The sequence below is a fragment of the Burkholderia sp. Bp9099 genome (assembly GCF_003857805.1).
In the GTDB taxonomy this organism is placed as follows: Bacteria; Pseudomonadota; Gammaproteobacteria; order Burkholderiales; family Burkholderiaceae; genus Burkholderia.
On the sequence record NZ_QTPU01000010.1, the window covers coordinates 113,692 to 170,585 of the forward strand.

A 56,894-nucleotide genomic window follows, 5' to 3' on the forward strand; every position below is an offset into this window, starting at 1 on the left:
ACGCCTCAATGCAGCGAAATCCGGCGCCCGTTCCGCGACTACGTGCGGTCGCGATGGCGCGCGCGCGTCGCGCCCGTGATCACCGCGATGCCGAACAGAATGACGGCGACGATCTCGATGATGTGCTGCGACACATGCAGCGTCATCAGGCCCCATGCCACGCCGGCGATGAAAACGATCCATCCGAGCAGGTAGATAAGCAGGGTCATCACTTTTCTCCTGTAATTGTGGGTCATGACGCCGGTTGCCTGTGTTGCAACATTTGCCGGGCAACCGGCAATCCGGGATGTGCGCATATTTCGTACCCGGTGCGGCCGCGTCGTGCCCGGGCCGCGGGCGAGGCGCCTGCGTAGTGGTCGAATCGCGTTACGACGCTGCCGTGACGTCGGCCGGCGCCAGCCCGATTGGGCGCTTACGCATGCGATCCTCGACGTCGTTCTGGCCCGCGCGCCGGACATGGAAGGCGACGAAACGGGAAGTCCAGACGCCTTTTTTTGAAAATCCGGTGAGGGGGCAACGGCAATTTTCCGACACGCTATCCCCGAGGCAGTGGCACAGCGTCGTGGATCTCACCGGATCGATCGTGCGCAGGCGTCTACGTCGGACACGAACATCAGGATCGCGCGGCGAGCCAGTTCCGAACGAGTCGCGCAACCTGCTTCCGGCGCTCGATCATCACCATGTGCCCTTCGCCTGGCAGCGCATGATGGGTCACCGACGGCACCCACGCGGAAGTTTCGAGCGCCGCGTCGGCGAAGATCGGGTCGTCGGCGCCGCCGACGATCAACGTATCCGCGCGGATCCGCCGCGGCCACGGCGAATCGTCGCGTGCATCGTCACGCAATGCGCGCAGCGTGCGGACAATGACGTGTCGTTCGTTGACCGATGACGCGACGTGGCGGCGTCGACTGAACAGCGCCGCGCGCAGGAGCATGTTGCGCCAGCTGGCGCGGAAGCATCCGGACATCGTTTCGAGCAGACGGACGAAATCGGAGCGGGTCGTATGCACGATTTGCTGCTCGATGAGCCGGCAGCCGTTCGGGGCAAGGCGATGCGCGCTCGACACCAGCCCGAGTCGCGAGACGCGTTCCGGGTGGGCGGCCGCAAGGCGCGCCGCCACGACGCCGCCGAACGAGATGCCGATGAGCGTCGTGCACTGCCAATGCGCGGCGATGCCGCGCGCGAGATGCTCGACGATGTCGGCGATCCGGTATTGCGCACCGGGCTTGTCAGGATACCCGAGCAGCACGAATGGCGTGTCGGGCGGCAAGATACCGGCGACGCGGAGCAGGTCGCGCCGCAGCCGGCGCGAAGTCGTCTTCGAGACGAAGGCTTGTCCGCCGTTCAGTACGATGACCGCGGGCGGTTCGCTACCCACCTGTGCGGCCAGGATGCCGCCGTCCAGTTGCATCGTTCGAACGCGACGAGCACCGATCCGGAACGCGGTCGATTCGTCCGGTATGCGGTTCATGCGCTACCTCCTGATGAAAAGGTGCCGGCATCAACGCCGGGCAAGCATGCCGACGGTTAATGGCTTATAGGCTCCGTCGACAATTCAAAATATGACGGATGTCCGTCGTACGCACTGAAACAGAAAATGCCCGATGCGGCGCAGCGGGCGTTCTGGCGTCCGGTTACCGTCGGGTTTGGTAACGGACTATCGATTAAAGACCACGCTTTAAACGCCCTGCATAATCACTGGCTGCTTCATTCAGTGAATGGCTGGTGTTGATTGTCGCGATCAGTTCCTCCACGAACCACGGAAGGACGAGCGTCGTTTCTGCGCTCGACAAAGCGACCTTCACGCGCTGCGAAGCGTAATCCGGTTGAGGTAGCGTCACGGGCAGAGCGCCATTGGATTGCGGCGTGTCAGCCGCAATGGCTTGCGCGTTCGAAAGCTGCGCATTTATCAAAAGCGCAAATGCCATGATTGCGTGTCGGACAGGTTTCTTCATTTTTCGCCATTCCCTGCGAGAGAATATGAATCGGAAAAGCAGGGAAATGATCCTAGCGAATCTGCTGCGCGAAAAGTATGTGAAATTTGTCATTATCTGTGCGAAAGCTCATGCTGAGTGTCCGCGTGGACACATGCACTCGGACCTAGACGACCGAGAAGCGAGACCTTCGAAGCAGAACGGCGATTGGCCGCTGACGGGAAACCGAATCGAACTGGAACGCGTAGGCGATCGACGCAAACAGGCTACGCGGTGCGCCCGGCGTGACCCACGGGCTGTCGCAGGAACTGACGGAGGTGGCGCGATCGAACAGGTCGTTCAGCGCGCGCGCTCGAATGGGTAATGAAGCGTCGCGTCCGCACCGATGTCCGACGTGAACGACGGTGCGAACGGATCGCGTTTGCCCGGCACCGTATCGCGGACGCTGCCGTTGTTCCAGGTCATCGCGACGAAGCGGTAGCCGCCGACGCCGCCCACGGGCGGCGCCGTCGCAAGGATCGATGGCCGCTGCCGGTTACGATGCCGACAACCTGACCGACACCCCCGTCGCCGTATAAACCGGCGTCGCCTTGAACCCGTCGACCGTCACCGTCGAGAACTTCGCGGAAGCCGCCGCGCCGTCGATCAGCGCGATCGTGTCGCCGGCCTTCGGCGCATAGCCGTTCACGAACTTCACGTGCAGCGTGCCGCCGGCGACGGTGAGCGGGCCGCCCACGCGCAGGCGTCCGCCGCCGTTGCCGTCGATGTCGAGTTCGAGCGTCGTGTCGTCGAGCTGGGTGTAGCGCGTCGCGATCGTGACGGGTGCGCTTGCCGCGATCTTCACGCTGCCGCCGGCGCCGACGTACACGTCGCCGGTGCCGAACGCGCTTGCCGATGCCGCGGCGAGCGTGCCGCCGCTGACCTGCGTGCCGCCCGTATAGCGGTTGTCGCCCGCCAGCGTCAGCGTGCCGGTGCCTTGCAGCGTCAGCTTGCCCGCGCCCGCGATGTCGTTGCGCCACTGGTCGGCCGCATTGAGCCCGCCCTGCGACGCATCCATCGACACGATCACGTTGCCGTTGAACGCGCCGTAGCCGTCGCCCGCGGCGAACAGGTTCAGGCGGCCCCAGCCTTCCGCATCGTCCATCACCGGATAGCCGGACTGCACTTCGGTGGTCTTCAGCACGACGCGCCGCTGGTCGGCGCTCAGGTACGGAAAGCGCGTCTGCAGCAGCACCTCCGCGCCCTTCGGCACGACGGCCGGTGCATTGGTCGATTCGATCGCGCCGAAGCCGAACGTCATGCGGCGCGTGAAAGCAGCCTTGTTGGTCGCGTAATCGGCGAACCGGTCGGTGGCCGTCGTGCCCGAATGCGCGAACGCGGCGAAGGTCGCGCCGGTCGTCCCCGTGAGTTGCTGAAGCGCCTGGTGAGCCTGACCGTACGCGGCCTGCGCGTCGCTCGCGTACGCGGTGAGGTTCGCCGCGCTGATGGCCAGCGCGAGCATGCGGCCGCCGATCACGTCGAGCGGCGAGTGCATGCCGGCGAGGATCCGGTTCTCGCCCAGTTCGAGGCCGCGGCTGACCATCTCCTGGAAGCGCTCCGGCACGAGCCACGCCATCGTCATCGCGTCGCGCATCGCTTCGGCCGTGTGGCCGCTGATGAAGCCGCCGTCGGTCGCGGGCGTCGCGCTTTCCGCCGGCACGAGCGTCGGCGCGACGACCACGCTCGCGCTCCAGCGGTACGGCCGTGCGTACTTGTAGAAGCGCTTCGACGGTTCGGTCGACGCGTTGTTGCCCATTTCGTTGAGCAGGTCGACGACTTTCCCGAAGTTCGCGTTGGCGCTGCTGCCGACGCCGACGTTGTTGCCGCTGTCGTTGTACAGCACCGTGGTGGCGTCGGCGGGCACGCTGGTGATGCTGGTCGTCTGCTGCGCGGCCGTGCGCCACGCGTCGGTGAGCGGGCCCATGCCGTCGGTCACGCTGTAGCCCTTGCCGCGCCGGTCGTCGAAGTAGGCGGCATCGGCCTGCTGTTGCGTGCGCGCGGTCGTTGCGTTGATCACGTATTGAACATTGGCCGCCAGCACCGTGTCGTTCAGGATCGTGCCGCATGGCGTGCCGCTGCCGGGCAGGCCCGAGCAGGTCGACGGCGAGATCGCCGGGAACGCGCCGTTCGCGGCCGCGGTCACGCCCGCGTCGACGAGCATCGTCGACGGCTGCCACAGGTCGAGGAAGCGGCTCACCACGCGTACCGCGGCGTTGGTCGACAGCGTCGCATAGCGCGCGTCGCCGCGCTGGTTGGTCGCGATGTTGTCGACGAAGGCCGGCACGCTCGGCACGGGTGCGCTGTCGACGAAGCCGGGGTCGGCCGGCGGCGCCGGCATGGCCGCGCTGGTCGGGGTGGTCGACGCGACATCATCGCCGCCGCCGCACGCGGCGAGAACGATCGCACTCGACAGCGCTGCGACGTGCAGCGGGAAACGGCTTCGTGACGCAAACATGCAAAACTCCATCCGGTGTGTTGAAGATGGCGGATTGTCGTGGGCGATCGTGACGCAGCCGTTAAGGATTTGTTGCGGGGCGCGGTCGAAGCGCGCGAATGCTCACTATTTGGTGAATTCGTGATACTGAACGTGATGGACGAGGCGAGCGGGCCATCGGCGGCGCATCGCAACGTGCCGGCCATGCGTGCGTCCGGCCGGACTGGTGTTCCCCGGAACGACGACGATAACCGGCGCGATCACGCCGCCTCGGCGGCCGAATCCGCGTCCGCGCGGCACACGCGGTTTCTGCCGTGCCGCTTGGCCGCATAGAGCGCGAGGTCCGCCTGATGCGACAGCGCATGCACGGTCCGCGGGTGCGCGCGATGGCCGGTCGCGCAGCCGATGCTGACCGTGAACGGCGGAATCGTTGCATCGAAGCCATCGAGCCGGCTGTGCTCGACGGCGCGCCGGATCGCTTCCGCGACTTCCGCGGCGCCGCTTTCGTCCGTATCGGGCAGCACCGCGACGAATTCCTCGCCGCCGTAGCGTGCAGCGATGTCGCCGCGCCGCCGCACGTTCGCGCGGATGCATTCGGCGAGAAAGCGCAGCGCCGTGTCGCCTTGCGCATGGCCGTAGCGGTCGTTGTATTGCTTGAAGTGGTCGGCGTCGATGAACAGCACCGACAGGCTGCCGCCGCTGCCGCGCTGCAGCCGCTCCCATTCGTCGGCGAGCGCCGCATCGAGCGCGCGACGGTTGTGCAGGCCCGTCAGCGGATCGGTGCGCGTCTGGTCGGTGAGCAGCGTCTGCTTGCGCAGGTTGTCGCGCAGCGCGAACGCGAGCAGCCACACCACCGCGCAGAACAGCGCGCCGATGACGGACGCCGACACGCCGACCGTCCACGTCAGGCGCGTGATGCCGGCCAGCACGTCGCCCTCGGCCGGGGCCACGACCGCGATCAACGGCGTGCCGGGCACGTGCTGGTACGTATAAAGCCGCGCGACGCCGTCGATGCTCGAGCGCGCCGCATAGAAGCCCGAGTCGCGGCTCAGCATCTGCACGAACGACTTCGTGCGGCGCAGCCGGCTGATCTGCTGATCGCTCAACGGCGGGTTTCTCGCGAGGATCGTGCCGTCCGCGCGCAGGATCGCGCTGACGCCGTGCGGTCCGACGTTCAGGCGCGACAGCAGGTGATCGAAGTAGGCGAGGTCGATCGCGACCACCACGATGCCGTCGAACGAGTGATCCGGCCGTTCGATGCGCCGCGACAGCGCGATGGATCTCGTGCCGCCGCGCGAACGTGCGCTATACGCCTCGGACACGTAGAGGCCGACGTTGTGCGCATCGCGATGAACCTTGAAGTAGTCGCGATCGCTGAAATCCCAGTTGTGGTGCGGGCCGCAGCATCCGTCGATCTGCCGGCCGTCGCGGTTCGTCACGCCCATGCCGGTCATGTATTGCGCGGTCGTGCGCTCGAACAGCACGTCGTGACGCAGCCCGGTGTCGATGCGCGCGACCGCGGGGTTGCGGAGGTTGGCGGCGAGTGCGACGAGCGCATTGTTGGACGTTTCGACGGTGCGCCCGATCTCGCTGACCAGGACGGCGGCGACGTTGCGCGACGTCTCGTGCGCATGTTCGACCACTTCGCTGCGTGCGGCCCACAGCGTGGCCGCGCTGATGCCGAGCGCCGCCAGCGACATCAGCGTGCCCAGCACGCCGACGATCAAGTAATTGCGGCCGGCCCAGTCGGCAATTTTCTCGATCGAAGTGGGTGCAGGCATGGCTGGCGCTCGTGCGGGAAGTTCGCTGCGTCTGCAGCGGCGCGGGTCAAATCCGGGTTAACGGCAAGTATGCCCGGAAATCGAGGCCGATTCGCGCCGCGATCGCCGCACCCGGCGCCGCAAACGTGTGCGGCAGCGGCGCACCGCGCAACGGGCATGCAGCCGCGGCGGCGCCGGGCGGCTGCACGCGCCGGCGCGGGATCAGTCGAGCCCGCCCTGGCACAGGTACTTGATCGACAGGTAGTCGTCGAGGCCGTAGCGCGAACCTTCGCGGCCGTAGCCCGATTCCTTCACGCCGCCGAACGGCGCGGCCTCGCTCGCGAGCGCGCCTTCGTTGATCCCGACGATGCCGGTTTCGAGCCGCGCCGACACGCGCGCGATGCGCCGCACGTCCTGCGTGTAGAAATACGCGGCAAGCCCGAACGGCGTGTCGTTCGCGGCATCGACGGCCTCGTCCTCGGTATCGAACCGGAACAGCGCGGCGACCGGGCCGAAGGTTTCCTCGCAGGTCAGCTGCATGTCGGCGGTGGCGTCGGCGAGCACCGTCGGCGCGTAGTAGTGCGGCCCGAGTTCGGTCAGGCGCGTGCCGCCCGTCAGCACGCGCGCGCCGCGCTCGATCGCGTCGGCGACGTGGCGCGCGATCTTGTCGACCGCGCGCGCGTTGATCATCGGGCCGATCTGCGCGGCCGGGTCGGTTGCAGGCGCAACCTTCAGCGCGGCAACGCGCGCGGCGAGCTTCGCGGCGAAGGCCTCGTAGACGCCGGCCTGCACGTACACGCGGTTCGGCGACACGCAGGTCTGGCCGCCGTTGCGGAACTTGGCGGCCATCAGCCCGTCGACCGCGGCGTCGAGTTCGGCATCGTCGAACACGATGAACGGCGCATTGCCGCCGAGCTCCAGCGACAGCTTCTTCAGCGTCGCGGCCGACTCGCGCGCGAGCAGCTTGCCGACGGGCGTCGAGCCGGTGAACGTGATCTTGCGCACGCGGCCGTCGGCGAGCCAGTCGGCCACCGCGTCGATGCCGCGTTCGCGCGACGCGGCGATCAGGTTCAGCACGCCGGGCGGCACGCCGGCTTCCTGCGCGAGGAAGGCCAGCGCGAGCGCGGTGAGCGGCGTGTCCTCCGCCGGCTTCGCGACGACCGTGCAGCCGGCCGCGAGCGCGGGCGCGATCTTGCGCGCGATCATCGCGAGCGGGAAATTCCACGGCGTGATCGCGGCGACGATGCCGATCGGCTCCTTCACCGCACTCAACCGCTTGCCGCGCTGCTGCTGCGGAATCAGATCGCCATACGTGCGCGTCGCTTCCTCGGCGAACCACTGCACGTACGACGCGCCATAGGCGACTTCGCCGCGCGCTTCGGCGATCGGCTTGCCCTGTTCGCGCGACATCAGCTTCGCGAGATCGTCGGTGTGCGCGACGATCGCCGCGTGCCACGCACGCAGGATCGCGGCGCGTTCGCGCGCGGGCGTCGCGCGCCAGCCGGGCAGCGCGCGTGCGGCCGCGTCGGTCGCGGCGCGCGCGTCGGCGGCGCCGCTGTCGGGTGCGTGGGCAACGAGGTCGAGCGTCGCCGGATCGGTGACGTCGAAGCGACGGCCGTCGAGCGCGTCGCGCCAGGCGCCGTCGATCAGGTTGGCGGTGCGAACGAGTTCGGTGCGGGACAGCGTAAGCGGCATGACAGGTCCTTGGGTGAGGCGGTTCGGCGGCGACGCCGGCGCGCGACGACCCCGCGCGGACAGCGGGCTGCCGCGTTCAAGGGTGCCGCGTGCCGCGGTCAGTGCCGTTCGCCGAACAGCGATTCGAGCGGGTAGTGCCGTTTGACGAACGGCGACTTGATGATCACGTAACTGAAATACTTCTCGATGCCGATGTTCTGCTCGAGCAGCCCTTCGACGATCGTCTGGTAATGGCTCACGCTGCGCGTGATGAACTTCAGCAGATAGTCGTAGCCGCCGCTCGCGAGGTGGCATTCGACGATCTCGTCGACGTTGCGGATCGCCGCGACGAAGCGGTCGAAGTCCTCGCGCCGGTGGTCGGCCAGCGTGACCTCGGTGAACACGACCTGCACGTCGCCGAGCTTCTCGAGCTGGATGTGCGCGCCGTAGCCGCCGATGTAGCCGGCCTTCTCGAGCCGCTTCACGCGGATCAGGCACGGGCTCGGCGACAGCCCGACCGCATCGGCCAGCTCGACGTTGGTCATGCGGCCGCGCTTCTGCAACTGGGAGAGGATGCGCAGGTCGATGCGATCCAGCTTGCTGTCCGTCATGGTTACGTGAGAGGGGAAAAAATGGAATGTCCGGTTACTTTAGAGTCGAACGATGGCCGCCACAAGCCCGGCTTTCCCTCGGCCCGTCAGGCCGGCTGCGCGTGCGCGACGTCGAGCGCGCGCTGCACGCCCGGGTCGGCCAGCACGTCGTCGAGCGTCTTGCGCACGCGTTCGAACATCAGGTCGAACTCGCCCGCGGTGAAGCTCAGCGCCGGCGCGAAACCGAGCACGCCGTCGCCGAACGCGCGAAACACCACGCCGTTCGCGTACGCGGCCGCCGCGATCTTGTCCGGCACGTTCAGCGCCGGGTCGAAGCGCGTCTTGTGCGCCTTGTCGGCCACCAGCTCGAGCGCGCCGAGCAGGCCGGCCGAACGCGCGTCGCCGACGAGCGGATGCGCGCGCAGCGCATCGAGCCCCGCCGCGAAGCGCGGCGCCAGCGCCTGGCCGTTCGCGAGCAGCCCGCCTTCGTGATAGAGCTTCAGCACCTCGAGGCCGATCGCCGCGCTGACCGGATGCGCGGAATACGTATGCCCGTGACCGACCGCGGCAGACTCCGCGCGGCTGCCCGCGATGCCTTCGTAGATTTCGTCGGACATCAGCACCGCGCCCATCGGCGCGTAGCCGGCGGTCAGGCCCTTCGCGACGGTCATCAGGTCCGGGTCGACCTGTTCGGTCTCGCACGCGAACAGCGGCCCCGTGCGGCCGAAGCCGGTGATCACCTCGTCGGCGACGAACAGGATGCCGAGGCGCCGGCACGCGTCGCGCATCGCCTTCAGCCAGCCGGCCGGCGGCACGATCACGCCGCCGGAACCCTGCACCGGTTCGCAGAAGAACGCGGCGACGTTGTCCGCGCCGAGTTCGGCGACTTTCGCTTCCAGCGCGGCGACCGACGCGCCGATCAGCGCCTGCGGATCGTCGCCGAGCGGATGGCGGTACGGGTAGGGCGACGGGATGTGATGCTGGTCCGCGCGCGGCAGGTCGAAATGACGGTGGAACGCCGGCAGCGCGGTCAGGCCGGCGCCGATCGACGACGAGCCGTGATAGCCGCGTTCGAGCGCGATCATGTGCTTCTTCGACGGGCGGCCGGTCGCGTTGAAATAGTGCGTGATGAAGCGCACCGCGGAGTCGACCGCGTCCGAGCCGCCGAGCGTGAAGTACACGCGGTTCAGCGAAGGCGGCGCGAGCGCGGCGAGCCGCTCGGCCAGCTCGATCGCCGGTTGCGAGCCGAAATGGAAATAGCCGGTCGCGTAGGGCAGCTTCGCCATCTGGTCGGCGGCGGCCTTCACGATGCTGTCGCGGCCGTAGCCGACGTTCACGCACCACAGGCCCGAGAACGCATCGAGCAGCGTATGGCCGTCGGCGTCGCGCAGGAACACGCCGCTCGCGGAGTCGAGGACGGTGACGCCGCGCGCCTCGTGCACGCGGTAGTTGACGACGGGGTGGATCAGGTGTTGACGATCGGCTTCGATCAGCGCGGCTTGGTTCATGGCGGGGAGGGACTCTCGTCGGGTGTCAGCGTGAGTTCATGCTACCGGGCGAGAAATCCGCACGTGTCTTCAATTTGCGCCCTGAAACGTATGAAAACGGTGTTTCCACGGGACGCTTCGGCATTTTCTGCTGCGCGCCCCGCCGGGCCGGGCGCGCGCGTCAGTAGCCGCGCGCGCGATCGACGACGCCGATCATCGGCTGGCCCGCGCGGTGGCGCGCGAGGTTCGCGAGCACGGCGTCGACCGCGGTATCGGGCCGCGTCGCGCTCGCGATGTGCGGCGTGATCCGGATACGCGCGTGGGTCCAGAACGGGTGGCCGGCCGGCAACGGCTCGGGGTCCGTCACGTCGAGGATCGCGCTGTCGAGCCGGCCGCTCGCGAGCGCCGCGAGCAACGCGGCCTCGTCGAGCTGCGGGCCGCGCCCGACCTGCACGAGCGACGCGCCGGCCGGCAGCGCGTCGAACACGCGTGCGCCGAGCAGCCCGCGCGTGCCGTCGGTGAGCGGGAGCAGGCAGATCAGGATGTCGGTGCGGGCCAGGAACGCGTCGAGTGCCGCGTCGCCCGCGTAGCAGTCGATGCCGTCGAGCGTGCGCGGCGTGCGGCTCCAGCCGGCGCACGGGAAGCCGAAGCGCCGCAGCGTGTCGAGCACGGCCTGGCCGAGCGTGCCGAGCCCGAGCACGCCGACGCGCCGCGACGCGGCCGCGCGCACCGGCCGCTCGCGCCACACCTGCGCGCGCTGCTGCGTCGCGTAGTCGAACAGGTCGCGGTGGATCGTCAGCACCGCCTGCGTTACGTACTCGACCATCCCTTCGACGATGCCCGGCTCGATCATCCGCACGACCGGGATGTGCGCGGGCACGCGCGACAGGTCGAACTGGTCGATGCCGGCGCCGACGGAGAACACGACTTCGAGATTCGGCAGCAGCGCGGCCGGATCGTCGGGCGGCTGCCAGGCGGCGAGATAGCGGACGGTTTCAGGGTCGCCGAGGTCCGGCCAGATCCGGAACGGGAGGTCGGGCGCCTGTTGCGCGAAGCGCTGCGCCCATTGCGCGCCGCGCACCGGGTCGGCCTTGTAGAGAAAGCTCATCGCGCGTGCCGCTCAGCCGAGCGCCTGGTTCACGATCGCGAACGTGCGCAGCGCCGGGTCCCGCGCGGGCGCCGCGCCGCGCGCCATCGCGACGACCGTGTCGACGCGCGGCAGCCCGAGCCCCTGCAGCCAGTCCGACAGCCCGCTGTCGCCCGGCACGTCGAGCCGCACGAACATCCCTTCGTGCAGCGCGAGCCAGTGGCTGATCAGCGCCTGCGCGCGCAGCGCGTCGGGCGCGACCACCGGGCCGATCACATGGCCGCGGCCGAAGCGGCGGAACAGCGCGAAGCCGAGCAGTTCGCCGTCGCGATCGAGCGCGATCCCGTTCGCGACGCCGAGCAGCGCATCGATCACCGCGTCGCGCGGATAACCTGCCGCGCGCGAGGCGAGCGCCGCGAGGCGCGGGCCGTCGTTGGTGCCGAGCGGGCGCAGGCGCTCGCCCGGCGGCAGCGAGATCAGCGGCGGCTGGAACGCGGCGCCCTGGTGCTGGTCGATCGTGCCGATCGCCTCGAAGCCGAATTTCACGTAGAGCGGTTCGCCGGACGGCGTCGCATGCAGGAAGATCGTGCGTGCGCCGAGGCTGTCGACGACGCGCGCGAGCAGTTCTCGGCCGATGCCGCGGCTCTGGCGCTCGGGCGACACGATCACCATGCCGAGCGATGCGTGCGCGTCGCCGAAGCGCCAGCCGAGCGCGGTGCCGACGATGCCGCCTTCGTCTTCGGCGACGAAGCCGTGGCCCAGCTGGAGCGCGAAGCGCCAGTCGTCGAGACGGTGCGGCCACTTGACCGCTTCCGACAGACGATGCGCGGCGGGCAGGTCGGTGTCGGTGAACGGACGATAGATGAGCGTGCTGGAAGGGTTGAGATCGGACACGCCGGACTCCGGATGGGTAGGAATGACATATCGACTCTGCCAGCGACACCGCGGCGCGGATAGGACGATTCGCCTGTTTTCCGGCGACGGCGGGCGGCCGGGCGAGATCGACGCAAACCGGCGCGATCGGCGCGCGCGAACGCGCGCTTCATGCCGGCGCGGCCCGCCAATCCGACAGCTTCTGCTGTGGGAATGACACTACGATGGAACTGCAGCGGCGCCGCCCGGGCGAGCCGCGCCGGGCCCGCCGGGTAGTTGGCGCGCCGCGGTTGCGCGAAGCCTGCCGGGGCGGCCCGCGGCGCCGCGCGCGACCGTGCCGCAGATCGTGCTGCCCGCGGCCCGCAACACGCGGCGAATCTGCGTTTCGATCGGCGTCGAACGATGCGCGACGGATTTTTTGCCCTGATTCAATTGCGTTGAACCCAGCCCGTCCCCGGCCCTGCCGGGGTTTCATACCGACAGGACCTCACCATGATCCAATTTGAACCGAAGTTCATCACGTTCGACTGCTACGGCACGCTGACCCGCTTCCAGATGGCGGACCTGGCGCGCGAGATCTACGCGGACCGGCTGTCGCCGGTCGCGATGGAGGATTTCGTGCGCGCGTTCGCCGCCTATCGGCTCGACGAGGTGCTCGGGGCGTGGAAGCCGTACCGCGACGTCGTCGTCAACGCGATCCGGCGCACCTGCGCGCGCATCGGCACGCCGTTCGACGAAGCCGAGGCCGAGCGCTTCTATCATGCGGTGCCGACGTGGGGCCCGCATCCGGACGTGCCGGCCGGCCTGTCGCGGCTCGCGCAGAAGTACAAGCTCGTGATCCTGTCGAACGCCATGGACGAGCAGATCATGAGCAACGTCGACAAGCTCGGCGCGCCGTTCCATGCGGTGTTCACCGCGCAGCAGGCGCAGTCGTACAAGCCGCGCATGCAGGGCTTCGAATACATGTTCGGCAAGCTCGGCTGCAAGCCCGAGGACGTGCTGCACGTGTCGTCGAGCCTGCGCTACGACCTGATGACGGCCGAGGATCTCGGCATCAAGCACAAGGCGTTCGTCAATCGCGGGCACGAGCCGGGCACGCCGTTCTACAACTATTACGAGGTGTCGGACATCGGTCACCTCGCGACGCAACTCGGGCTGTAAGCGCCGCCGCGCCGGCGGGCGGCTGCGCGCCCTGTGCGCGTGGCCGTGCCGGCAGGCCTGTCAGGACCGGCCAAGAGGGGCGCGACGGCCTTGCCGCTTCACGCGTGCGCTCACCGCACGAACCGAGGGTAATTACCGATACGGCGCCATTCAAGGCGGGGCCGTCCGAGCCGATATATGTACCGAACGGTTAATATCGCGAGGCCCCCCGCATGAAGTTGTCCACGAAACTGCTGATGCTCGTCGTCGCGGCGCTGCTCGGCGTTGCATTGCTCGCCGCGATGTCGCTGCACACGCTGCGCGACGCGCTGATCGACAGCCGGCGTGACGAGATCGTCATCCTGCTGACCAAAGCCGAGCATCTGGTCGACTCGTATCGCGCGATGCAGGCGAGCGGAACGCTCACCCGGGAGCAGGCCCAGCAGCAGGCCAAGGCCGCGTTGTCCGCGCTCAATGCGAATTCGAAGAGCTACTACTGGGTGACGACGTCCGACGGCGTCAACCTCGTGCATCCGAACGCGAAGTTCATCGGCACCCGCGCGAAGGGCAACCGCACGACCAGCGGCCTGACCGACAGCGAGGCGTACCGCGCCGGAATGGCCCAGGCGCATTTCGCGCTCGTCGACGTGCTGATCAAGCGCAGCCCGGACGCGGACGTGGAGCCGAAACTGCAGGGCGTGGTCGCCGTTCCGGACTGGGACTGGTGGATCGGCACCGGATTCTTCTACGACGACATCAACGCGGCGTTTGCGCGGCTCGCGCAGGTGCTCGGCGCCATCACGCTCGTCATCGCCGCGGCGCTCGCGGCGATCGCGTGGGGGGTGTTGCGCAGCGTCCGGCGGACGCTGGGCGGCGAGCCCGCGCAGGCGGCCGGGATCGCGGCCCGCATCGCCGCCGGCGAACTGGACGTGCAGTTCGATACGGCGCACGCCGCGCCGGGCAGCCTGCTCGTCGCGCTCGGCGACATGAAGGCGCGACTCACCGAAACCATCGCCGACATCCAGACCACGACCCGCTCGATCGCCGTCGGCACCGGCGAGATCGCGCAAGGCAACCTGGACCTGTCCCAGCGCACGGAGGAACAGGCCGCGTCGCTGCAGCAAACGGCCGCCAGCATGGAACAGATCACGTCGACGGTCAAACAGAATGCCGACAATGCACGTCAGGCGAATGCGCTCGTGACCCACGCGAAGGAGGCGACCGAACTCGGCGGCGCCGCCGTGCGGGAAGTCGTCGAAACGATGCGGCAGATTTCGGACGGATCGGTGCGGATCGCCGACATTACCGTCGTGATCGAGAGCATCGCGTTCCAGACCAACATTCTCGCGCTCAATGCCGCGGTCGAAGCCGCGCGGGCGGGCGAGGAAGGGCGCGGGTTCGCGGTCGTGGCCGCGGAGGTCCGCTCGCTCGCGCAACGCAGCGCGGCGGCCGCGAAAGACATCAAGGGATTGATCGAGGCGTCGGTCGAGCGGGTCGGCAGCGGCAGCCGGCTCGTCGAGACGGCGGGCGCGCGCATGACGGAGATCGTCCGGTCGATCGACCGGGTCGCCGACATCATGGGCGAGATTACCGCGGCATCCGCCGAGCAAAGTACCGGCATCGAACAGATCGGCCTGGCGGTCGCGCAGATGGACGAAGTGACCCAGCAGAATGCCGCGCTGGTGGAGCAGGCCGCCGCGGCCGCGTCCTCGCTGGATGAACAGGCGGCACGGTTGAGGGCCGCCGTGTCGGTGTTCAGGCTGACGGCTTGATTGCTCGACTGTCTGACTGCGTGACTGCGTGACCGCCAGACTGCCCGACTGCCCGACTGCCCGGCTGCCTGATTGCTCGACGTCTGACCGCCTGACCGCCCGACCGCTGACCGCCGCGTGCGCACCCGCCGGCAACGCCATCACCTCGTTTTCCTGACGCCACGCCGGCAAGTGTTCGGCGTGGTGCTCACCAACCTGCCGGCGCCGACCGCGTCGCAGCGGGGAGTCGCGGCTTGACGGCCCGTCACGGGTTCGTGCCCGGCGTCGGATCATCCGGCCGCATCCCTGTTGTCCGCCCGTCGTCCGGCGAAGCCGCTTCGACGTCGCGGCAATCTCCTGACCTTTCATGCGCCGGGCGTCCTCGCGGCCGGCGCCCGCCGTCCGATGCGCGCGCGACGTCCCGGTCGTACCGGGCGCCGCGGGCCGCGAGCGCGCATTCCACACAAACATGCGGTTTGCGAGTGTCGAACGCGTTTCGGATGCCGCGCGGCCAATTTTGTCGGCGCAATCTGCCGCGCGTATCACTTTACGATTTCCTTCGTCGCGCACGTATCGCGCAGTGGTCGCGACGCGGCATCGAGCGCATGGCGGTACGCGTGGTCACGCAGCAAATCATGCTGCGCGGGCGGTCCAAAACGGTCGAATCGTATCGTGCAGCCGCCCCGAATCGCGATAACCCGCATTTTGGCGATGCTTAAATGAACTCAATGCGCACGACGTCGCGCCCGCGACCAGCACACGGGCACGACGGAATTCTCGAACCACGCTGGACCCCAGGACCCACTTTCCACAGTCAGGAGCAGTTCGGATGAGCGACGATATCGACAACGGCAGCAAGGGCGGCTTCACGCGCCGCGACATGATGCGGGTCATGGCGGCGAGCGGCATGATGGCCGCCGGCGCCGGCGGGCTGCTGATGCAACCCGGGACGGCGTTTGCGGCACCCGCGCCCAAGCGCGGCGGCAAGATTCGGGTTGCGAACGAATCGGGCTCGACGGCCGATACGCTCGACCCGGCCAAGGGCTCGACGGGCGCCGACTACATTCGTTTCTTCATGTTCTACAGCGGCCTCACGCAGCTCGATGCGAGCCTGACGCCGCAGATGAATCTCGCCCAGTCGTTGCAGACGACCGACGCGAAGACGTGGATCATCAAGCTGCGCAAGGGCGTCACGTTCCACGACGGGAAACCGGTCACGCCGGCCGACGTGGTGTACTCGCTGATGCGCCACAAGAACGCGGCCACCGCGTCGAAGGTCAAGCCGCTCGCCGATCAGTTCGCCGACGCAAAGGCGAGCGGCCCGGACGAGGTCACGCTCGTACTCGCGAGCGCGAATGCCGATCTGCCGGTGATCCTCGCGACGCCGCAACTCGTGATCGTCAAGGACGGCACGACCGATTTCAGCACCGGCATCGGTTGCGGCCCGTACAAGCTGAAGTCGTTCAAGCCGGGCGTGTCGACCGTCGGCGTGCGCAACGACAGCTACTTCAAGCCGGGGATGCCGTACCTCGACGAGATCGAGCTGATCGGCATCAGCGACAGCGCCGCGCGCCTGAACGCGCTGCTGTCGGGCGACGTGCACCTGATCAACGCGATCGATCCGCGCTCGACGCAGCGGGTCGCGTCGACGCCGGGCTATGCGCTGCAGGAAACCAAGTCGGGGCTCTATACCGACCTGATCATGCGCAGCGACAACCCGATCGTCGCGAACCCCGATTTCGTCGAAGGGATGAAGTACCTGTTCAATCGCGAGCAGATCCGCTCGGCGGTGTTCCGCGGCTACGCGGTGATCGGCAACGACCAGCCGATCCCGCCGGGGCATCGCTACTTCAACGCGTCGCTGCCGCAGCGGCCGTACGATCCGGACAAGGCGAAGTTCCTGTTCCAGAAGGCGGGCGCGCTGGGCGCCGCGCTGCCGCCGATCTATGCGACCTCCGACGCGAACGGGTCGATCGAGATGGCCGTGCTGCTGCAGCAGGCCGGCCAGAAGATCGGGCTGAACCTGCAGGTGAACCGCGTGTCGGCGGACGGCTACTGGTCGAATCACTGGATGAAGCATCCGCTCGGCTTCGGCAACATCAACCCGCGTTCGAGCGCCGACGTGCTGTTCACGCAGTTCTTCAAGTCGGACGCGCCGTGGAACGAGTCGGGCTGGAAGAACCCGAAGTTCGACCAGCTGCTGCTCGCCGCGCGCTCGGAAACCGACGACGCGAAGCGCAAGCAGATGTACGGCGACATGCAGGTGCTCGTCGCGCAGCAGTGCAGGGTCGGCATCCCGGCCTTCATCAGCTTCCTCGACGGCTACGACAAGCGGATCGCGGGCCTCGGCTCGATCCCGACCGGCGGGATGATGGGCTTCATGTTCGCCGAGCACGTGTGGTGGAACGCCTGACGCCTGCGCGTGCCGCCGCCGTGCGGCCGGTGCGGATTGCCGCGCCGGCCGCACGCGGCCTCTACGGGAGTGAAGTTTCATGAATCGAATCCTGCTTGGACTGATCGGCCGGCGCATCGCGGTCACCGCGCTGACGCTGCTGATCGTGTCCGCGATCATCTTCACGATCACGAACCTGCTGCCGGGCGATGCCGCGCAGGCCGCGCTTGGCCAGTCGGCGACGCCCGAGACGGTCGCCGCGCTGCGCCAGCAGTTCGGCCTCGACATGCCGGCCCACGTGCGCTACCTGAACTGGCTCACCGGGCTGCTGCACGGCGATTTCGGCCGTTCGCTGTCCGGCGACATGCCGGTGTCGGCGATGATCGGCGGGCGCCTGCCGAAGTCGCTCGCGCTCGCGGCGATCACGACCGCCGTGTCGGTGCCGATCGCGCTGCTGCTCGGCATCCTCGCCGCGGTCAAGCGCGAGTCGGTGGTCGACCGCGTGATCAGCCTCGGCACGCTCGCGCTCGTCGCGACGCCGGAGTTCCTGATCGCGACGGTCGCCGTGCTCGTGCTCGCCGTGAAGCTGCACTGGCTGTCCGCGCTGTCGTACAGCGGCCCGATCGAGAGCCTGCACGATTTCCTGCGCGCGTACGCGATGCCGGTGCTGACGCTGTGCGCGGTCGTGATCGCGCAGATGGCGCGGATGACGCGCGCCGCGGTGATCGAGCAGTTGAGCGCGTCGTATGTCGAGATGGCCGTGCTCAAGGGCGCGAGCCCCGCGCGCGTCGTGCTGCGCCATGCGCTGCCGAACGCGATCGGGCCGATCGCCAATGCGATCGCGCTGAGCCTGTCGTACCTGCTCGGCGGCGTGATCGTCGTCGAGACGATCTTCAACTATCCGGGCCTCGCGAGCCTGATGGTCGATGCGGTCGGCAATCGCGATTTCCCGCTGGTCCAGGCCTGCACGCTGATCTTCTGCGTCGCCTACCTGACGCTCGTGCTGTTCGCCGACCTCTGCTCGATCGTGTCGAACCCGAGATTGCGGACCTGAGCGTCCCGCCCACCTTCCGAGATGCCGACCATGCACCCGACCGAACCCGTTCATCGCAGCACCGCGCTGCCGCCGTCAGGCGAACCGCGCTCGCCGTCGGGAGGCGCGACGCCGCCCGCCGCGCCGTCCCCCGACCAGCCGCGCAAGCGCCGCGCCGCGCGCATCAGACTGACGACCGGCGGCCGCATCGGCCTGTCGATGGTCGGCCTGATGCTGTTCATCGCGGTGTTCGCGCCGCTGCTCGCGCCGCACGACGTCGGCGCGATCGTCACGCCGGACGTGTTCGCGCCGTTCAGCGCGAAGCTGCCGTTCGGCGCCGACTTCCTCGGCCGCGACATGCTGAGCCGGATCCTGTACGGCACGCGGCTGACCGTGCTGCTCGCGCTCGCGGCCGTGCTGCTCGCCGCGCTGACCGGCACGACGCTCGGGCTGCTCGCGACCGTGTCGGGCCGCGCGGTCGACGAGACGATGAGCCGGCTGCTCGATGCGCTCACGTCGATTCCGTCGAAGATGTTCGCGCTGATGTTCGTCGCGGCCTTCGGCTCGTCGCTGCCGCTGCTGGTCCTGACCGCCGCGGTCAGCTACATGCCGGGCTCGTACCGGATCGCACGCGCGCTGGCGGTCAACATCAGCACGCTCGAATTCGTGCAGGTGGCGCGGGCGCGCGGCGAGAGCGCGCTGTACATCGCGTGCGTCGAGATGCTGCCGAACATGATCCATCCGATGCTCGCCGATACCGGGCTGCGCTTCACGTTCGTCGTGCTGCTGCTGAGCGGCCTGAGCTTTCTCGGGCTCGGCGTGCAGCCGCCGTACGCGGACCTCGGCTCGCTCGTGCGCGAGAACATCGCGAGCCTCGGCGACGGCTCGGCCGTCGCGATCATGCCTGCGGTCGCGATCGCGATCCTGACGGTGGGCGTCAACCTGTTGATCGACGGCCTGCCGCATCGCGGCCGCCGCAAGGGCGCGGCCGCGGCCGCGGGAGAACACTGATGCGAGATGAATCGACTCCGCTCGTCGAGGTGCGCGGGCTGCGCGTGGTCGGCGGCCGGCCGGGCGGCGAGGAAACGACGATCGTCCACGGCGTCGACTTCGAGATCGGGCGCGGCGAGGTGCTCGCGCTGATCGGCGAATCGGGCTCCGGCAAGACGACGATCGCGCTGTCGCTGATGGGCCATGCGCGCACCGGCTGCCGGATCGCCGGCGGCTCGGTGAAGATCGGCGGCACGGACGTCTGCACGCTGTCCGCGCAAGGCCTGACCGCGCTGCGCGGTCGGAAGGTCGCGTACATCGCACAGAGCGCGGCCGCCGCGTTCAATCCGTCGCGCACGATTCTCGACCAGGTGATCGAGAGCGCGCTGATCCACAAGACGATGACGAAGCGCGACGCGCAGGCGAAGGCGGTCGAGCTGTTCCGCGCGCTCGCGCTGCCGGAGCCCGAGACGATCGGCAAGCGTTATCCGCACCAGGTGTCGGGCGGCCAGTTGCAGCGGCTGATGGCCGCGATGGCGCTGATCACCGATCCGGAGCTCGTGATCCTCGACGAGCCGACCACCGCGCTCGACGTGACCACGCAGATCGACGTGCTGCAGGCGTTCAAGAGCGTGATCCGGCGCTGCGGGATGAGCGCGGTGTACGTGTCGCACGATCTGGCGGTGGTCGCGCAGATGGCCGACCGGATCGTCGTGCTGAGCGACGGCGTGATCCGCGAGGCGGGCGCGACCGAGCAGATCCTGCATGCGCCGGTGCACCCGTACACGCAGAGCCTGATCGCGGCCGTCACGCCGAACGATGCGCAACGCGACGAGAAACCGGCGCCGGCCGAACCGGCGCCGCTGCTCGACGTGCGCGGTGCGGTCGCCGGTTACGGCGGCCGGACGGCAAAGGGCTGGCCCGCGAAGCTGATCCTGCACGAAGTCGACCTGCGCATCGGGCGCGGGCAGACGGTCGGCGTGATCGGCGAATCGGGCTCGGGCAAGACGACGCTCGCCAAGGTGATCGCGGGCCTGGTCCCGGCGGCGGCCGGGAAGATTCTGCTCGACGGCGAGCCGCTCGCGCTCGATATCGCCAAGCGCACGAAGGAGCAGCACCGCCGCGTGCAGATCGTGTTCCAGAACGCCGATACCGCGCTCAACCCGGTGCATACCGTCGAGCGCACGCTCGCGCGGCCGCTCGCGTTTTACCACGGGATCAAGGGCGCGCGTGCGCGGCAGCGCGTCGCCGAGCTGCTCGAACTCGTGCGGCTGCCGCCCGCGGTGGCCTCGCGGCGGACCGGCGAGCTGTCCGGCGGGCAGAAGCAGCGCGTGAACCTCGCGCGCGCGCTCGCGGCCGAGCCAGACCTGATCCTGTGCGACGAAGTCACGTCGGCACTCGATACGGTCGTCGGCGCCGCGATCATGGATCTGCTGCGCGACCTGCAGGCGAAGCTCGGCGTGTCGTACGTGTTCATCACGCACGACATCGCGAAGGTGCGCGCGATCAGCGACGACATCGTCGTGCTGTACGCGGGCCGCCGTGTCGAAGCCGGTAGCCGCGACGCGCTGTGCGCGCCGCCTTATCACCCGTATTCGCATCTGCTGGTGTCGTCCGCGCCGGAGCTGCGCGCGGGCTGGCTCGACGATGCGGCCGAGCGTTGCCACCGGCCGCTGGTGCCGATCGGCGAACGCGAGAACGAGGCCGAGCTGTGTCCGTTCCTGTCGCGCTGCGCGATGCGCGTGGACGGCGTCTGCAACCGGACGGCACCGGCGCTGCGCACGCTCGGCAACGGCGCGCAGGTGCTGTGCCATCGCAGCGAGGAAGACCTCGCGCGCTTCCAGGCGGAACCGGCGCCGGAGGGTGCCGCGCCCGAGCAGCCGGTGCAGCTGTAGCGCGCGACACGCCGGAAGTTCGCCGCGCACGACGTGGCAAGTGAAGCGGCGAACGGCGCACCGCATAGTCTGCTGCGGCGGTCGCGCAAAACGGCGCTTTGTGCGCGTGCCGCGCGCGAATACGCGGCAACTGCGGTTTTTGATGGTGATTAAATGATTTCCCATGAACGGCCGCCGATCGTCGTCGCCGACATGCTCGAGAAGAATCCGATGAAATTCGAATCGTACTGGCTGGATACCCGCCCCGCGTTTCGCGCCGGCTGCGAAGGGCCCGTCGAAGGGCGGGCCGACGTGGTCGTGATCGGCGGCGGCTTCACCGGCCTGTCGGCGGCGCTGGCGCTCGCGCAGCGCGGCGTATCGGTGGTCGTGCTCGAAGCCGCGCAGGTCGCGGGCGAAGCGTCCGGCCGCAACGGCGGCCAGTGCAACACGGGCGTCGCGCAGGATTACGCGTCGCTGGCCGCGCGCATCGGCGCGGAGCCGGCGAAGCAGTTTTATCGCGCGTACGAAAGCGCGGTGAAGAGCGTCGAGACGATCGTCGTCGAGCACGCGATCGACTGCGATTTCCGGCGGGCGGGCAAGCTGAAGCTCGCCGCGAAGCCGCAGCATTTCGCGGGGCTCGAAAAGACCTTCGACGCGTTGCGCCGCGATGTCGATCCGGACATCGAACTGATCGAGCCGGCGCGGATTCGCGACGAAGTCGCCTCCGACGGTTTCTACGGCGGACTCCTGCAGCGCAACGGCGCGCAGATGCACATGGGCAAGTTCGGCGTCGGGCTTGCGCAGGCAGCCGTGCGCGCCGGCGCACGCGTGTACGAGCATGCGGCCGTCACGCAGCTCGAGCGGCTCGACGGCGAGCGCCACGCGATCACCTGCACGCGCGGCAGGATCGTCGCCGATCGCGTGCTGGTCGCGACCGGCGCATCGCAGCACGGCCCGTTCGGCTGGTTCCGGCGGCGCATCGCGCCGGTCGGCAGCTTCATCGTCGTGACCGAGCCGCTGCCCGACGCACAGTTGAACCGGCTGTTCCCGCAGCGCCGCGCCTACGTGACGTCGCGCCAGATCGGCAACTACTTCCGCGTGACGCCCGACAACCGGCTGCTGTTCGGCGGCCGCGCGCGCTTCGCGATGTCGAGCCCGCGCTCCGACGCGAAAAGCGGCGACATCCTGCGCGCCGGCATGGCCGGGTATTTCCCGGAACTGGCCAAGGTGCGGCTCGATTACTGCTGGGGCGGGCTGGTGGACATCACCGCCGACCGGCTGCCGCGCGCGGGCCAGCACGACGGGCTCTATTACTCGATGGGCTACAGCGGCCACGGCGTGCAGATGTCGGTGCACATGGGCCGCGTGATGGCCGACGTGCTGTACGGCGCCGCCGCGTCGAATCCGTGGCGCGACCTCGAGTGGCCGGCGATGCCCGGCCATTTCGGGCACGCGTGGTTTCTGCCGATCGTCGGCGCGTATTACCGGATCCAGGATTTCCTGCACTGAAGCGACTGCCCCCGGAGGATTGGATATGACCGCACGATTCGTTTGCCCGCTCGCCGCCGGCAACGGCCGCCGCGACGGGAGCGGCGGCGACACGATGGCCGGGCCGGGCGCACCCGGCGCCGCGCCGCGCGCTGACGCGCAGGCGGCCGCATGAGGACGGCGAGCATGGTCACTCCGTTCCACGACGCGGACGAAGGCGCGACGCCTCGCGCACCGCGTGTTCCGCAGCCCGTATCGCCGGCGATCGGCGACGTGCTGCGCACGATCGATGCGTCGTTCGCGCAGCCGCTGAACCTCGACACGCTCGCGGCGGTGGCCGGATTGAGCGTGTCGCGTTTCACCGCACGCTTTCGCGGCGAAGTCGGGTTGTCGCCGCACCGGTATCTGTGCCTCGTGCGCGTGCGGCGTGCGCAGGACTTGCTGCGCTCCGGCCTCGCGCCTTCGGTCGTCGCGACCGAGGTCGGCTTCTTCGATCAGAGCCACCTGTGCCGGCATTTCCGGCGGGTACTCGGGATCACGCCGCGCGATTACGTGGTCGCGCGGCCGGGCACGCCTGCGCGACCGTCTTCGATGCGCCCGCACACCGAGCGCCGCGCAGCGTCGTGTCACGCCGCGTAGGCGCAACGGCGACGGGCACGCCTGACGGATGGCCGGCGAGCGCGCCGGCGAACGACCATTTCCGATATCGCGCGACGGTTTTCAACCCGGCCGCCGCGCACTGCACAGGAGCAGAAATGACCGCAGCTTTCGTGTTGCACCGTGCCGACGGCGCACCTTCGTCAACCGCGTTTCGCCAGCAGGCGTTCGGCGCGAACGATCCGTTCGCGCGCCATCGGGAGATCGCCTGGGAAGGGCCCGACGCGATGGCCGCCGGACGTATCGCCTTCGCCGGCGAACTCGACGTGGCGAGCTTTCCGCACATCGAAACCATCGCGATCATCGAAGGCGAGCTGACGCTCGAAGCGGCCGGCGCCGCACCGCTCGTGCTGGGCCCGGGAGAAGGGGCCGTGATCGGCGGCGGCACGGCGCTGCGCGTCACCGCGGCATCGCGCGTGCTGTTCACGTTCTGCGCGGCCGCGTGCGCGACACCGACGAAGCGCGGCGTGTTCGCGCTGCGTGCCGACGCCGACTTCAAGCCGTCCGCGACGCTGCCGCCGGAGGTCCTGCTCGGCCCCGCGCCGCAATGCCGCAGCGACAACGTGTTCGTCGACGACGGCGCCGCGTACTGCGCGGGCACGTGGGATTCGACGCCGTATCACCGGATCGTTCGCCCGCATCGCGTGAACGAGTTCATGCTCCTGCTGGCCGGCAGCGTCCGGTTCGCGGCGCCCGACGGCAGCGTGCTGTCGCTCGGCGCCGGCGACGCGCTGTTCGTGCCGCGCGGCGCGTCGATCGGGTGGGAAAGCAGCGAGCGCGTGGCGAAATTCTACGTCGTGCAGAACGTCCACGTATCTACCGAACGAGACTGACCATGTCCCCTCCGCTGCGCCTTATCGAAACCTCGCCCACGCTGCCGGCCTCGGCCGACGTCGTCGTGATCGGCGGCGGCATCATCGGCGTCTTTACCGCGTACTACCTCGCCCGGCGCGGCATGTCGGTCGCGCTGGTCGAGAAGGGCCGCATCGGTGCCGAGCAGTCGAGCCGCAACTGGGGCTGGTGCCGGCAGCAGAACCGCGACGCGCGCGAATTGCCGATGGCGAGCAAGAGCATCGACCTGTGGGAACGATTCGCCGCCGAATCCGGCGAAGACACGGGCTTTCATCGCTGCGGGCTGCTGTATCTGAGCAATGACGAGGCCGAGCTGTCCCGCTGGGCCAGCTGGGGCGACTTCGCGAAGACCGCGGGCGTGACGACGTACATGCTCGACAGCAAGCAGGCCGGCGAGCGCGGGCGCGTGACGGGCCGGCAGTGGAAGGGCGGCGTGTTCTCGCCGACCGACGGCACGGCCGACCCGGGCAAGGCCGCGCCGGCCGTGGCGGCAGCACTGATGAAGCTGGGCGGCAGCGTCCACCAGCACTGTGCTGCGCGCGGGATCGAACTCGAGGGCGGGCGCGTCGGCGGCGTGGTCACCGAGGCCGGCGTCATCAGGACGAAGACGGTCGTGCTCGCCGGCGGCGCGTGGGCGTCGTCGTTCTGCCGCCAGCTCGGCATCCGCTTTCCGCAGGCGTCGATCCGTCAGTCGATCCTGAGCGTGTCGCCCGTCGAACAGCGCTTGCCGGATGCGCTGTACACCTCCGGCGTGTCCGTCACGCGCCGCGACGACGGACGCTACGCACTGGCCATCAGCGGCCGCGCGCGCGTGGACGTGACGCCGCAGTTCCTGCGGTTCGCCCCGCAGTTCGTGCCGATGTTCGCGAAGCGCTGGCGCAATCTGCTGCCGGGCGGCCTCGAGGGCATGCGCGGCGGCCACGAAACGCTCAAGCGGTGGCGGCTCGATGCGCCGACCCCGATGGAGGCGGTGCGCATCCTCGATCCGAAGCCCGACATGCCGACCGTCACCGAAACCTATCGTCGTGCCGTCGAACTGCTGCCCGAACTGCGCGAAGCCACGATCACGCACGCATGGGCCGGGTACGTCGACAGCACGCCGGACGGCGTCCCGGGTATCGGCGAAGTGCCGGGCGTGCCGGGATTGATCCTGGCGGCAGGCTTTTCCGGACACGGTTTCGGCATTGGCCCCGGCGCCGGTCACCTGATCGCGGATCTCGCCACCGGGGCGCCGCCGATCGTGGACCCGGTACCGTATCAGCCGGGCCGGTTCGCCGATTCCGCCTGGGGCAAGGTTGCCGATTTCTAGTGTGAGGCCGTCTCGCGGACGACGGTGGCGGCCTCCGGGCTTCCGCCGTTCGCCGGCGCATGGTATCGATTCAAGGACACCCCGCAATGCATTCACCCATCGATTCACCGGTTCGTCACCTGATGGAAGCCGGCAGGCTGGAGCGCTTCTTCATCGACGGCGACTGGGTCTTGCCTGACGGCGGCGACCGGTTCGCGGTCGTCAGCCCGTCCACCGAAGACACGCTGTGCGAGATCCCGCTCGGCAATGCACGCGACGCCGACCGCGCGGTGCAGGCCGCGCGCAATGCTTTCGAGCGCTGGGCCGCGACTTCGCCGCAGCAACGCGCCGCACTGCTCGACCGCGTTCACGCGTTGATGCTGGAGCGTGCCGAACGTTTCGCGCTCGCACTCGCGATGGAAATGGGCGCGCCGATCAATTACGCACGCGGCGCCCATGTGCCGCTCGCGGCCGAACATATCCGCGTCGCGCGCGACAATCTGGCCAGTTACCCGTTCCTGACGCGGCGCGGGACGACCGCGATCGTGCGCGAGCCGATCGGCGTGTGCGCGCTGATCACACCGTGGAACTGGCCGATCTATCAAATCACGGCGAAGGTCGGCCCGGCGCTCGCGGCAGGCTGCACGGTGGTGTTGAAACCCAGCGAGCTGTCGCCGCTCAGCGCGTTGCTGTTTGCCGAAGTGATCGCCGATGCGGGCGTGCCCGCCGGCGTGTTCAACCTGGTGAGCGGCAGCGGAACCGAAGTGGGCGCGGCGCTCGCGTCGCACCCGCAGGTCGACATGGTGTCGATCACCGGCTCGACGCGTGCCGGCGTGCTGGTCGCGCAGGCCGCGGCGCCGACCGTCAAGCGCGTCGCGCAGGAACTTGGCGGCAAGTCGCCGAACATCGTATTGCCCGATGCGGACCTGTCGCGCGCCATCGCGCCGGGCGTTGCCGCCGCGTTCCGCAACATGGGCCAGTCGTGCAGCGCGCCGACCCGGATGATCGTGCCGCGCAGCGTGCTGGGCCGCGTCGAGGCGCTGGCCGTCGCGGCAACGCAGCAGCTGGTCGTCGGCGATCCGTTCGCCGACACGACGACGCATGGTCCGCTGGCCAATCGCGCGCAGTTCGGCCGGGTCGCGCAGATGATCGACGCGGGCCTCGACGAACGGGCGAAACTGATCGCCGGCGGCCCCGGGCGGCCGGCGGGATTCGACCGCGGCTTTTATGCGCGGCCAACCGTGTTTTCCGACGTCCGCACCGACATGGCGATCGCGCAGCAGGAGATCTTCGGTCCGGTCCTCGCGATCCTGCCTTACGATACCGTCGACGAGGCCGTCGCCATCGCGAACGATACGGTCTATGGGCTCGGCGCACATGTGCAGGGCACCGACAAGGAACGCGTGCGCGCGGTGGCCGCGCGCCTGCGCTCGGGGCAGGTCCATCTGAACTACCCGGCGTGGGATCCTCAGGCGCCGTTCGGCGGGTACAAGCAGTCGGGCAACGGCCGCGAGTACGGGATCGAAGGGATGGAGGAGTACATGGAGGTCAAGTCGATCGTGGGTTTTGACGATTGACGCAGCCGCTGCGCGCGAGCGCGGCCGCAGTACAGAATGGAAGCCGTCTACTTTCCGAAGGTGCCGACATTGGATAATCCCGATTTCCCCGAGACGTCCCTGAAAGCCCATTGCGCACACTGGGCGACCTTGCGTCGCGACCTGCATGCGCATCCCGAGTTGCGGTTCGAGGAATACAGGACGGCCGACGTCGTCGCCCGCGAGCTTGAAGATCTCGGCTATGCGGTGTCGCGCGGGCTGGGCGGCACGGGCGTCGTCGCGAGCCTGCCGGGTGCGGACCCGGGCCGCGGAATCGTGCTCCGCGCGGACCTGGATGCGTTGCCGATCCAGGAGGCCAACGACTTCGCGCACGCATCGGGCGCGCAAGGCGTCATGCATGCGTGCGGGCATGACGGGCATACCGTCATGCTGCTCGGCGCCGCGCGCATCCTGAAAGACCTGCCGCAGTTGCCGGGCACCGTGCATTTCGTGTTTCAGCCCGGGGAAGAGGGCGGCGCGGGCGCGCGCAAGATGATCGACGACGGGCTGTTCGAGCAATGTCCGACGGAAGCCGTGTTCGGCATGCACAACTGGCCCGGTTTGCCGGCCGGGCAGTTCGGGTTGCGCACCGGCGCCATCATGGCGGCCGGATGTCGCTTCAGGATCACGGTGACGGGCAAGGGCGCGCATGCGGCGCAGCCGCACCTGGGCATCGACCCCGTGCCGCTCGCCTGTTCGATGGTGCTGCAGTGTCAGACCATTGCAGCGCGGCACAAGGATCCGGTGGACCCCGCCGTCATTTCCGTCTGCATGTTCCATGCGGGCACGACGGACAACGTCATTCCGGACAGCGCCGAGTTGCGCGGGACGATCCGCACGCTGTCGTCGGCACTGCAGCAACAGTTGCAGCGCGACGTCCGGCTCGTGTGCGAAGGGCTGGCCGCGGCTTATGGTGCGCACGTCGACATCGAGTTCTTTCAGTACTATCCGGCGACGGTCAACACGCCGGCCGAGACCGCACTCTGCGAAGCGGTGATTCGCGACACGTTCGGCGACGAACGCCTTCACCCCGACGTGCCGCCGAACATGACGTCCGAAGACTTCGGCTTCATGCTGGAGGAGCGCCCGGGCGCGTACGTGCTGATCGGCAACGCGCCGGCGGGAGCGGCCGCGCCGGCGCTGCATCACCCGACGTACGATTTCAACGACGACATCATTCCGGCTGGCGTTCGCTACTGGGTCGCCCTGGCACAGCGTTACTTCACGCGATCGTCGTGAGTGCGTGCCGCAACGGCGGGCGACGTCGAATCCAATCCGGCTGAAACCGCGCGATTCGCAGGCGCTCGTACCGCGGAGACTCGAATATCGTCGGTCCGAGGTTGCCCGCGAAACGCGCGAGGCAGGCGCTTTCGTGCATGCCGACCGCGCGCGCCGGTTGCTCGACCTTCGGCAGGTCGTTCAGCGAACGCGGTGGACGGCGAATCGCCGTGCGCACGAACCAGGACTGAAGTGGTCCGAAGCGATCAGGCAAGTCCGTGCGCAAGCAACGAGCGTGTCAAGCCGGAGAGGTCTCCGCAGTTTCCGGTGGCCCGTCTTCACTATTCACGATATTCGTGTTCGTGCATGTGTTCATGCTCGTGCTCGTGTTCGCGCCACGGATCACGTTCACGTGGATGACGATGCATCCACGCCTCGTGCTCCCAGTAACGATGGCCGTCCCAGTAGCGGTCGCCGTGCATGCCAATCGTGACCGACACACCCGGCGCCGGGGCGGGCTCCTCGTACCTCGGTGGCGGTACGACGTAGGTTTGCGCGAAGGCCGTGCCGGCCGCGACGAGCGCGCCGCCTGCCACGAGTGTCGCCAGAATTCGGCGGTTTGCAATGGTCATGGGCTTCATAGCGCTGTCCTCCATTCAATACCCGAGAACGCGCACGATTCGTTCCCAAACGGAGCGGCGGCGCTTCGTTGCTATGTCAACCACGCCACCCGCGTCGCTTCGCAGCCAGCACCGATCCGGCGGCACGCACGACGTCATCGTCGCTGCGGATTTGACATGCAATCGCTTCGAGGCACAGTGCGACACTTAAAGGGAAGGAGTGCAGAGCATGATGACGCGAAGCGTACGCACACGCGGACAAGGTATACGGCGCACTCGTCATTTCGGTTCCGATCCGACAAAGGAACACTTACATCGGATTGAAACGAAATGGAGGGAAACGGGGAAAAGTCTGACCAGGAGGAATCGAATTTGCGATCGAGGGGCGTGAAAATCCCCCGTTCCTGCCATGCCCGTGTCGGGTCGAATTCGCTTCTATCCGAAGGGAAAGCCCTGCGCCGCGTTGCGAGAAGGCGCGCACTCGTCGGGATCACGGTTCTCCGCATCAGGCCGCCCGGCGCAGAGGCGGCGAGTCATTGCGTCAAGGAAAGACGCGCCATGTCGTCGTCTTTCTCGGTTACGCATCCACGTGCAGACGGCATAGGTGTTGCTCATTTCGCTGGCGGTGTCCGCCGCCGTGAACGCAAGCATGGCGTCACGATGGAACTGATGCGCGTCCGTAACCGGCTATCTCGTGCTCATGTCAATTCAATGGATACGTCCGCCGAACAGACCGAGCAGCCCGATGATGATCAGGTAGAGCGCAACGATGTAATTCAGCAGGCGCGGTACCACGAGGATGAGAATGCCGGCGATCAGCGAAACCAGCGGGCCGGCGCTAGTGACGATATTCATGCTTCCTCCGCAAGATTGGCAACGAGTGGCCACAGCCTGCTTTGCCTCCGCCACCCGTTACAGACGCGCGAGCCTGGCGAGCGTCCAGCCTTCGACCGTCAACTCGCTGGCCACAAGCGCGAACGCTTCAGCCGACGCAAGCGCCGTGCCTGCACCGACGTTTTCGTCGCGATTCGCTCAGCGTGCCGGACGGGCATTCGCAGTTCCCGCATCCGTCAGTTTCAAGGAGCAACGTCATGAACAGAGATCAGGTAAAGGGCCGCCTCAGGGAAGCAAAGGGCAAACTGAAGGAGCTGGTTGGCAAGGTCGTGGGAAATCCAACGGACAGATTGACGGGCAAGGCCGAACAGATCGTCGGCAAGACACAGGCATCATTCGGCGATGCGAAGGAGCGACTCAAGAAGCGGCAATAGAGCCTGACCGGGGAGACATCGAACTGGAAGCCATGGGCACTGGCTTCGCTCAATGCAGGTCAGGCGGTAAGTAATGAACCCCGAATTGCTCCGCCAGTTGGGCGAGCCGCCGATCGCGCGTCCAGAGCCACGTGCTCGGGGTCAACAGCACCGACGCCAGCAGCGTGCAATCCACTGCGCCGCATCCGCGCCCATACAGCCGTTCCCGCTCGATCCAGTCCGCTACTTCGGCTGGCGTCGCGAGCCGCGTTTGGCGCAATAACGCGAGATCTCCCAGCGTTCGGGCCCGCGGTTCGGGGGCGTCCCGCACGTCAGCTCGAGTATCACCAATGGATGCGTCAAGACGTCATCGACACGCAGCAGCTGGATAAGCGCTGGTAGCGGTCGCCGGAAATGCTCGACCCAGACCGATGTGTCGATCAGAACGCTCATCGGGTAGCCGCCTCCGGGTTACGGCGTGGCACATCCGGCATGTCCGGGGCGCGACCGCCAAGCGCGGCTAGGCGTTGTCCGGCCTGGACACGCACGAACGTTTCGAGTGCAGCCCGGAACAGCTCGGCCGGCGGCATGCCCGGCTCGGCGAGTTCGAGGGCGCGCGCATAGAGCGCGTCGTCGACGGTAACAGTAGTACGCATGATGACTCCTTTGATACCTTTATGCATCAATTTTAGCATCAATTCGGCAGCGGTCCAGTCGTTGATAAAAACGCCATGCCAGAATTTTTCACTTTCAACCGCGGCAGTTTTGTGGGCCCGGGCCCGGGTCAGTCCGCCGAAAACCCGTTCACACAACGGCACTGTTTACGTACGGGGAACCGCTCATGGCAGCGAACTCACCGATCTCCGTTCAAGCAACGCTGAATACGCGATATCGAAAGCTCGAATACTTGGTTGGGCACGCAAGGATGCTTCGCTAGTATCCAACGCTCCCATGCGAGCAGGAACCGGAAGGTTCCCGGTTGCGCCGCCCGTTGCGGCATTTCGCGACTTTCCAACGGCTTACATGTCTCCCCACTTGAATCCCGACGGCACGGCCGGCGACGTCACGCGCCGGCTGGCCGCAGCGATCGCGTGCGCCGAGCCCGCGCGCAATCCGCCCGCCATCGCTGCCGCGCGGCGCGGCCTGCTCGACTTCCTTGCCGCCGCGTTCGCCGGCGCTCGCGACAACGGTTACCGCAAGCTGCTGGCGGCGTGCGGTCGCGATTCGACCGGCGCCGCAGCGGTGATCGGCAGTGCGATACCGGCGTCGCCGCAACATGCCGCGCTGCTCAACGGCTATGCAGGCCATGCGCTCGATTACGACGACGTGCACAGCAGCGTGCGCGGCCATCCCGGCACCGTGCTGCTGCCGGCGTTGCTCGCGCTCGCGCAGGTGCGCGCACGCAGCGCGCTCGAACTGCTCGACGCCTACGTCGTCGGCGTCGAGACGATGGCGCGGATCGGTCTCGCGCTCGGCAGCCGCCACTACGAACTCGGTTTCCACAACACGGCGACGCTCGGCACGCTCGGCGCGGCCGCCGCCGCGGCGCGTCTGATCGGGCTCGATGCGGCGGCCACCGAAAACGCGCTCGGCATCGCCGCGACGCAATCGGCCGGGCTGCGCCTGCAGTTCGGCAGCGAGATCAAGCCGTTGCACGCGGGCCTTGCCGCGCGCGCCGGGCTGTTCGCCGTGGCGCTCGCCGAGGCCGGATTGACCGGCGCACCGGGCGCACTCGACGGCCCGGAAGGATTCTTCGCCGTGTTCGGCGGCGGCGCGTCGCAGCCGGCGCGCGTGCTGGCCGACTGGGGCGCGCCGTGGCAGATCGTGTCGCCCGGCCTGTACTTCAAGCCGTGGCCGTGCTGCACGGCGACCCATTACGCCGTGCAGGCCGCGCTCGATCTGCGCGAGCGCCACCGCATCGCGCCGGCGGACATCGAGGGCATCGTGGTCACGTTCCCGCCGGGCGGCGACACGCCGCTGTCGGACCGACTGCCGGCCACCGGCCTCGAAGCGCGCTTCAGCGTGGAATACGCGGTGGCCGCCGCACTGACGGACGGGCCGCCCGGCGTCGCGACGTTCGCCGACGTGCCCGTGCGCGACGACCTGATCGCGCTCGCCGCACGCGTGACGCGGCGCCACGATGCCGCGGCGCCGCGCGCGTCGACCGATCCCGCCACGCGCTTCTCGGTCGTCGAGATTGCGCTGCGCAACGGCGACACGCTTCGGCAACGCACCGAACGCCTCGTCGGTGCCGACGACCTTGCCGCGAAGTTCGCGGACGCGACCGCCCACGATCCCGCACTCGCGTTCGTCCCGGAACTGATCGATACGATGCGAAGCACGGCCGATCTTGCCCGACTTTTCCACACCTTTACGTCGCTTCAATCATGAGCACCGAACGCAGCACACCTTCCCGCCGCCAGATGCGCCTCGGGTTGTTCCTCCAGGGCGCAGGACACCACGTCGCCGGCTGGCGCCATCCCGATGCCGAATCCGGCAGCGAGAACTTCGATCTGCTGCGCCGCGTCGTGCAGACCGCCGAGCGCGCGAAGTTCGACATGGTCTTCCTGGCCGACGGCTTGACGAGCGGCCCCGACGCGCATCCGTCGATGGCGATGCGCTTCGAGCCGCTGAGCCTGCTGTCGGCGCTCGCGATGCATACGCGGCACATCGGCCTTGCGGCGACCGCGTCCACGACGTACAGCGAGCCTTACCATATCGCGCGCGTGTTCGCATCGCTCGACCACCTGAGCGGCGGGCGCGCGGCCTGGAACGTCGTGACGACTTCGTATGACCGCACCGCCGCGAATTTCACGCGCGGCAATCATCCGGATCACGCGCAGCGCTACGAGATGGCCGGCGAATTCGTCGATGTCGTGAAGGGGCTGTGGGACAGCTGGGACGACGACGCGCTCGTCAGGGACAAGGCGCGCGGCGTGTATTTCGACCCGGCGAAGGTGCACACGCTCGATCACGCCGGACGCTTCTTCAACGTGAGGGGGCCGCTCAACGCGTCGCGCCCGCCGCAGGGCCATCCGGTCGTGATTCAGGCCGGCTCGTCGGGCCCCGGCCAGGAGCTTGCCGCGCGTACCGCGGAAGTCGTGTTCACCGCGCAGCAGACGCTCGAGGAAGCGCAGGCCTTCTATCGCGACCTGAAGGGTCGGCTCGCGGCATACGGCCGCGCCGAGGACGCGCTTGCCGTGATGCCGGGCGTATTTCCGGTGATCGGCCGCACCGAGCAGGAGGCCAAGGACAAGTATGCGCAGCTCCAGCAATGGACGGATACGTCGGGCGCGCTGACGCTGCTGTCCGACCGTCTCGGCCACGACGTGTCGAAGTATCCGCTCGACGGCCCGCTGCCCGACCTGCCCGAATCCGATCAGCTGAAGAGCCGCGCGAAGCTGCTCACCGATCTCGCGCGCCGCGAGAACCTCACGCTGCGCGAACTCTACTATCTCGTCGCCGGCGCGCGCGGGCACCGGATCGTGTGGGGCACGCCGACGCAGGTCGCCGACGCGCTCGAGGAGTGGTTCGACGGCGGCGCCGCGGACGGCTTCAACATCATGCCGCCGTATTTCCCGGGCGGACTCGACGATTTCGTCGCGCATGTCGTGCCGGAACTGCAACGGCGCGGCCTGTTCCGCACCGAATACGAAGGCACGACGCTGCGCGACCATCTCGGGCTCGCGCGCCCGCCGAGCCGCTACGCAGTGCGTTGAGTCAGACCGCGAAGCGCGTCAGGTCGAGTGCGATCGGCGCGCTGTCGCGGCTTGCGTGCGGGCTGCCGGCCGGGCCGAGCGTATGCGCGAGGAAGGCCCGCGTGCGCGGGCTTTGCGGCGCGCGGAACAGCTGCGTGGCCGACCCGTGCTCGACGATCACGCCCGCCTCGGTGAAATAGACGACGTCGCTGATTTCCTCGGCGAAGCGCATCTCGTGCGTGACGAGCACGCAGGTCATGCCGTCGCGCACGAGATCGCGAATCACCGACAGCACGTCGCCGACGGTTTCCGGGTCGAGCGCGGACGTCACCTCGTCGAACAGGATCAGGTCGGGCTGCATCGCGAGCGCGCGGGCGATCGCGACGCGCTGCTGCTGGCCGCCCGACAGCTCGCCGGGGTAGGCGTGCGCCTTGTCCGCGAGACGCACGCGTTCGAGCAGCGCGTGTGCGGTGCGCACCGCATCGTTGCGATCGCGGCCGAGAATCCGGACCGGGGCGACGACGAGGTTGTCGAGCACGCTCAGGTGCGGAAACAGGTTGTATTGCTGGAACACGAAGCCGACCCGCTTGCGCAGCGCGATTTCGTCGCGCTCCGATGCGAGCAGGTCGACCCGCGTGCCGTCGACCTCGATCAGGCCGCGCTGCGGCCGCAACAGCCCGGTGATGCAACGCAGGATCGTCGATTTGCCGGAGCCGGACGGGCCGATGATGGACACGGCCTGGCCGCGGTGCACGTCGAGATCGATGCCGCGCAGCACGGGCGTCGTACCGTAGGACAGGTGCACGTCGCGCAGGCGGACGAGCGGCTCGTCCGCGCCGCGCGGAGTTTCAGTGGAATGCATGACGTCTTTCGAGAAGGCGGGTGAAACGGGCGATCGGGTAGCAGTACGCGAAAAACAGGCCGAGTACCGTGAAATAGACGACGACGGTGAAGTCGGCTCGCGCGACGGTGTTGCTCGCGACCTGCGCGGTGTCGAGCAGGTCGTGCACGCCGACCAGCGACGCGAGCGCGGTGGCCATCGCGATGCTCGCATACAGGTTCATCCACGGCGGCAGCATGCGGCGTACGCATTGCGGCAGGATGATCCAGCGGAACACTTGCGCGCGGCTGAACGCGAGCGAGCGTGCGGCGTCCCACTGCGCATGCGGAATCGACTGGATCGCGCCGCGGAAGATTTCCGCGAAGTTCGCGCTCGCGGGCAGCGCGAGGCCGAGCGTTACCTTGAACCAGTCCGGAAACGGCAGCGACGCATGGCCGAACCTGATTTCGAACGGGAACACGTAGGTCGAAAAATAGATCAGCACGAGCAGCGGCGCGTTGCGGAACAACTGCACGTACGCGCGCGCCAGCACGCGCGCGATGCCGAGCCGCGACAGCGTCAGCGGGCCGAGTACGAGGCCGGCGAGCGTGCCGATCGCGATCGCGATCGCGCTGATGCCGATGTTGACCAGCATCGCCTTGCCGAGCGCTGGCAGCCACGTGGCGAGCGCGACGAGGGTCGGGTGACGGCGGCCCGCGCCGGCCAGCGCGACGACGGCCAGCGCGGCCAGGGTTGCCGCGACGGCGCGCCATCGCACGAGGCGTGCGGGCTGCGCGTGCAAGTCAATGGCCATAGCCGGGTATCCTCAGGCGGTGTTCCAGCCAACGTCCCGCGAAGTTGACCGTGAACGTGAGCGCGCCGAAGAAGAGCAGGATCAGGATCATCAACTCGAGCACATTGTCGCGTTGCGTCCAGATCATGATCGACGCATAGGTGACGTCGCCGACGGCGATCGCCGAGGCGACCGTCGTCATCTTCACGAGATCGACCAGGTTGTTGACGAGCGCGGGCAGCGCGAAGCGTATCGCGAGCGGCAGCTGCACGTGCCAGAGCCGCTGGCGGCGGCTGTAGCCGAGCGACTGCGCAGCCTCGAGCGTTGCGCGCGGTACCGCTTCGAGGCCGGCGCGCAGCGCTTCCGCATGGAACGCGCCCTTGTGCAGCGAGATCACGATGACGCTCCAGATGAACGGCGTCAGCGGATTGCCGCCCAGATTGCGCAGTGCGGCGCTGATCAGCATGTTGACGACGAGGAATGCACAGAACAATTGCACGAGCGTCGGCGTGTTGCGGGTGACCTCGACGAATGCGCGCGCGGGGCGCGCGAGCGCCGCGCTCGGCGACACCAGCAGCGCGGCGAGCACGACGCCGCAGGCGAGGCTGCCGACCGCGGTCGCGATCGACAGTTCGAGCGTCACGCCCATCCCGTGCACGAACGACGCGCGTTCGTCCGCGGCGAGCACGAAGCTGTAATCGAGGCCGAACTTGCGGAGCGCATCGACGGCGGCGGCCACCGTCATGTGCGCTGCGCCTTGAGCTTCGTGTGCAGGTCGAGCACGGCTTGCGACGGCGTCATGCCGTTCTTGCGCTCGACGTCGAGCAGCCAGCCGCTGCGGTGCCAATCCTGAACGATCCGGTCGAGCGCGCCCTGCGTGTCGGTCTCGCCCTTGCGGACCCAGATCACCGCCGGCGACGGAATCAGGTCGGTCGACAGCGGCGTCGTGTAGTCCTTCCAGTCGGGGTTGCGCGCGACGAGCATGCGCAACGTCGGCGCGACGTGCACGGCGGCCACGCAGTTGTTGCCGCGAAGTGCGAGCAGCGATTCCGGCTGGCCGCGGAAGGCCTTCACCTGCGCGCCGTATTCCGTCGCGAGCGGCTTCGTGTAGTTGCTGCCTTGCGACACGCAGACCGGCTTGCCGCGCAAGTCGGCCCAGGACTTGATACCGCTGTCCTTGCGCGCGATCAGCGCGCCGCCGATGGATTCGAACGGCGTCGGCGCATACGACAGTATCTCCGCGCGCTCCGTCGTCAGCTCCATGTTGGCGATCAGCGCGTCGACCTTGCCCTGCTGCAGGAACTGCACGCGGTTCGACGGCTGAACCGGTGTCAGCTCGACGTCGACACCGAGTCGTTTCGCGACGTCGTTCGCCAGATCGACGTTGAAGCCGACCGGCTTTTGCGTCGCGGGATCGAGCGAGCCGAACGGCGGGCCCGACAGGATCACGCCGATTGTGATCGTGTGACGTTGATGGATGCGATCGAGCGTGCTGTCCGCGCGGGCGACGCCGGAAAAAACGGAAAGGAGGGCGGCGACGCACAGCGCGTGGCCCGACGTAGTGCGAAACGATCGGCTGAACATGGGAAAGAGGAACGTTGTTTGAGCGACGCGGGGCGGCGCATCGCGCGCCCGGTTGTCGGGAGCTGGTATTTTCGGGATGTGGAACGCATCCAAGAACCAAGAAATTCTCATACCGTTATCTGGTCCTCAGATTTACGCAGAGGAAGGCGACGCTCTAGCGGCTGGAATGGCGATGCGGCGGAGGGTTTATGCAGGTTACCCACTCCGCCGCGCACGGCTTCGCAACCGCACGCTACGCTGACCGCCCGATTACCGTTTTGTAATCAAAGGCGCTTGCGCCCGCACGCAGCGATCCCTTGTCGCCGTTTGCCGGTAACATCGCCGGATGTCATCACGAAAGCGACGGAGCCGGCCATGCGTATCCTGATAGTCGAAGACGAACCGAAGACGGGCGCATACCTGAAGAAGGGGCTCGAGGAATCGGGCTTCAGCGTCGATCTCGCGAAGGACGGCGGCGAAGGGCTGACGCTCGCGCAGGAAGAGCGTTACGACGTGATCGTGCTCGACGTGATGCTGCCCGTGCTCGACGGCTGGGGTGTGCTCAAGCGGCTGCGCGACACGCATACGACGCCGGTGCTGTTCCTGACCGCGCGCGACGACGTGCAGGATCGCGTGCACGGCCTCGAACTCGGCGCCGACGACTACCTGGTGAAGCCGTTCGCGTTCGTCGAGCTGCTTGCCCGTATCCGCACGCTCGCGCGTCGCGGGCCGCCGCGCGAGACCGAACATCTGGCGGTCGGCGATCTGGAAATCGACGTGGTGCGCCGCCGCGTGAAGCGCGGCGCCACGCGCATCGACCTCACGCCGCGCGAATTCTCGCTGCTGCAGCTGCTCGCGCGCCGGCAGGGCGAGGTGCTGAGCCGCACGCAGATCGCATCGTACGTATGGGACATGAATTTCGACAGCGACACCAACGTCGTCGAGGTCGCGATCCGGCGCCTGCGCGCGAAGATCGACGACGCATTTCCGGTCAAGCTGATCCATACCGTGCGCGGCGTCGGCTACGTGCTCGAACCGAAGGACGACGCATGACGCGGCCGCGCTCGCTTGCCGCGACGCTCGCGCTCGCGTTCGCCGCGACCACGCTCGCCGCGTTCGCGCTGGTCGGCGCATACGTGTATGCGGGCCTCGAACGGCAGGTGAACACGCAGGACGACCTCGACATCGTGCTGGCCGCGCGCCACACGCGCCGGCTCGCGGGCGAGCTCGAGTCGCTCGATGCAGTCCGCACGCATGCCGAGCGCTTGACGAGCCAGGTGCTCGGCAACGAGGCGCTGTCGATGGCCGCCGTCGATGCGCGCGGCGACGTGCTCGCGCGCCACAACGTGCGGCTCGCCGCGCTCGACGATGCGCCTGCCGCCGCATCGGTTCCGCTGGCCGACGCGCAGCTGTTCGCGCCGCATGCGGCGCCGGTTCCGGCGGACGAGCGGATCACGGCCGACCGGCTGGTCACGTGGACGGCCGCCAACGGCACGCCGATGCGCGGCGTCGTGATCGAGGCCGCGCTCGGCGACCGCACGCCGATCCGCATCGCGATCGCGCGCAACATGCACGACCGCGCCGACCTGCTCGACGGCTACCGCGACCGGCTCGAGATCGCCGGCGGGCTCGGCGCGCTGTTCGCGCTGCTGCTCGGCTACTGGCTGATCCGCACGGCGCTCGCGCCGCTGCGCGAGATCGTCGACAACACCGGCCGGATCACCGTCGACAAGCTCGACACACGGCTCGACGCGTCGCGTGCACCGAGCGAGCTGCGCGCGCTCGTCGATGCGCAGAACGCGATGCTCGGCCGCCTGCAGCAGGCATTCGCGCACCTGTCGCAATTCAGCGCCGATCTCGCGCACGACCTGCGCACGCCGTTGAACAACATGCGCGGCGCCACTGAAGTCGCGCTCGCGCGGCCGCGTGCGGCCGACGAGTATCAGGCACTGCTCGAATCGAATCTCGAGGAATACGATCGTCTCGCGCGGATGATCGAGAACGTGCTGTTTCTCGCGCGCGCCGAGCATCCGAGCTTCGTCACGCGACAGCGCGCGTTCGACGTGCACGACGAACTCGAGCGCATCGCGGAGTATTTCGAGGGGCTCGCGGACGAAGCGGGCTCGACGTTGCGCGTCGAAGGGCGGGGGCAACTGACCGCCGACGTCGAGCTGTTTCGTCGCGCCGTCGGCAACCTGCTCGCGAACGCGCTGCGTTACACGCCCGCCGGCGGCGTCATTACGCTGAGTGTCGATGACGCCGCCGACGCGGTGCGCGTCGTCGTCGCGAATCCGGGCGAGCCGATCGATTCCGCGCTGCTGCCGCGGATCTTCGACCGGTTCGTGCGCGGCGATCCCGCCCGCAGCGGCGGGGCGCCGGGCGGCACGGCCGGGCTCGGCCTGGCGATCGTGCGCTCGGTGATGGAGCTGCACGGCGGCACCGCGCAGGTCGAAAGCGACGCGCGCGGCACGCGCTTCGTGCTCACGTTCAACCGGCCGTCGGCTGCGTGACCGCGGAGTCGGGTAACGCGGCGACCGGGCGTTTGTGCGTGCCGGTGTTCGATTCCTCATCCGCGCTCGCTTGCCAGCCGCCGCCCAGCGCCTTCAACAACCCGACCGCGGCCTCCATCCGGCGCGCGTCGATCTGATCGGCCGTGCGCCGGTTCGTCAGCGCGATCGTCTGCGCGGTCACCACGTCCAGATAGCTGACGGCGCCGGCGTTGAAGCGATTCGTCGTCAGCCGCAGCGACAGGTCGGCCGCGTCGGTCGCGCGCTGCTGGCTGCCGGCTTCGGACGCGAGCGCATCGAGCGTCGACAACTGATCCTCGACCTGCTGGAACGCGACGAGTACGGTCTGCCGGTAATCCGCGACCGCGCCGTCGTACTGCGCATGCGCGCCGCGCAGCGACGCGCTGCGGCGACCGCCGTCGAACAGCGTGCCGGCGAGTTGCGGGCCGAGCGACCAGAACAGGCTCGGCGCGGCGAGCCACGGCGCGAAGAACGAACTCTCGAGCCCTGCGCTCGCCGACAGCACGAGATCGGGAAAGAACGCGGCGCGCGCCTCGCCGATCTGTGCGTTCGCGGCCGCCACGCGGCGCTCGGCCGCCGCGATGTCGGGCCGCCGTTCGAGCAGTTCCGACGGCACGCCGGCCGGAATGGCCGGCACAAGGAACGCCTGCACACGCGGCGGCAGCGCGAACGTCGACGCGCTTTCGCCGACGAGCGTCGCGATCGCGTGCTGCAACTGCGCACGCGACGCGTCGATGTCGGTGTCCTGCGTGCGCGTCGATTCGAGTTGCGTCTCGGCTTGCGCGACCGCCGACGCATCGATCGCACCGGCTGCGAGCTGCTGCCTGAGCAGCGTCAGCGCGTTCGCGTATGCACGCACCGTGTCATCGAGCAACTGCTTCTGCGTATCGAGCGAGCGCAGCGCGAAATAATCGGTCGCGAGTTCGGCCGTGACCGACAGCTTCACGGCCTGCAGGTCGGCCGTGCTCGCGGCGGCGTTCGCCTGCGCGCCCGTCACCGCGTCGCGCACGCGGCCGAACACGTCGGGTTCCCAGCTCGCGGCGACGCCGGCCTGATAGTCGGGCGTCGTCTTGCCGGCGAGCGACGAGCCGAGCCGGTTCTGCGACACGCGCGCGCGGCTCTGCGCGGCGCCCGCCGTGATCGTCGGCAGAAACCCGGCGTGCTGGTAGTCGACCATCGCGCGTGCCTGTTGCAGATCGGCGACGGCTTTCTTCACCGTCTGGTTCGACACGTCGACGCGCGCTTCGAGCGCGTTCAGGTCGGCGTCGCCGAACACGGTCCACCACGCACCGCGCGCGGCCGCATCGGCCGGCATCGCGACGTGCCAGCCGGCCTGCGCGGCCGGTGCGCCCGCGTAGTGCGCGGGGACCGCGACGGCGGGCGGTGAATAGGGTGGCAACGTCGAGCACGCGGTCAACGTGGCCAATGCCGCGGCGGCGCCGAGCGCGACGGCGTGGCGGGCGAACGGGAGCGGGTGAGGAAGGCGCATGGCAGGTATCTCGTGAGTCGTCATCAATGGGTCAACCGCGGGCGGGCGCCGGAGCGGGCGTCGACGCGGCCGGCGCGGTGCCGGCCGCGCGCAGCGGCGGCGCGTCGCTGGCAATGGCCGCCACCCCTGTTTGCGCGGCCTGCGCGACCTGCGCGGACGAAGGGGACGAAGGGGACGAAGCGGCCACCGGAGCCGCGGCGCGCACGGTCGACACGATCTTCACGGCTTCGCCGGCCGTGATCGCATCGCCCGGGTTGTCGATCACGCGATCGGTCGCCGCGAGCCCCGCGACGATCTCCACGCGCGTGCCGAAATCGCGCCCGATCTGCACGGTCTTCAGCACGGTTCGCCCGTTCGTACCGACGGTGGCGACCGTCACGCCGTTCGGGCGGAACAACAGCGCACTGACCGGCAGGTCGAGCGCCGGCGCCGCGCTCGGCACGACGAGATGCGCCTGCGCATACGCACCGGGCATCAGCGCGCCGTCGCGGTTGTCGACGTCGATCTCGACGCGCAGCGTGCGCGTGACGGGATCGATCGCGCCCGCGGTGCGCGCGACACGCGCGGCAAAGCGTCGCCCCGGATACTGCTGCGTCGTCAGGTAGACGGAGGTGCCGGTCGATACGCCGGTCGCGCTGTCCTGCGGCACGTCGACGAACACGCGCAGCGTGTCCGTCTGTTCGAGATGGAACAGTTCCCCGGACAGGCCCGGGCTGCCCGGCGTGCCGCCCGCGGTGACCAGCGTGCCGACGTCGACGCTGCGCGCGGTGATCACGCCGTCGAACGGCGCGGTGACGGACTCGTACGACACGAGTTCGGCAAGGTGCGCGACGTTCGCCTGCGCGGACGCGAGCATCGCGCGCTTCGCGTTCATGTCCGCGACCTTCGTGTCGGTGTCCTGCTGCGAGACCGACTGCGTTTTCAGCATGTCCTGCCAGCGCTGCGCGGTCGATTTCGCGTAGTCGTAGTTCGCCTGCGCGCTCGCTTCGTCGGCGCGCGCCTGGCGCAATTGCGCGTCGAGATCGGGCGCCGAGATCTGCGCGAGCGTCTGGCCGGCCTTCACGTGCGTGCCGAGATCGACGCTCCAGTGCGCGATGTAGCCGCTCGTGCGCGCGTAGATCGATGCGTCCGCATAGGGCGCCACCGAACCTGGCAACGTCAGCGTCTGGTCGGCCGGCGCCGTGCCGGGCACGATGACCGACACCGGCAGCGCCTGTTGCGCGGCAACCTGTGCACGCTGCGCGGCGCGTGCATCGATACGCGGCACGATGCCGAGCGCGAGCAGCGCGGCGGCCAGCGCGACGGCCGCGACGGGCACGGCCAGCTTGCGGCCGCGGCGGGCCGGCGGGGTGTCGGGCGCGGCGCCGCGCGCGGCGGACGTCACGGCGGTGGCTGCTGTGGCCGCCTCGGCGGCGGGCGGCGGGGCGACGGGTTCGATCGAGTCGTTCATGATGGGTCCGGGGTCGGGCGAATCGAAGGATGATGAGAAGGGGCGGCCGTCCGAGCTCAACGCAGCGCCGGCGTGTCGGGCGCGTGCTGCGTGCGCCGCGTGGCCGAGGCGTCGCGGCGCCGCGCGAGCCATGCGTGGACGAAGCCGAACAGCACCGGGACGAACAGCAGCGTCGAGCACGTGCCGAACGCGAGGCCGCCGATCACCGCGCGGCCGAGCGGCGCGTTCTGCTCGCCGCCGTCGCCGAGGCCGAGCGCCATCGGCAACATGCCGATCAGCATCGCGAGCGCGGTCATCACGACGGGCCGGAAGCGGCTGAAGCCGGCGTCGAGCGCCGCCTGCCACGGCGACGCGCCGCCCGCGAGCAGCTCGCGCGCCGCGTTCACGACGAGAATGCTGTTCGCGGTCGCGATGCCGATGCACAGGATCGTGCCGGTCAGCGCGGGCACCGACAGCGTGGTGCGCGTGACGAACAGCATCCACGCGATGCCGGCGAGCGATGCCGGCAGCCCGCCGACGATCACGAGCGGATCGAGCCACGACTGGAAATTGACGACCATCAGCAGGTAGACCAGCGAGATCGCGAGTACCAGGCCGCCGAGCAGGCCCGCGAACGACTCGTGCATCGCCTGCACCTGGCCGCGCAGCACGATCGACGAGCCGGGCGGCAGCTGCGCGCGCGCGGCGTCGACGAGCTTCGTCACGTCGGCCGTGACGCCGCCGAGATCGCGCCCCTGCACCGACGCGAAGATATCCAGCACCGGCTGCACGTTGTAGTGCGACACCACGGCCTGCTGCGTCGAGCGCGAGAACGTGCCGAGCGCGCCGAGCAGGTTCTGCGCGGGCGCGCCCGCGGCCGGGCCGCCGGCCGGCGTCTGCGGCGGGCGCGCGGTGCCGGCGGGCAGCGGCACGTTCGCGAGCGACTGCAGCGAATTCACCGTGTATTGCGGCGTCTGCACGAGCACCGGGTAGCTGACGCCGTTGCGCGGATCGAGCCAGAAGTTCGGCGTCGTCTGCGAACTGCCGGACAGCGCGATCAGCAGATTTTGCGCGACGTCACGCTGTTCGAGGCCGGCCTGGATCGCCTTCGTGCGGTCGACGTTCACGTCGATCGCCGGTTCGTCGCCGGGTTGCTGGATACGTGCGTCGACGAGCCCGCGCACGCCGCGCAGCTTCGCGAGCAGCGTATTCGCGACCGCGCGGTTCTGGTCGAGCTTGTTGCCGACGATCTGGATGTCGATTGGCGCGGGCAGTCCGAAGTTGAGGATCTGGCTGACGATGTCGGCCGGCAGGAACGCGAAAGTCACGCCGGGGAACGACTGAGCGAGCACGTTGCGCAGCGTGGCGACGTATGCGGCGGTCGACGCGTGATTCGGCTTCAGCGTCACCAGCACGTCGGCATCCTCGGTGCCGATCGGATCCGATGAATCGTACGTGAGGTTGATCCCGCTCACCGGCACGCCGATGTTGTCGAGCACGCCAGCGAGTTCGCCCGCCGGAATCACGCTGCGGATCTTCGCTTCGACCTCGTCGGTCAGCCGCGCGGTTTCCTCGATCCGCGTGCCGGTCGGTGCTCGCAGGTGCAGGCGGATCTCGCCGGTGTCGACCGACGGGAAGAAGTCCTGCCCGGCGAACGCGTAGAGGCCCGTCGACGCGACGCATGCGAGCAGGAACGCGGCCGCGAAGCGGCGGCGTCGCGCGATCGCCGCCGAGAGCAGCGCGCGATAGCGCAGCCGCACGGCCTCGAAGCGATGCTCGAACGCAGCCTGGAAACGCGCCAAATGCACGAGCGGCGCGAATACGCCGCGCGGCGGCCGGCCGTTTCCTTTTGCGCGCATCAGCGCCATCGCGAGGGTCGGCACCAGCGTGCGCGAGAAGAAGTACGACGCGATCATCGCGAAGATCACGGCCTCGGCCAGCGGCACGAACAGATAGCGCGCGACGCCCGTGAGCAGGAACATCGGCACGAACACGATGCAGATCGACAGCGTCGACACGAAGGTCGGCACCGCGATTTCGCCCGAGCCGGTCAGGATCGCGTCCTCGAGCGGCGCGCCGAGCTCGAGATGATGCGTGATGTTCTCGATCGCGACGGTCGCGTCGTCGACGAGGATCCCGACCGCGAGCGCGAGCCCGCCGAGCGTCATGATGTTGATGGTCTGGCCGAGCGCGGACAGCGCGAGCAGCGACGTGAGCACCGCGAGCGGGATGGTGATCGCGATGATCAGCGTCGCGCGCCAGCTGCCGAGGAACAGCAGGATCATCAGCGCGGTCAGGCACGCGGCGATCAGCGCCTCGCGCACGACGCCCTGGACCGCCGCCTTCACGAACACCGACTGATCGTCGAGCGGCGAAATGTGCAGCGCCTTCGGCAGCCCGGCCGCGATCTTCGGCAGCATCGCCTTCACCTGGTCGATGATCGTCAGCGTCGACGCGCTGCCGGTCTTTTCGACCGTCAGCAGCGCCGCGCGCTTGCCGTCCGCCCGCACGATGTTGGTCTGCGGCGCGTAGCCGTCGCGAACGTGCGCGACGTCGCGCACGTACACGACGTTGCCGCCGATCGTCTTCACCGGCAGGTCGTTCAGCGCGGCGACCGTCTGCGTGCTGCCGTTCATCTGCACGTTGTATTCGTGCGTGCCGATCTTCGCGGTGCCGCCGGGCAGGATCAGGTTCTGCGCGTTGATCGCGTTCACGACGTCGATCGGCGCGAGTCCCTTCGCCTGCAGCGCGCGCGTATCGAGGTCGACGACGATCTGGCGGATCTTGCCGCCGAACGGCAGCGGCACCGCCGCGCCCTGGACGGTCGCGAGCTGCGTGCGGATGAAGCTGTTGCCGAGGTCGTACAGCTGCTGCTCGGCGAGCGTGTCGCTCGACAGCCCGAGCTGCAGGATCGGCACCGTCGACGCGTTGTACGTGATGATGTTCGGCGGCAACGTGCCGGGCGGCAGGATGCGCAGGATCGACGCGGCATTGCTCGCGGCTTCCGCGATCGCGCGATTGATGTCGGCGCCCGGGTGGAAGAATATCTTCACGACCGACACGCCGTTCAGCGACTGCGACTCGATGTGCTCGATGTCGTCGACGTCGGACGTGAGCGCGCGCTCGTAGTTCGACGTGATCCGCTTGGCCATGTCCTCCGCGGAGAAGCCGTTGTATGACCAGACGATGCTGACGACCGGAATGTCGATGCTCGGGAAGATGTCGGTTGGCGTGCGCAGCAGCGCAAGCGGTCCCGCGATGAAGATCAGCAGTGCGAGTACGACGAACGTGTAGGGCCTGCGTAACGCCAGCCGGACGATCCACATGATGGTGCTCCTCGAAGCAGGGCATGGATGCCGCGTGCGATGCGGCGAGCATGCAGTCTGCCGGCGCGGCGTTGACCCGATCCTGACCCGAGGATTACGAAACCGTTATCTGTGCTGGCGCGCAGGTGCGCAACGTCCGACCGGACGGGCCGGCCCGTGACCGACATGCGGCCGCGATCAGATGACAAGACCGTAATCGAAGCCTCACCTTCCGGAAAGCGCGCGAATCGCAGAATGGACACAACTCTTCATCACATCGATGCGGAGCGGATGTCCGGCCTGATCTGCGGACGCGAACATGCCATCTTGAGAGGTGAACATCATGAACAACCTGATTCGTGCGGTCCTGCTGTCCTGTGCGCTGAGCGCACCGATCTTCGCATTTGCGCAAACCACCGACCATGCGGTCACGCGGGCCGACGTGCGCGCCGATCTCGTGCGGGTCGAGAAGGCCGGCTATAAGCCGGTCGGTAGCGATCCTTACTATCCCGCCGACATCCAGGCCGCGGAAGCGAAGATCGCCGCGCAGCCATCGCAATCGGTGGCTGCACGGCCGAGCGTCGCCGCAGAGACGACCGCGCAATCGCTCGCGTCGCTCGATACGGAGCAGCCGTACGAGCATCACTGAGCCCGATTTTCAACTGCCATCCGCGGCCCGAAGGAAGCGGCCGCGGATTTCGAATGCGTCATCTACCGGTCGGCGCCGTGCGCGCCGCGATCGTGAGAGTGAACGTGTCGGGCAGTACATCGCACGCACGGGCGTGCCGGCGGCGCACCTTCGGTGCGCCCTCATCGAGTTTTTCCCGGGAGTTTCATCATGCATCCGACGCGCGCGAGGAAGAGCGACGGCAGCCGGTGCGGTGAATCAGCTTCCGGTTTACCGGTGTGCCATCCAGCAAGTAAAGCACTCGATCGCGCAGCACTGCCGGCGATTTTGATACCCGGCGTATTTCACGCCAGGTCAACACTGTGTCCAGATGCTCGTCATCCCGCAACGGCCGATGCGCATTGAATCGTTCTTCCGCGGCTTCGCGAAGCCTGTGTGGTAAGCAGCGGTGGAGGAGGGCGCATAAGCGTTGGCGCGGGTCCCACTCCACGCATGTGTATCCGAAAGCGTGCAGTGAATAGTCGGACCCGGCCCCGGAACAGCAGTCACTCTCCCGTCGACTTCCGGTCGCACCATCGTTTACGCGTCGTTCAACCAGGGCATTTCCACGGGCGACACGACCAGTTGCCGGAATTCTCGCTTCAGATCGAAGATGAACCCGACCAGGATCATGGAGTCGGCGTAGGGAATCGGAAAGACCTGTGGATTCTCCGGCGTCCGCAGGGGCCGCTCGGGCGTGTCCGCTGTCGCTGCGGCGTTCTCGCGAACGCTTTCCAGGTCGTCAGCCATGGCCGGGCCACCGACTTTCAGCACACGGCTACGCAGCTCGCTGAAGGGTTCGATGCGCGCAGCGTCTTCGTGGTATTCGGGCACTTCATAAACGAACCAGGACATTGTCGTCTCCCATGAGAAGGGGCGCTATTCTAACGCTGCACAAGGATCCACCAAACATCGACAGTCGGCTTGCGAGGCGTCTCCGCGTCTCAACTTTCAAGAACGCCTTGCGGGCGGTATCATTTGCGCTAGAATGAAGTATCAAATGATACTGAATGGGAGTCGCCATGTCACTCGTTACCCCTGAGGCCGTGGCTGCGGTCATGGGGCTGCGGCCGCTCCCGCATACGCTGGCGGAGCTGGAAGCGCTTGTGCGCGGCGGTCTGCCGAAGTCCGCGCTGCGCGCGGGCGTCGAACACGCGACGCAAGGCGCCGATGCTCGGCGCGCGCTGCTCGCCCGCATCATCCCCGAAGCGACCTACAAGCGCCGCCGCGATCGACTAACGCAAGACGAATCGGAGAAGACGGAGCGTCTGGCCCGGATCGTTGCAACGACCACCTACGTCTGGAACGACGAAGAGGACGCGCGGGAATTTTTGTCGACGCCACATCCTGAACTTGAGGGACGGGCGCCGCTCGACGTCGCGCTGACCGAGCTCGGTGCGCGCAGGGTTGAAGAGTTGCTCTGGAAACTGTTCTACGGGCTACCGGCATGAAGTTGTTTCGCATCGGTGACACGCGACACACGATCTGGAGCGGCACCGGCGCGATGCTGGTCGGTGGCCGCTTTAATGGTCCGGGCCGGCCTGTCATCTACGCGGCGTCGACCTTCGCGGGTGCGATGCTCGAGGTGCTCGTGCATGCACGCATCGGCAAGGTGCCGAAAACCCACGGATGGGTCGAAGCAACCGTTCCCGACGACGTCAGCGTCGAACGCCATACGGCAGAAACGTTGCCGAGAGGATGGGGTGCGGCGGCACTGCAGGCAGCACGGCAGTTCGGCGACGAATGGATGGCAGAATCGCGTACAGCACTCCTGATCGTCCCTTCCGTCGTCGTCCGTGCAGAGTTCAACGTGCTCGTGAATCTGGCGCATCCTGACACCGCGCGGATCATCGTGACGGATCCACAACCGGTCGTGTGGGACGAGCGACTTTTTGCCATACCGCCAGTTGGCCGATCATAAATGCTTGATGGTGGTCTGCTAACCAACCTTCGAGGCGTCGGTTGCTCGCTCGTACCGCGACGCACGGTTGGAAGCCGATGTGGGAACCCGTTCCGAAGCTTAAGCGAGTCGACATCGAAGCGTATGGCTTCGGGCTCACGATTGACGGTGTCGGCGTACCGCTTGTTGCACGAATGCGTAGAGCCGCGAAAGATGTGCTGTCGGTCAAGATGCCGGAGCGGGATCCTCGGCAGATGAGTTTTCTCTAAACGTCAATTTCAACCTCGCCATCGACGTATGGCCGCAAGGTGACCGAACTCCTTCCTGTGCAGGGGCGGTTGGGGGAGGCGACTGCTACCCCCTTAATCGCAGCTAGAGCGGGCTACACCGGTAAAGTGCATGGAAATCCAAGGGCCCCGTGTTGTGCCGCACAATACTTTCCGGTATCATTCACGCCCCCCACAAGCTGCGCATACGGATTTCGAGCGAGGCGTCCCGGCCTCGACCATCTTTGCGTATCACGATTCCGTTCGCATCCCGGCAGGCAACCCATTCTGGCGTCATGCTCGCGACGATCGTCGGCTCATCTGTCGAGGAGCATGTATTGGCAATTTCTGATCGGAACGATTCCACATCCCCTGAAATCACGGCCACGGCAAAAGCCGGCCGCCGTGTGTCAAAGGGAAAGCCCCAGGCCCTGACGCCGACGGACATCGCGTCACTGGCACGCCAGAATGAGGAGCGCCAGCACCAGATGCGCGCGTTGATCGCGCTCGGTCGCGAGCGCGGCTATCTCACCCACGCGGACATCAACGATCACCTGCCCGACAACTTTGCTCAAACGGCGGCGATGGACACCATCGTCAGCACGTTCAGCGACATGGGCGTGGCCGTGTACGAACAAGCGCCGGACGCCGAAGCGCTCCTGCTCACCGACGCTGCGCCGGCCGTGGCATCCGACGATCAGGCGGACGAGGAGGCGGAAGCTGCGCTATCGACCGTCGATTCCGAATTCGGCCGCACCACGGATCCGGTTCGGATGTACATGCGTGAGATGGGGGCCAGCGAACTGCTGACCCGCGCCGGTGAAATCGAGGTCGCGAAACGGATCGAAGATGGTCTACAGGACATGATTCAAGCGATTGCCGCGTGTCCGTCGATCGTGTCCACGATTCTTGCCGATGTCGACCGCATCGTGGCAGGCGAACTCCGTATCGACGAACTGGTCGATGGCATCAGTGTCGACGCCGATGAAAGCGAAATGACGCCGGAGTCCCAAGAAGAGGATGCGGAAGCACTCGCCGCCGACGATGATTCGGACGAAGACGACGTCGAAACGGATGCCGGGGATTCGGAGAAGGCGAACGCGGCGCGCCTCGAAGAACTCACGAACGACAGTCTTGCGATTTTCGCACGCGTGCGTGCACTGTTCGAGCAGTTGCCCGATGTGCCTGTCACTGGCGGTGCCCGTTCCGCAGCCGCTGCGCAGGTGCGCATGGCGATCCAGTGTGAGCTCGCGCCGATCCGCTTTACCGCCAAGACCATCGACCGCCTGTGCGCAATTGTCCATGGGCAAGTGACTGAGGTTCGCGCGATCGAGCGCAGTATCCTGGCGATTGCTGTCGACCGTTGCGGCATGCCGCGCGACGCGTTTGTCGACTCGTTCCCGGGCCACGAGACCGATCTTGAATGGACGACCCGAGCGGCGGCGACCTCGCAGCAGTTTGGCGCGGCGCTCGAGCGGCATCAGCCGGCTATTCAGGCGGCGCAGCAGAAACTCGTCGACATCGAGTCCCGGGTCTCGTTGCCGCTCCAGCAGCTCAAGCAGATCAACCGCCAGATGAGTGCCGCGGAACTGAAAATGCGGCAGGCCAAGCGCGAGATGATCGAGGCGAACCTTCGTCTTGTCATTTCAATCGCCAAGAAATACGTGAACCGCGGCATGCAGTTCCTGGATTTGATCCAGGAGGGCAATATCGGCCTGATGAAGGCCGTGGACAAGTTCGAATACCGGCGCGGCTGGAAGTTCTCGACCTACGCGACCTGGTGGGTCCGGCAGGCTGTCACGCGTGCGCTCGCCGATCAGGCGCGGACCATTCGCGTGCCGGTCCACATGATCGAGACGATCAACAAGCTGAATCGGATATCGCGCGAAATCTTGCAACAGACAGGGCAGGAAGCGCATCCCGCAGTGCTGGCAAAGCGCATGGAGATGTCCGAGGAGAAAGTGCTCGGTATCCTCAAGATCGCCAAGCAACCTGTCTCGCTCGAAACCCCGGTGGGTGACGACGCCGATGCAACACTCGGCGACATGATCGAGGATGTCTCGGCGAGTTCACCGGCTGAGGCGGCGATTCACGCGAACATGCGCGCGGCGATCGACGAAGCACTCGCCGGGTTGTCGCCGCGCGAGGCCAAGGTTCTGCGGATGCGATTCGGGCTCGACACAAACTCCGATCACACGCTTGAAGAGGTCGGCAAGCAGTTCGACGTGACCCGCGAGCGGATCCGTCAGATTGAGAGCAAGGCGATGCGCAAGCTGATGCATCCCAGCCGTGCAGACAAGCTCAGGCCCTTTCTTGAGCGCTGAGGCAATTTCGTCTTTCACCCTCGAACTCACTTCGCTGGCCGGAACAAGTCGGCAGGCGGCATGCCCGGCGAGATTTGCTGCTACGTCGCCCTCGGGAAATTCAGGCAACGTGCCTTCGAAAACTGAAAAAACGAACCCGATTGACACGGGGCGTCATATCAGCCGCCAAGGCACGGTTGCCCCGGCGCGCGCGTTCGACATCGAACCGCGTGGCGGGCAACGCGCCGGGTGTGAATCCGCGCGCATGGCGCCGCGCGCGGCTTCGCTCGCCGTTACGCCGGGTTGCCGCTGCCGCCGGTGCCGCCGGTGGGCTTGCCAGCTGCCTTGCCGGCGTCACCCACCTTGCCGAGCAACGTCGCAGACGGCTGGCCGTTTCCTCCGAGCGCACCCTTCGATTTCAGCGCTTCGAGGTCCGAATCCTGGCCGGCCTGGCCTGGCTTGAACGGCGTCGTCAGGAACGCGGACGTCGACAGCGTGACGCCGGTTTCGTTCTTGATGGTCTGGGCAACCCCATTCGCCGCGGCCGCAACGACAGCGGGGTTCGTCAACGCGCTTTGATACGTCGGATTGGACGTGAGGCCCGACAGCAGCCCGTTCAGGTCCGTGCCCAGTTGCCCCGCCAGATAGGCCAGCAGCAGTTCGGTCAACGGCGTCACGTTGAACGTGCCGCCGCCGCTCGCGAACGAGTGCAGCGTGGTCGTCCCGTTCGTGCCGGTGATCGCGCACGGCCCCGCGAGCACAAACGTGACCGAGAAAGCGCCGTTCGCGTCGGCCGTGCCCGAACCGTTGCCGGTCGCGCACACGATCGTGATCGCCGCGTTCGCCATCGCTGCGCCGGTCGCGGCCGTGCCGTTGATCGTGGCCGACGACGCATTCGAAGGCGTCGTGCTCGGACTGTCGTCACCTCCGCCACAGGCCGCGAGCGTACCCGCGAGCGCAAACGTGCCGACTTGCAATGCCCTCAGTGCCGCTTTCTTCATGGTCTTCATTGATTTTCTCCGTTAGATCAACCCGATTTTCCCGAGGACTCTCCGGTCCCTCGATCATTGAATGCTTGCCTCGCGCGCGGTCGACGGCTGCACGCCGTCAGCCGGCAGCGCCGCCTCCGTCGCGGGCGGCGCCACGCCGGCGGAATGCGCGTAGCGCTTGTAGGCATCGCGCATCCGGTAAAGCTGCGTCGCGAAGTACTCGGCGCTGAAGCGCCCCTGGTTGAGCAGGAACTGTTGCGCGTTGTAGGCAAAGTCGAGATTCTCGGCGCCGTCTTGCGCGAGATAGTTCGACGATCCGACACGCGTGCGGAAATTGAGCGAGAACTGCTCGGGCCCGTTGATCTGCACGATCCCCGGCTTCATGCCCTGGCGCGGCGTCAACGGGAAACTGACCGACGCGCCGACGAACGAGCCGTGGCCGCTATGCCATCCCTGCACGCTGAACGACACGTCGTCAAACCAGCGCGTCAACGTGATCAGCGGGCCCTTGTCGCCACCGACATAGCGCGCGACGCCTGCCTCGATCCACATCTTCCATGCGGGCTCGACCCACCGGTACGTGAGCAGCGCGTTCTTCTCCGCCGGCAGCGCATCCTTGCCCGGTTCGTGATGCAGATAGGCGAGCTTCAGCCGCACCACGTCGGGACGGCCCGGTACGAACGCGGTCGTCTCGTTCTCGACGCCCAGGTACTGGAGGTCGAACTTGCCGAGCGCGGTCACGTTGAAAACGCGCGGCGCAATCCAGAAGCTCTGCACGAGCGCAACGGTCGACAGCCCGCCGCGCAAGCGGTATTGGTCGTAGACGCGGCCGTTGTCCATGTTCTTGCTGTTCGCAATCGGCACGATCACGCTCGAATACAGTTCCGCGCCGCGCCACAGCGGCACGAAGCCCTGGATTTTCGCGCCCACGGAGTAGTCGAAGTTGCCGTACTCAGTGCCGTAGAGGTAGTGCGTGACCGGCGCGACCTGGATCCGTACGAGCCCGTGCGCGCGGGCGTTGCCTACCCACGCAATCGAATCAGCATCGTGCGTCGGCCGCGTGCGCATCGACAGCGACGCGCCGGCGGCGGTCGACGCGCCACCCGCGACGAAGCGCGCGTAGTCCGCCCGATCGACGCTCAACTCGCCCACCGGCTCGTTCGCCTTCTTGATTACGATGCGCACGGTCTCGACGCCCTTCGGCGCGTACTCCGCCGCCGCGCCGAGCGCGATGCCCAGCGCGTCCGCCTCGTTCTGGTTGTAGCGGTGGTTTTCATATTCGACGACGAGATCCGCGCCCGCCATGCCGGCGCGCACGCGCTCGAGTCCGGCGTCCGTCAGCGCGCGCACGATCCTGTCGAGCGCCGCCGGGTCCGGCGCCGCGTCGACTGCCGGCGCGGCGGTCCGAACGAGATCCGGCGGCGTGTGAAGCGACGGCATGACTCGATCGTCGCGTGACGCATCCGCCGCCGCAGGCGTGGCAGGCTCGATCCGCGTGAATGCGCTGAGCGGCGCGAGCGCGGCCGCAGGGCGCAGCGTGTCGTCCGGCGCCGATGTGCCTGCCGCGACAACCGGCGCGTCGCTACACAAGCCGTCGCCGCAGCGCGCGGCATCGAACCGCCGACCGAGCGGAATCTGCACGCCGATCGAGAACGACGTGCGCGGCGCGATCCCGTCCGTATGCCTGAGGGAGCGCATCACGGTGCCCACGAGGCTCGCGTCGGCCAGCCACTTGATCGGCGGCGATTGGAAGCGGATGCCCGCATAGGGCGTTTTCGAATCGTGCTCCGCCAGCAGCGACAGGCCCGTGTGCCACAGCCGAAGCTCGGCGCCGCCGAACACCCCGTCGAGCCGGTCGCCGTGCCCGTAGCCGACCGTCAGCGTCGCGGGCCCGAGCACTTGCGATACGACACCGTAGGTGGACCGGAAGTAATGCGTTTGCCCGCCAACGTCATTGATGCCGATCGCGATGTCCGGCTGGTATGTGAAGAACTTCGGAATCGAGACCTTTGCGTTCGCCATCAGATGTCGAAGCACGATGTGGTCGTAGCCTGGCACCGTCGTGCGTACGTCGCCTGGATAGTTCGCCAGACCGCCGGATATCTCCACGTGCGGAAACAGGCCGATCGCGCCCCAGACGATGTCCGAACTCGTCGTCTGCTTCCCGAACCGTGGATCGATGTAGTTGTTGTATTGCCCCTCGAATGTTCCTTCAGGCAGCGTGAATCCGTATGGAATCAATAGCCCGCCGGACTGCCCCAGCGATGTCAGCACGGGCGTGCCCGCCGCACCAGCCGGCAGGGAAAATGCCACCGCTGCCCCCAGGGCAATGGCCGCCGGCTTGTTCGTGGTCGCGTTCACACGTAGCTTGATCGTCATCGGTCGTGTACTTGGTTGTTCGTATCGTGTGTGGCATCCGACATCGCCGAACGTCGACATGCACCGCCGCGGCACTGGCATCGCTCGTGGCCGTGAACGCTCATGCGGCGACGATGCGATCGAAGATCCCTCTCGATCCTCTACCCAAGCCCGTCCCGCGGAACGGCGAAGTGCCCGCATCACCCGCGACGCACCGGTATGCATAACTCCGATCGCTGTCGCGCGCCGATCACATGGGACCGTGATCGACACATGGCACCGTGATCGACACATGGCAACGCCCCCCCCCCAACATCGCGCGCCCGTTAGCGATTTGGCGCGCCCACCGCGTCCTGCCGCGTGGACCGTTCCCCGAAGCGACTCGCTCGCGCAATCAAGCCCGGCGACCGCAATCGGCACCGGGTTTCGTCAATATCGTTTCATTCGCATAACTTATAATTAGACCGACTTTCACCCCATGCTCATGCGTCCGGCGATCGGGCCGACGCCATGCGGTACACGTCCGCGGGCAATCGTTTCATTCAGACGTGCGCTTCCCATGGGTTCGCATGTCTCGCTGCTGTATTACCGATCGTTACCTATATGCGAGTAAGTCTAGTGGAAACCGGAAGCGCAATCTGCGCCGGATTCTTGATCAAATCCGACAACTTGGGTCGACGGAAATAAGCATGCCCGGGCGCGCGAACGGGATCGCCTTTCGCTTGAACACCGGATAAACCAGTATTGAATCAATCGCTTGATGCGTGCGTGCGCACCTTGGAGCGGCTCGAACAGTACCTCGACGTGCTCGCGCGATTTGGCTATGGCGATCGCGCTTCAATCGTGGCTTTTCATCCGGGTTATGCCGCCGTGACGACCTGGTCACTGGTCAAACTGTTGACCGTGGCAGGACCGTTAAATGACCGGGCCGCCGCACCGGACGTGGCGAGCCGGGCGGTGCGCGTCTACCGGCGCGCAAACGCGGAGTCGCTGGAGTACCTCGTCGACAGAATGCCGGCAAGGATCATGGACGCGTTGAATCAGAGGCTGTTCGTCATGGACATGTGTCTGACGCTCGTGCGCTATGTCGTCGAAGGGCAGAGACTGAACGATATCCGGTCACTGTATGACTGGGACTACGCTGAAGCCTGGGGCGATAAAGATTACGCGGGCTTCCGGACAATCGACGACGCCGAACGCGCGCTGATCGAAGATGCGTTTCGGCGTAAGAATCTCGCGGTGCTGGAGGGCAATCGGAAATGTCTCGATGACGTCGTCTCCGCGCACGTCCGCGCGGCCGTTCCTGCACCGATCGACCACACCGACGAAGGCTGGGAGGCGTATTGCGAAGCATGTCGCCAAACCGAGTGCCGTGAGCGTGACGCACTCTATCCGACTCTTCACGTCGTGCTCAATGAGACCGCGGGCATGGGGGTGCCCTTGATTTCCACCCATTTTTCCTGTCGATCGCCTTTAAGCCCAGCAAGGCCTTGCCTTGCGACCCCAAATAAATTCCTATATAAATCAAAGTCCCCCTCGCTTGGAGGTCGCTGGCCGTTGTCAGTTGGTAGTGTCGGCTCGAAATTCCACCATCGTTTAGCTGTGCAACTTGGCCCGAACGGACACCTTGTTAAGCTCGGTGGCTTGTTGATGGGATTGCGTTGTCGGCCGCGGTACTTGGCAGGATCCGCTTCGGATAGAGCGGCACTGGGAAATTGAAGGTGCTACGCAAGTTGATACCTTCGATATGAGGGGAGCAATTCGCCGCAACCGGTCCGCTTCAACCGGTTGTTCCAGATGAGCGTCGATATCGCGTTGCACGTCGGTGGCGTTCTACGCGATCAAGATGATCGAGAGCGGGCTCAATGCTGATGACACTACGGCGAGCAATTCCTGCGGAAGGTCCACCCGAATGCGGTCGATATCGATTGCCGATCCCTCATATGATGTCGCGCTGGCGAGTAACTTGTCGTTGCCTCTCACCATCCGCCGCGGCGCCCAGCGACCGATTCCGATCGCATCGGTGCAATAGAATGCCGGTACCCTCTTTTGCCCAACAGATCTATTGCAACGATTCGCACGATGAAACGACTTCCACCGCTCAATTGGCTACGCGCATTCGAATCGTCAGCCCGGCACCTCAGTTTCACGCACGCGGCGACCGAGTTGAATCTGACCCAGGCCGCGATCAGCCAGCAGGTGAAAGGACTTGAATCCCAGCTCGGTACGGCGTTATTCAAGCGCCTGCCGCGAGGCATCGAGTTGACCGAGGCCGGGCTCGCCTACCTGCCAGTCGTGCATGAAGCGATAGAGCGGCTTGCTGCCGCCACCGACGAGATTTTCGGGCAAGGCCATCTGAAGGTGCTGACGGTGCGAGTGAGTCTGGTATTTTTCACGCATTGGCTCGCATGGCGCATACCGGACTTTCGCAAGCGGTATCCGGACGTCAATCTACGCATTACGAGCAATATCTGGGGAGGCGATAGCAGCGTCACCGATGTCGAAGCCGATCTGGAGATCCGCTACGGGCACGGGAAATGGACGGGGCTGCGTGCTGAGCGACTGACCTGGGACACGCTGCTGCCGGTCTGTGCTCCCGGGTTGCTGTCTCCCAAAGCACCGCTTTCGGTGCCGAAGGACCTCGCGCGTTTCGAACTTCTCCATGTGCTCGGCTACGAGGAAGGTTGGGGATACTGGCTCAAAAAAGCGGGCGCATCGAAGGTCGATTCTTCGAAGGGAATGCAATTCGACACGCTGATTTCG

48 protein-coding genes and 3 pseudogenes (1 of these 51 running past the window's edge) are annotated in these 56,894 nt (G+C 67.4%); 24 read left to right on the forward strand and 27 right to left on the reverse strand.

Going from position 1 to position 56,894, the window contains the following annotated elements; translation table 11 throughout:
- Positions 1–38: 38 nt before the first annotated feature.
- The 11 genes from DIE17_RS37400 to DIE17_RS13500 form a co-directional block, all read right to left on the reverse strand.
- Positions 39–209, reverse strand: coding sequence for a hypothetical protein (locus tag DIE17_RS37400; protein WP_185640854.1), 171 nt, complete (start codon positions 207–209; stop codon positions 39–41).
- A gap of 404 nt (positions 210–613) precedes the next feature.
- On the reverse strand, positions 614–1,471 hold the full coding sequence (locus DIE17_RS13460; protein ID WP_124487283.1) for an alpha/beta fold hydrolase: 858 nt from the start codon (positions 1,469–1,471) through the stop codon (positions 614–616).
- A 193-nt stretch (positions 1,472–1,664) separates the two neighbouring features.
- Complete coding sequence (locus DIE17_RS13465) at positions 1,665–1,955, reverse strand: hypothetical protein (protein ID WP_124920979.1); 291 nt, start codon at positions 1,953–1,955, stop codon at positions 1,665–1,667.
- A gap of 318 nt (positions 1,956–2,273) precedes the next feature.
- Complete coding sequence (locus DIE17_RS37405; RefSeq protein WP_185640853.1) at positions 2,274–2,432, reverse strand: hypothetical protein; 159 nt, start codon at positions 2,430–2,432, stop codon at positions 2,274–2,276.
- Between the two features lie 37 nt (positions 2,433–2,469).
- Complete coding sequence (locus DIE17_RS13470; protein ID WP_124920980.1) at positions 2,470–4,428, reverse strand: phosphatase PAP2 family protein; 1,959 nt, start codon at positions 4,426–4,428, stop codon at positions 2,470–2,472.
- A 239-nt stretch (positions 4,429–4,667) separates the two neighbouring features.
- Positions 4,668–6,188 carry a GGDEF domain-containing protein gene (locus DIE17_RS13475; protein ID WP_124893501.1) on the reverse strand — a complete coding sequence of 507 codons (1,521 nt, stop codon included), beginning with the start codon at positions 6,186–6,188 and terminating at the stop codon, positions 4,668–4,670.
- 201 nt (positions 6,189–6,389) lie between these two features.
- Positions 6,390–7,862: an NAD-dependent succinate-semialdehyde dehydrogenase gene (locus DIE17_RS13480; RefSeq protein ID WP_124920981.1), complete on the reverse strand. Its 1,473-nt coding sequence runs from the start codon at positions 7,860–7,862 to the stop codon at positions 6,390–6,392.
- Positions 7,863–7,960: 98 nt separating this feature from the next.
- On the reverse strand, positions 7,961–8,452 hold the full coding sequence (locus DIE17_RS13485; RefSeq protein WP_006749694.1) for an Lrp/AsnC family transcriptional regulator: 492 nt from the start codon (positions 8,450–8,452) through the stop codon (positions 7,961–7,963).
- 86 nt (positions 8,453–8,538) lie between these two features.
- On the reverse strand, positions 8,539–9,939 hold the full coding sequence (locus tag DIE17_RS13490; protein WP_124666647.1) for an aspartate aminotransferase family protein: 1,401 nt from the start codon (positions 9,937–9,939) through the stop codon (positions 8,539–8,541).
- Between the two features lie 160 nt (positions 9,940–10,099).
- The gene (locus tag DIE17_RS13495; RefSeq protein WP_044844274.1) at positions 10,100–11,026 is read right to left on the reverse strand and encodes a 2-hydroxyacid dehydrogenase; all 927 of its coding nucleotides are present in this window, start codon (positions 11,024–11,026) and stop codon (positions 10,100–10,102) included.
- Positions 11,027–11,038: 12 nt separating this feature from the next.
- Positions 11,039–11,899: a GNAT family N-acetyltransferase gene (locus tag DIE17_RS13500; RefSeq protein ID WP_044844273.1), complete on the reverse strand. Its 861-nt coding sequence runs from the start codon at positions 11,897–11,899 to the stop codon at positions 11,039–11,041.
- 471 nt (positions 11,900–12,370) lie between these two features.
- Here DIE17_RS13500 and DIE17_RS13505 point away from each other — a divergent pair, with 471 nt between their 5' ends.
- The 13 genes from DIE17_RS13505 to DIE17_RS13565 all read left to right on the forward strand — a co-directional run bounded on the left by DIE17_RS13505 (position 12,371) and on the right by DIE17_RS13565 (position 28,177).
- A complete protein-coding gene (locus DIE17_RS13505; RefSeq protein WP_044844272.1) occupies positions 12,371–13,039 on the forward strand; it encodes a haloacid dehalogenase type II in 669 nt (222 codons plus the stop codon).
- A gap of 212 nt (positions 13,040–13,251) precedes the next feature.
- Positions 13,252–14,790 (forward strand): methyl-accepting chemotaxis protein, encoded by a 1,539-nt coding sequence (locus DIE17_RS13510; RefSeq protein ID WP_124487277.1) that lies wholly within the window; start codon positions 13,252–13,254, stop codon positions 14,788–14,790.
- 808 nt (positions 14,791–15,598) lie between these two features.
- On the forward strand, positions 15,599–17,182 hold the full coding sequence (locus DIE17_RS13520) for an ABC transporter substrate-binding protein (protein WP_044844270.1): 1,584 nt from the start codon (positions 15,599–15,601) through the stop codon (positions 17,180–17,182).
- A gap of 79 nt (positions 17,183–17,261) precedes the next feature.
- On the forward strand, positions 17,262–18,215 hold the full coding sequence (locus tag DIE17_RS13525) for an ABC transporter permease (RefSeq protein ID WP_044844269.1): 954 nt from the start codon (positions 17,262–17,264) through the stop codon (positions 18,213–18,215).
- Between the two features lie 30 nt (positions 18,216–18,245).
- The gene (locus DIE17_RS13530; RefSeq protein WP_124519861.1) at positions 18,246–19,205 is read left to right on the forward strand and encodes an ABC transporter permease; all 960 of its coding nucleotides are present in this window, start codon (positions 18,246–18,248) and stop codon (positions 19,203–19,205) included.
- Positions 19,205–21,079, forward strand: coding sequence for an ABC transporter ATP-binding protein (locus tag DIE17_RS13535; protein WP_124920982.1), 1,875 nt, complete (start codon positions 19,205–19,207; stop codon positions 21,077–21,079). Before DIE17_RS13530 ends, DIE17_RS13535 begins: the two co-directional genes overlap by 1 nt.
- Before the next feature lie 153 nt (positions 21,080–21,232).
- Entirely contained in the window at positions 21,233–22,567 is a 1,335-nt protein-coding gene (locus DIE17_RS13540; RefSeq protein ID WP_185640852.1) for an FAD-binding oxidoreductase, read from the forward strand.
- 25 nt (positions 22,568–22,592) lie between these two features.
- Positions 22,593–22,721, forward strand: a complete 129-nt coding sequence (locus DIE17_RS37935; protein WP_260434435.1) for a hypothetical protein — start codon at positions 22,593–22,595, stop codon at positions 22,719–22,721.
- Positions 22,722–22,732: 11 nt separating this feature from the next.
- Entirely contained in the window at positions 22,733–23,185 is a 453-nt protein-coding gene (locus tag DIE17_RS13545; protein ID WP_124519859.1) for a helix-turn-helix domain-containing protein, read from the forward strand.
- Positions 23,186–23,301: 116 nt separating this feature from the next.
- Positions 23,302–24,036: a cupin domain-containing protein gene (locus DIE17_RS13550; protein WP_124519858.1), complete on the forward strand. Its 735-nt coding sequence runs from the start codon at positions 23,302–23,304 to the stop codon at positions 24,034–24,036.
- A 2-nt stretch (positions 24,037–24,038) separates the two neighbouring features.
- Positions 24,039–25,364, forward strand: a complete 1,326-nt coding sequence (locus tag DIE17_RS13555) for an FAD-binding oxidoreductase (protein WP_124487269.1) — start codon at positions 24,039–24,041, stop codon at positions 25,362–25,364.
- An 86-nt stretch (positions 25,365–25,450) separates the two neighbouring features.
- Complete coding sequence (locus tag DIE17_RS13560; protein WP_124920983.1) at positions 25,451–26,920, forward strand: aldehyde dehydrogenase family protein; 1,470 nt, start codon at positions 25,451–25,453, stop codon at positions 26,918–26,920.
- A gap of 36 nt (positions 26,921–26,956) precedes the next feature.
- Positions 26,957–28,177, forward strand: a complete 1,221-nt coding sequence (locus tag DIE17_RS13565) for a M20 aminoacylase family protein (protein WP_409410395.1) — start codon at positions 26,957–26,959, stop codon at positions 28,175–28,177.
- A gap of 320 nt (positions 28,178–28,497) precedes the next feature.
- Here the strand turns inward: DIE17_RS13565 and DIE17_RS13570 are convergent, their stop codons facing one another.
- Positions 28,498–28,797, reverse strand: a complete 300-nt coding sequence (locus DIE17_RS13570; protein ID WP_044844263.1) for a hypothetical protein — start codon at positions 28,795–28,797, stop codon at positions 28,498–28,500.
- Between the two features lie 687 nt (positions 28,798–29,484).
- Positions 29,485–29,631, reverse strand: coding sequence for a DUF3096 domain-containing protein (locus tag DIE17_RS13575; RefSeq protein ID WP_082088472.1), 147 nt, complete (start codon positions 29,629–29,631; stop codon positions 29,485–29,487).
- Positions 29,632–29,867: 236 nt separating this feature from the next.
- Between DIE17_RS13575 and DIE17_RS13580 the strand changes: the two genes are divergently transcribed.
- Positions 29,868–30,044 carry a CsbD family protein gene (locus DIE17_RS13580; protein ID WP_124487267.1) on the forward strand — a complete coding sequence of 59 codons (177 nt, stop codon included), beginning with the start codon at positions 29,868–29,870 and terminating at the stop codon, positions 30,042–30,044.
- A gap of 49 nt (positions 30,045–30,093) precedes the next feature.
- On the opposite strand, the pseudogene DIE17_RS37940 reads toward DIE17_RS13580, so the two are convergent.
- Together DIE17_RS37940 and DIE17_RS13590 are read right to left on the reverse strand one after the other, a co-directional pair.
- Positions 30,094–30,476, reverse strand: a pseudogene (locus tag DIE17_RS37940) (type II toxin-antitoxin system VapC family toxin).
- A complete protein-coding gene (locus tag DIE17_RS13590; RefSeq protein WP_124519954.1) occupies positions 30,473–30,679 on the reverse strand; it encodes a type II toxin-antitoxin system VapB family antitoxin in 207 nt (68 codons plus the stop codon). Before DIE17_RS13590 ends, DIE17_RS37940 begins: the two are co-directional and overlap by 4 nt.
- A gap of 367 nt (positions 30,680–31,046) precedes the next feature.
- On the opposite strand from DIE17_RS13590, the gene DIE17_RS13595 reads away from it, so the two are divergent.
- Together DIE17_RS13595 and DIE17_RS13600 are read left to right on the forward strand one after the other, a co-directional pair.
- Positions 31,047–32,414 (forward strand): MmgE/PrpD family protein, encoded by a 1,368-nt coding sequence (locus DIE17_RS13595; RefSeq protein WP_124920984.1) that lies wholly within the window; start codon positions 31,047–31,049, stop codon positions 32,412–32,414.
- A complete protein-coding gene (locus DIE17_RS13600; RefSeq protein WP_124920985.1) occupies positions 32,411–33,742 on the forward strand; it encodes an LLM class flavin-dependent oxidoreductase in 1,332 nt (443 codons plus the stop codon). Before DIE17_RS13595 ends, DIE17_RS13600 begins: the two co-directional genes overlap by 4 nt.
- Position 33,743: 1 nt before the next feature.
- On the opposite strand, the gene DIE17_RS13605 is transcribed toward DIE17_RS13600, so the two are convergent.
- Genes DIE17_RS13605 through DIE17_RS13620 form a run of 4 tightly spaced genes read right to left on the reverse strand, consistent with a single transcriptional unit; the run spans position 33,744 to position 36,918 of the window.
- Positions 33,744–34,583 carry an amino acid ABC transporter ATP-binding protein gene (locus DIE17_RS13605; RefSeq protein ID WP_124519852.1) on the reverse strand — a complete coding sequence of 280 codons (840 nt, stop codon included), beginning with the start codon at positions 34,581–34,583 and terminating at the stop codon, positions 33,744–33,746.
- A complete protein-coding gene (locus tag DIE17_RS13610) occupies positions 34,570–35,355 on the reverse strand; it encodes an amino acid ABC transporter permease (protein WP_124920986.1) in 786 nt (261 codons plus the stop codon). The genes DIE17_RS13605 and DIE17_RS13610 overlap by 14 nt, the downstream gene beginning before the upstream one ends.
- Positions 35,345–36,079: an amino acid ABC transporter permease gene (locus DIE17_RS13615; RefSeq protein ID WP_124920987.1), complete on the reverse strand. Its 735-nt coding sequence runs from the start codon at positions 36,077–36,079 to the stop codon at positions 35,345–35,347. Before DIE17_RS13615 ends, DIE17_RS13610 begins: the two co-directional genes overlap by 11 nt.
- Positions 36,076–36,918: a transporter substrate-binding domain-containing protein gene (locus DIE17_RS13620; protein ID WP_124529515.1), complete on the reverse strand. Its 843-nt coding sequence runs from the start codon at positions 36,916–36,918 to the stop codon at positions 36,076–36,078. The genes DIE17_RS13615 and DIE17_RS13620 overlap by 4 nt, the downstream gene beginning before the upstream one ends.
- Before the next feature lie 354 nt (positions 36,919–37,272).
- Between DIE17_RS13620 and DIE17_RS13625 the strand changes: the two genes are divergently transcribed.
- Positions 37,273–37,950: a heavy metal response regulator transcription factor gene (locus DIE17_RS13625; RefSeq protein ID WP_027786146.1), complete on the forward strand. Its 678-nt coding sequence runs from the start codon at positions 37,273–37,275 to the stop codon at positions 37,948–37,950.
- Entirely contained in the window at positions 37,947–39,407 is a 1,461-nt protein-coding gene (locus DIE17_RS13630) for a heavy metal sensor histidine kinase (RefSeq protein WP_124646185.1), read from the forward strand. The genes DIE17_RS13625 and DIE17_RS13630 overlap by 4 nt, the downstream gene beginning before the upstream one ends.
- On the opposite strand, the gene DIE17_RS13635 is transcribed toward DIE17_RS13630, so the two are convergent.
- From DIE17_RS13635 to DIE17_RS13645, 3 genes are read right to left on the reverse strand one after another with little or no spacing between them, the layout of a single operon-like run.
- Complete coding sequence (locus DIE17_RS13635; RefSeq protein ID WP_124920988.1) at positions 39,385–40,914, reverse strand: efflux transporter outer membrane subunit; 1,530 nt, start codon at positions 40,912–40,914, stop codon at positions 39,385–39,387. The genes DIE17_RS13630 and DIE17_RS13635 overlap by 23 nt on opposite strands.
- A gap of 31 nt (positions 40,915–40,945) precedes the next feature.
- A complete protein-coding gene (locus tag DIE17_RS13640; RefSeq protein WP_124920989.1) occupies positions 40,946–42,364 on the reverse strand; it encodes an efflux RND transporter periplasmic adaptor subunit in 1,419 nt (472 codons plus the stop codon).
- Between the two features lie 56 nt (positions 42,365–42,420).
- A complete protein-coding gene (locus DIE17_RS13645) occupies positions 42,421–45,669 on the reverse strand; it encodes an efflux RND transporter permease subunit (protein WP_124920990.1) in 3,249 nt (1,082 codons plus the stop codon).
- A 322-nt stretch (positions 45,670–45,991) separates the two neighbouring features.
- On the opposite strand from DIE17_RS13645, the gene DIE17_RS13650 reads away from it, so the two are divergent.
- Positions 45,992–46,297, forward strand: coding sequence for a DUF4148 domain-containing protein (locus DIE17_RS13650; protein ID WP_124529503.1), 306 nt, complete (start codon positions 45,992–45,994; stop codon positions 46,295–46,297).
- 229 nt (positions 46,298–46,526) lie between these two features.
- Here the strand turns inward: DIE17_RS13650 and DIE17_RS37945 are convergent.
- Positions 46,527–46,750, reverse strand: a pseudogene (locus DIE17_RS37945) (ISNCY family transposase); the annotation flags it as partial.
- Between the two features lie 105 nt (positions 46,751–46,855).
- Positions 46,856–47,170, reverse strand: a complete 315-nt coding sequence (locus tag DIE17_RS13660; protein WP_124529501.1) for a helicase — start codon at positions 47,168–47,170, stop codon at positions 46,856–46,858.
- 167 nt (positions 47,171–47,337) lie between these two features.
- Here DIE17_RS13660 and DIE17_RS13665 point away from each other — a divergent pair, with 167 nt between their 5' ends.
- From DIE17_RS13665 to rpoD, 3 genes are all read left to right on the forward strand, one after another.
- A complete protein-coding gene (locus DIE17_RS13665; RefSeq protein WP_124487254.1) occupies positions 47,338–47,766 on the forward strand; it encodes an antitoxin Xre/MbcA/ParS toxin-binding domain-containing protein in 429 nt (142 codons plus the stop codon).
- Positions 47,763–48,236 (forward strand): RES family NAD+ phosphorylase, encoded by a 474-nt coding sequence (locus DIE17_RS13670; protein WP_124920991.1) that lies wholly within the window; start codon positions 47,763–47,765, stop codon positions 48,234–48,236. Before DIE17_RS13665 ends, DIE17_RS13670 begins: the two co-directional genes overlap by 4 nt.
- 541 nt (positions 48,237–48,777) lie before the next feature.
- A complete protein-coding gene (gene rpoD, locus DIE17_RS13675; RefSeq protein ID WP_260426236.1) occupies positions 48,778–50,805 on the forward strand; it encodes an RNA polymerase sigma factor RpoD in 2,028 nt (675 codons plus the stop codon).
- A gap of 272 nt (positions 50,806–51,077) precedes the next feature.
- Here the strand turns inward: rpoD and DIE17_RS13680 are convergent, their stop codons facing one another.
- Both DIE17_RS13680 and DIE17_RS13685 read right to left on the reverse strand, forming a co-directional pair.
- Positions 51,078–51,794, reverse strand: coding sequence for a carboxypeptidase regulatory-like domain-containing protein (locus DIE17_RS13680; RefSeq protein WP_124529499.1), 717 nt, complete (start codon positions 51,792–51,794; stop codon positions 51,078–51,080).
- 54 nt (positions 51,795–51,848) lie between these two features.
- Positions 51,849–54,152, reverse strand: coding sequence for a YjbH domain-containing protein (locus DIE17_RS13685; RefSeq protein WP_124920992.1), 2,304 nt, complete (start codon positions 54,150–54,152; stop codon positions 51,849–51,851).
- A gap of 723 nt (positions 54,153–54,875) precedes the next feature.
- Between DIE17_RS13685 and DIE17_RS13690 the strand changes: the two genes are divergently transcribed.
- Positions 54,876–55,850, forward strand: a complete 975-nt coding sequence (locus tag DIE17_RS13690; RefSeq protein WP_124920993.1) for a hypothetical protein — start codon at positions 54,876–54,878, stop codon at positions 55,848–55,850.
- Here the strand turns inward: DIE17_RS13690 and DIE17_RS37950 are convergent.
- Positions 55,762–56,063 (reverse strand): annotated as a pseudogene (locus DIE17_RS37950) (Tn3 family transposase); the annotation flags it as partial. The gene DIE17_RS13690 and the pseudogene DIE17_RS37950 sit on opposite strands and share 89 nt — an antisense overlap.
- A 150-nt stretch (positions 56,064–56,213) precedes the next feature.
- Between DIE17_RS37950 and gcvA the strand changes: the two are divergent.
- A protein-coding gene (gene gcvA / locus DIE17_RS13695) for a transcriptional regulator GcvA (RefSeq protein ID WP_059648607.1) crosses the window boundary here: on the forward strand, positions 56,214–56,894 show its 5' portion. Its footprint extends 225 nt past the window's final position; the window shows 681 of its 906 coding nt (coding positions 1–681); its start codon is at positions 56,214–56,216; its stop codon lies off the right edge, out of view.

Excerpts from the sequence above, each read along its gene's own strand:
- DIE17_RS37400 (WP_185640854.1), bottom strand. The coding sequence starts at position 209 with ATGACCCTGCTTATCTACCTGCTCGGATGGATCGTTTTCATCGCCGGC.
- DIE17_RS13460 (WP_124487283.1), bottom strand. The coding sequence starts at position 1,471 with ATGAACCGCATACCGGACGAATCGACCGCGTTCCGGATCGGTGCTCGT.
- DIE17_RS13465 (WP_124920979.1), bottom strand. The coding sequence starts at position 1,955 with ATGAAGAAACCTGTCCGACACGCAATCATGGCATTTGCGCTTTTGATA.
- DIE17_RS13470 (WP_124920980.1), bottom strand. The coding sequence starts at position 4,428 with ATGTTTGCGTCACGAAGCCGTTTCCCGCTGCACGTCGCAGCGCTGTCG.
- DIE17_RS13475 (WP_124893501.1), bottom strand. The coding sequence starts at position 6,188 with ATGCCTGCACCCACTTCGATCGAGAAAATTGCCGACTGGGCCGGCCGC.
- DIE17_RS13480 (WP_124920981.1), bottom strand. The coding sequence starts at position 7,862 with ATGCCGCTTACGCTGTCCCGCACCGAACTCGTTCGCACCGCCAACCTG.
- DIE17_RS13485 (WP_006749694.1), bottom strand. The coding sequence starts at position 8,452 with ATGACGGACAGCAAGCTGGATCGCATCGACCTGCGCATCCTCTCCCAG.
- DIE17_RS13490 (WP_124666647.1), bottom strand. The coding sequence starts at position 9,939 with ATGAACCAAGCCGCGCTGATCGAAGCCGATCGTCAACACCTGATCCAC.
- DIE17_RS13495 (WP_044844274.1), bottom strand. The coding sequence starts at position 11,026 with ATGAGCTTTCTCTACAAGGCCGACCCGGTGCGCGGCGCGCAATGGGCG.
- DIE17_RS13505 (WP_044844272.1), top strand. The coding sequence starts at position 12,371 with ATGATCCAATTTGAACCGAAGTTCATCACGTTCGACTGCTACGGCACG.
- DIE17_RS13510 (WP_124487277.1), top strand. The coding sequence starts at position 13,252 with ATGAAGTTGTCCACGAAACTGCTGATGCTCGTCGTCGCGGCGCTGCTC.
- DIE17_RS13520 (WP_044844270.1), top strand. The coding sequence starts at position 15,599 with ATGAGCGACGATATCGACAACGGCAGCAAGGGCGGCTTCACGCGCCGC.
- DIE17_RS13525 (WP_044844269.1), top strand. The coding sequence starts at position 17,262 with ATGAATCGAATCCTGCTTGGACTGATCGGCCGGCGCATCGCGGTCACC.
- DIE17_RS13530 (WP_124519861.1), top strand. The coding sequence starts at position 18,246 with ATGCACCCGACCGAACCCGTTCATCGCAGCACCGCGCTGCCGCCGTCA.
- DIE17_RS13535 (WP_124920982.1), top strand. The coding sequence starts at position 19,205 with ATGCGAGATGAATCGACTCCGCTCGTCGAGGTGCGCGGGCTGCGCGTG.
- DIE17_RS13540 (WP_185640852.1), top strand. The coding sequence starts at position 21,233 with ATGATTTCCCATGAACGGCCGCCGATCGTCGTCGCCGACATGCTCGAG.
- DIE17_RS37935 (WP_260434435.1), top strand. The coding sequence starts at position 22,593 with ATGACCGCACGATTCGTTTGCCCGCTCGCCGCCGGCAACGGCCGCCGC.
- DIE17_RS13545 (WP_124519859.1), top strand. The coding sequence starts at position 22,733 with ATGGTCACTCCGTTCCACGACGCGGACGAAGGCGCGACGCCTCGCGCA.
- DIE17_RS13550 (WP_124519858.1), top strand. The coding sequence starts at position 23,302 with ATGACCGCAGCTTTCGTGTTGCACCGTGCCGACGGCGCACCTTCGTCA.
- DIE17_RS13555 (WP_124487269.1), top strand. The coding sequence starts at position 24,039 with ATGTCCCCTCCGCTGCGCCTTATCGAAACCTCGCCCACGCTGCCGGCC.
- DIE17_RS13560 (WP_124920983.1), top strand. The coding sequence starts at position 25,451 with ATGCATTCACCCATCGATTCACCGGTTCGTCACCTGATGGAAGCCGGC.
- DIE17_RS13565 (WP_409410395.1), top strand. The coding sequence starts at position 26,957 with ATGGAAGCCGTCTACTTTCCGAAGGTGCCGACATTGGATAATCCCGAT.
- DIE17_RS13570 (WP_044844263.1), bottom strand. The coding sequence starts at position 28,797 with ATGAAGCCCATGACCATTGCAAACCGCCGAATTCTGGCGACACTCGTG.
- DIE17_RS13575 (WP_082088472.1), bottom strand. The coding sequence starts at position 29,631 with ATGAATATCGTCACTAGCGCCGGCCCGCTGGTTTCGCTGATCGCCGGC.
- DIE17_RS13580 (WP_124487267.1), top strand. The coding sequence starts at position 29,868 with ATGAACAGAGATCAGGTAAAGGGCCGCCTCAGGGAAGCAAAGGGCAAA.
- DIE17_RS13590 (WP_124519954.1), bottom strand. The coding sequence starts at position 30,679 with ATGCGTACTACTGTTACCGTCGACGACGCGCTCTATGCGCGCGCCCTC.
- DIE17_RS13595 (WP_124920984.1), top strand. The coding sequence starts at position 31,047 with ATGTCTCCCCACTTGAATCCCGACGGCACGGCCGGCGACGTCACGCGC.
- DIE17_RS13600 (WP_124920985.1), top strand. The coding sequence starts at position 32,411 with ATGAGCACCGAACGCAGCACACCTTCCCGCCGCCAGATGCGCCTCGGG.
- DIE17_RS13605 (WP_124519852.1), bottom strand. The coding sequence starts at position 34,583 with ATGCATTCCACTGAAACTCCGCGCGGCGCGGACGAGCCGCTCGTCCGC.
- DIE17_RS13610 (WP_124920986.1), bottom strand. The coding sequence starts at position 35,355 with ATGGCCATTGACTTGCACGCGCAGCCCGCACGCCTCGTGCGATGGCGC.
- DIE17_RS13615 (WP_124920987.1), bottom strand. The coding sequence starts at position 36,079 with ATGACGGTGGCCGCCGCCGTCGATGCGCTCCGCAAGTTCGGCCTCGAT.
- DIE17_RS13620 (WP_124529515.1), bottom strand. The coding sequence starts at position 36,918 with ATGTTCAGCCGATCGTTTCGCACTACGTCGGGCCACGCGCTGTGCGTC.
- DIE17_RS13625 (WP_027786146.1), top strand. The coding sequence starts at position 37,273 with ATGCGTATCCTGATAGTCGAAGACGAACCGAAGACGGGCGCATACCTG.
- DIE17_RS13630 (WP_124646185.1), top strand. The coding sequence starts at position 37,947 with ATGACGCGGCCGCGCTCGCTTGCCGCGACGCTCGCGCTCGCGTTCGCC.
- DIE17_RS13635 (WP_124920988.1), bottom strand. The coding sequence starts at position 40,914 with ATGCGCCTTCCTCACCCGCTCCCGTTCGCCCGCCACGCCGTCGCGCTC.
- DIE17_RS13640 (WP_124920989.1), bottom strand. The coding sequence starts at position 42,364 with ATGAACGACTCGATCGAACCCGTCGCCCCGCCGCCCGCCGCCGAGGCG.
- DIE17_RS13645 (WP_124920990.1), bottom strand. The coding sequence starts at position 45,669 with ATGTGGATCGTCCGGCTGGCGTTACGCAGGCCCTACACGTTCGTCGTA.
- DIE17_RS13650 (WP_124529503.1), top strand. The coding sequence starts at position 45,992 with ATGAACAACCTGATTCGTGCGGTCCTGCTGTCCTGTGCGCTGAGCGCA.
- DIE17_RS13660 (WP_124529501.1), bottom strand. The coding sequence starts at position 47,170 with ATGTCCTGGTTCGTTTATGAAGTGCCCGAATACCACGAAGACGCTGCG.
- DIE17_RS13665 (WP_124487254.1), top strand. The coding sequence starts at position 47,338 with ATGTCACTCGTTACCCCTGAGGCCGTGGCTGCGGTCATGGGGCTGCGG.
- DIE17_RS13670 (WP_124920991.1), top strand. The coding sequence starts at position 47,763 with ATGAAGTTGTTTCGCATCGGTGACACGCGACACACGATCTGGAGCGGC.
- rpoD (WP_260426236.1), top strand. The coding sequence starts at position 48,778 with ATGCTCGCGACGATCGTCGGCTCATCTGTCGAGGAGCATGTATTGGCA.
- DIE17_RS13680 (WP_124529499.1), bottom strand. The coding sequence starts at position 51,794 with ATGAAGACCATGAAGAAAGCGGCACTGAGGGCATTGCAAGTCGGCACG.
- DIE17_RS13685 (WP_124920992.1), bottom strand. The coding sequence starts at position 54,152 with ATGACGATCAAGCTACGTGTGAACGCGACCACGAACAAGCCGGCGGCC.